Source organism: Pseudomonas sp. HMSC063H08 (assembly GCF_001813645.1).
In the GTDB taxonomy this organism is placed as follows: domain Bacteria; phylum Pseudomonadota; class Gammaproteobacteria; order Pseudomonadales; family Pseudomonadaceae; genus Pseudomonas; species Pseudomonas aeruginosa.
Window position 1 is genome coordinate 124,208 of sequence record NZ_KV813593.1, and the last position, 55,226, is coordinate 179,433.

Below are 55,226 nucleotides of genomic sequence, written 5' to 3' on the forward strand. Positions count from 1 at the left end.
GACGATCATCTCGCCGAGCTGGCGCATGATCATGAAAGCGATGAAGCCGGCGATGGCGTAGCCGAGGATCATCGACGGGCCCGCCGACTTGAGCACCCCGGCCGAGCCGAGGAACAGGCCGGTGCCGATGGCGCCGCCGAGGGCGATCAACTGGATGTGACGATTCTTCAGGCCGCGCTTGAGCTCGCCCGAATGCGGATGTTGGCCGTCCATTGAGTTATCTCACGCAAGTGGAAATTTATTGTTGTCGGAGGCGAAACGGGGCCGTGCGGCTCAGGCGGCAGGCGCACGGCGGGCGCCATGCGGGGCGCGTGGCGGCGGGCGGTCGGCTGGGCGAAGGAAGGACTCACGGATCATGCGTCACCTGTTTGTTGTTGTACGTGACGTGAATGGGCCGCCAGGCTCGTGGCTCGGCGGTGCGGGCAAGGCTGGCGCGATCGGCGCCGCTGGAACGGAAACGCGGAGCGCAAGGAAAACCGCCAGCCCCGGAACAGGCTGGCGGCAGCGGGATCAGATCACGCCGCGGCGAATCTGATCTTCCTCGATGGACTCGAACAGGGCCTTGAAATTGCCCTCGCCGAAACCCTGGTTGCCCTTGCGCTGGATGATCTCGAAGAAGATCGGGCCGATCACCGTGTCGGTGAAGATCTGCAGCAGGATGCCGTCGTCGCCCGGGGCGCCGTCGATCAGCAGGTTCAGTTCGCGCAGTTGCTCGAGCGGCTCGCCATGCCCGGCGACGCGGGTGTCGACCTTCTCGTAGTAGGTGTCCGGGGTCGACATGAACTTCACGCCGTTGGCGCGCAGCTTGCGCACGGTGGCATAGATGTCGTCGGTGGTCAGGGCGATGTGCTGGATGCCTTCGCCGTGGTATTCGCGGATGAATTCCTCGATCTGCGAGGTATCGTCGGCCGACTCGTTGATCGGGATGCGGATCTTCCCGCAAGGCGCGGTCATGGCGCGGGAGAACAGGCCGGTGAGCTTGCCTTCGATGTCGAAGTAGCGAATCTCGCGGAAGTTGGCGATGCGCTCGTAGAAGCCGGACCAGACGTCCATCTGGCCGCGCTTGACGTTGTGGGTCAGGTGGTCGATGTAGGTCAGGCCGACCGAGTTGTCGTTGGCGCTGCGGCCTTCGATGAACTCGAAGTCGACGTCATAGATGCTGCGGTCGCCGTAGCGGTCGACAAGATACAGCAGCGAACCGCCGATGCCTTCCAGGGAAGGGATGTTCAGCTCGCCGAAGTTGGCGTGGCTGCCCACCAGCTTGGCGCCCTGGGATTCGGCGTAGGCGGCGGCCTGGGAAGCGTTCTTCACCCGGAAGGCCATGGCGCAGGCGCTCGGGCCGTGCTTGAGGGCGAATTCATGGACATGCCCGGTCGGGCTGCCGTTGAGCACGATGTTGATATCGTTCTGCTGGAACAGGAAGACTTCCTTGGAACGATGCTTAGCGGTTTCGGTGAAGCCCATCATGTTGAACAGCTGGCGCAGCTGCTCGATGCCCTTGGCGTCGGGGGCGGTGAACTCGACGAATTCGAATCCGTCGGTACCGATGGGATTGTGCTGTTCGATCTTGGCCACGGCGTTCATCCGGCCTCCTCGTTGTTCTTGTTGAATGGACCGCCGCCGGTCCAGGCGGCCGGCGACATGGGAGATGCCTTCATCTCACCCCGTGGCGGCGCGGCGGACAAGCCGTCGGCAGGGCCCGGCGCAGGGCCTGGCGCAGGGTTTCTGGCAACTATTCCTTACGCGCCGGCGGCATGCATGGCGAACGCCCGGTCTTCGTAAAATTATCTTTACAGTGCGGTGCGAAAAGCTGCCAGCAGCGCTGTCACGGCTGCGCTGAAAGCCGGCGCTGCATGATCGGCGTCAAGCGGTTAACCTGCGTCTTTCCTCCGCGACGGCATTCCCATGGCACGACCCGCCCCACCCGACCTGAGCGACAGTCGCCGGCCCCTGCGCGGCGTCGCCCGCAGCTATCCTGCCGGGCACCGCGTCGATGCCCACGAGCACGCCTGGGGCCAGGTGCTCTATGCGGTGTCCGGGATGATGTGGCTGGAGACGCCCGACGAGGCCCTGCCGGTCCCGCCGCAACGGGCGGTCTGGTTGCCACCGGGCCTGCGCCATGCGGTGCGGGTCGCCTCCGAGTTGCAGATGCGCAACATCTACCTGAGCCCGGAACTCTCCCGCGGCCTGGAGGACCGCACCCTGGTGCTGGTGGTCGGCCCGCTGCTGCGCGAGCTGATCGTCAGCCTGGTGGAGCAGGAACGACAGAGCGACCCCCACTACTATGGGGCGCTGGCCGATCTCGCCGTGCTCGAACTCGGTCGCGCGCGCCGTTCCAGCCTCCGCGTACCGCTGCCGGACGCCTCCGACAGGCGCCTGCTCGCGCTGTGCCAGGCGGTGATGGCCAATCCCTCCCTGGACATCGGCCTGGAGCGCCTGGCCGAAGACGCCGGGGCCAGCGTGCGGACCCTCTCGCGCCTGTTCCAGCGCAGCCTGGGTATGGGCTTCGCCGACTGGCGGCGGCAGGTGCAGCTGGCGACCGCCGCCGCCGCACTGATCGATGGCCGTCCGGTGGCAGGCATCGCCCATGCCCTGGGATATACGCCGAGCGCCTTCAGCGACATGTTCCGCCGCGAGCTGGGCGTCTCTCCCACCGAGTACAGGGCCGAGCATCACCAACCGTTCCAGCCTTGACCGGTATTCGATAGCGATTGGCCGATAGATGTTTTTTCGGCCAACTAGACTGGCACCATCGTTCACCGTCCCTGTCAGCCGCCATGAACTACCTGATCTCCCTCGGCATCGGCCTGCTGGTCGGCCTGCTCTACGCCGTACTCGACTTCCGCTCGCCGGCGCCACCCGCCATCGCCCTGGTCGGCCTGCTTGGCATGCAGCTCGGCGAACAGCTTTTCCCCCTTGGCCGCGACCTGCTGCAGCAGTGGCTGCACTGATCGCCGCGACGACACGGAGCCCCCGATGAAAGCACTGCAATTCGACCGTACCGGCGACCTCGCCGCCCTCAAGCTGGTGGACATGCCCGATCCGCTTCCCGCCGCCGATGAGGTGCGGGTGGAAATCCGCGCCGCCGGGCTGAATCCGAGCGACGTGAAGAACGTCCTCGGCCGCTTCCCCTATACCACCCTGCCCCGGGTACCGGGCCGCGACTTCGCCGGGGTGGTGGTGGAGGGACCGAAGGCCCTGCTCGGCCAGGCGGTCTGGGGCACCGGGCGGGAGCCAGGATTCTTCCGCGACGGCAGCCACGCGCAGTTCCTGACCCTGCCGGCCGCCGGCGTCGCGCTCAAGCCGGAAAGCCTGAGCTTCGCCCAGGCCGCCAGTTGCGGGGTGCCCTACAGCACCGCCTGGGACGCCCTGCAACGCAGCCAGGTCAAGGCCGGCACCCGGCTCCTGGTAATCGGCGCCAGCGGCGCGGTCGGCAAGGCCGCGCTGGCGCTGGCCAAGGCCCTGGGGGCCGAAGCGATCGGCGCGGTGCGGCGCGAGGAGCAACGCCAGGCGCTGGAAGCGCAGGGCATCGCCGCGCTGCTGCTGGGCGAGCCGGCCGAACTGGCAGCACAGGTGGAAGGGATCTTCCCCGGCGGTGCCGAGGTGATCTTCGATACGACCGGTTTCTGGCTCGAGGCGGCGGTCCCGGCGCTGGCCGCCTTCGGTCGCCTGGCGATCATCGCCGCACCGGCCGACGGCCATGTGCGCCTACCCGCATTGAACCTGTACCGCCGCGGTGGCTCGGTGGTGGGGATCAACTCGCTGCTCTATGGCGTGGAAGCCTGCGCAGGCTTCCTCGACGCCTTCGGCAAGCTGTTCGACCAGGGCCGCCTGCCGCTGCCGGACGGGCTGCGGGAAGTCCCGCTGGAGCAGGGCGTTGAGCAGTACCGGGCAGTGAACGAAGGCACCTGCGAGAAGATCATCCTGGTGCCTTGAGGACCAGCGGAATCCCGGCAGAACACGCCGGGATTCCGCTGCGCGCAAGACTACTCCGCGCCGACCGCGAGCTTGCGGGCGCTGCGCGCCTCCTCCAGCTGCATGCAGCGCTCGAGGAACAGGTACATGTAGTCGTAGCTCTTGCAGATCGCGTCGCGCAGTTGCCGGCGCAGCTCGGCGCTGGGATTGGTGCCGGCCAGGGTGCAGATGATCTCCAGCGCCTCCCAGGGGTGGGCATCGTCGTACTGGGCGTGGAGCTTGAGCCACTTCATGGCGCGCTTGCGGCCTTCCTTGGGGAAGGCGTTTTCGTAGACGCCGTTCGAACAGACCAGCGCCGACCACTCGCCAGTGACGCCTTCGATGGCGTAGTTGGTGGCGGCCATGGCCACCGGCAGTGAGTCGCTGGCGCAGGTGTGCCAGCACCAGTGGCTGAGCGCGTGCAGTTCGGCCGGCACGTCTTGCGCCTGGATCTCGGCCAGGCTCACGCCGTGGGCCTCGGCCCAGTGCAGCCAGTAGTCGGCGTGGTTGAGTTCGACCCGAATATTGCGCATCAGCCAGCGGCGCGCCATGTCTTCGCCGGGATGGCGGGCGAAACGGGTCTTCAGCAGGTTCTGCGACATGTACAAGGGGAACTGCTCGACCACCGGCCAGCCGCCGATCAGGTACAGGCGCATCAGCGCCGGGCTCAGCTCGGCGTCGCGCATGCGCCGGTACAGCTCGTGGCCGGAAACCCGGTCCTTGCTCGCCTGGCAGTCGACGATCAGTTGCTGCGCCCACTGCGGATAGCTTCCCGCCTCCTGCAAGGGGCCCGTACGGTCAAAGAACTCGCTCACACCCGTCTCCCTTCTCTTCTTCTCGGCAACGGCCTCATAGCAGCGAAACTACTCTTTCTTCGCTCCGCGGTCACCTACCGGAGGTTCTGTCCGAGGCTCGGCCACAGGCCCTGGGCATCCAGCCCTGCGCCCGGAGGCTGGCGACTGAACGGCAGGGGCGCGCCGATGGCCAGGCCCTGGGCATAGTCGATGCCGATCTCGCGCAGCGCCTCCATCACTTCGACGGTCTCGACGAACTCGGCGATGGTACGTTTGCCCATCACGTGGCCGATATGGTTGATCACCTGGACCATGGCGCGATCGATGGGATCCTCGAGCATGTCCTTGACGAAGCTGCCATCGATCTTCAGGTAATCCACCGGCAGGTGCTTGAGGTAGATGAAGGACGACATGCCGGCGCAGAAATCGTCCAGGGAGAAACGACAACCGGTGTCCTTGAGCTCGTTGATGAAGCGGATGGCGCTGGCCAGGTTGGCAACCGCCACGGTTTCGGTGACCTCGAAGCAGATCGTCTGCGGCGGAATGCGGTAACGGGCGAACAGCTCGGTGAGGAACTGCAGGAACGACTCGTCGCCGATGGTCGCGCCGGAGAGGTTGATGGCGCAGGTGCCGATCGGCTCGGCGCGAGGGTCCTGGGCGCGCTCGACGAGGGTGCGGAAGGCATTCTCCACCACCCAGCGGTCGATCAGCGTCATCAGGCCATAGCGCTCGGCGGCGGGTATGAAGCTCAGCGGCGGCACCAGGCGCCCGCCCTCGTCGCGCAGGCGCAGCAGCAGTTCGACGTGCAAGCCCTCCTCCGCGCCTTCGCCCAGCGGCACGATGGGCTGGGCATAGAGGCTGAAGCGGTCTTCCTCCAGCGCCAGGTGGATGCGCTGGACCCAGGTCATCTCGCCGAAGCGCATCGACAGTTCGACGTCGTCCTGATGGAACACCTGGACCCGATTGCGCCCCTTTTCCTTGGCCATGTAGCAGGCCATGTCGGCGGAGCGCAGTGCCTCCTCGAGGGTCGAGATACCCGGCAGCAGGTGCACCAGGCCGACGCTGACGGTGCAGTTGAACGGCTGCCCGCTCCAGGTGAAGTGCAGGTCCTGGACCGTCTTGCGCAGATGGTCGGCGATCTCCACGGCTTTTTCCGCCGGGCAGTTCTCCAGCAGGATGCCGAACTCGTCGCCGCCCAGCCGCGCCAGCGTGTCGCCCTCGCGCAAGCCTTGTTGCAGCAGGGTGCAGACCTGGCGCAGCAGTTCGTCGCCGGCGGCGTGGCCGCAGGTGTCGTTGACCAGCTTGAACTGGTCCAGGTCGAGGAACATCAGGGCGTGCCGCCCGCTGTTGCGCTCCAGGCGTTCCAGCGCTATCTGCAGGCGATACTCGAACTCGCGGCGGTTGGTCAGCCCGGTCAACGCATCGTGGGTCGCCTGCCAGGACAGGCGCGCCATATACTGGCGCTCGCGGGTCATGTCGTGAAGCACCAGGACCACCCCGGTGATCTCGCCGCCGCGATGGATCGGCGCGCCCACCAGGGTCACCGGCACGCTGCTGCCGTCGTGGCGCAGGACCAGCTTGGAATGCTCGCGGCCGCCGTCGATCTCGCCGCTGAGGATCTGCTCGATCAGCAGCATGCCCTCCTCCCGCGAGCTTTCGTCGACGATCCGGAACAGCGACGCCAGGGGCAGGCCGCGGGCCTTGTCCAGCGTCCAGTTGGTCATCTGCTCGGCGGCCGGGTTGAGGTAGGAAATGCCCCCCTGGGTGTCGGCGGTGATCACTCCGTCGCCGATCGAGGCCAGGGTGATCTGGGCCCGTTCGCGCTCGGCATCGAGGGCGTTCTCCACTTCCTGGCGCTGCATCAGTTGTTGCCGGGTACGCAGGAACGCCAGGAGGATGAGCACGCTGGCGGTGGTCAGGTTGGCCACCAGCAGCAGCCTGAGCAAGGCCCGCGAGCCCTCGCCGAGGGCGTCGCTGAAGGCCTTGGCCGCCGGCGTGACCTTCTCGTTGATCGCGTGGATCTCGGTCTTCCACTGTTGCACCTGCTCGGCACTGGCCTGCCCGGTGCCGATGCCCGCGCGCATCTTGCCGGCGACGTCGATCAGTTCCATGACGTACTTGTCGCCCACCAGCCACAGCTCGATGGCGCGCTCGAAGTAACTGAAGTCGTGGAAGTTGCGGTACAGCCAGATGATCGCGGTAACGTCGTCGGCATGGTTGCCGCCCTTGAGGATGCCCTGGCGGGCCGCCTCGATGTCCGGGTCGGGCTGGTCCAGGGCAAGGCGCATCTCGCGGTCGCCGAGGGGGATCGCGATGGCCTCCTCGTAGCGGCGGAAGTCTTCGTCGGCGCGTGAGTCGGCTATAGAGGGTGAGATAGTAGATGGCATCCTTCTGGCCCTTCGACCAGAGGCTTTCGCCGCCGACATAGCTGCGCACCGCGGAGAGGACGTAGAGACTGCCGCCCGCCAGCATGGCCTGCAACAGCACCACGACGATGAAGGGCCATACCAGGCCGAGCAGGCGGGGCTTGTCGAGAGTCCGGTTCTGCCTCATTCCATCTACCATTCAAACTGGCGCTAAGCGATCGGGTGCCGTCTCCGTCACCCCTGACTGCATCACCTGTCGGCCGCTCAAGATCCCGTCGCAGAACTCCCGAGGCCTTGCCTGCCGGCAGCCACGACGCTGGAGGAGGCGGACACCCGGCAAACAGTAGGAGTCTAGTGGCTGTTTGCCGAACCTGCCCTGCACCTGGCGGAACAGACAGCGTTTTTTATTGCCGCAGCCAATAAAAACCGGATGTCTTATATGGAATATACGAGAAAAACCGCCAGGCGACAGCCTGGCGCCTCACATCTGTTGCAGATGTCCGTAGAGCCGGGCGTAGAGGCCGCCTTCGGCGATCAGTTGCTGGTGGTCGCCGTCTTCGGCGATATGCCCGCCATCGAAGACCAGGACCCGGTCGGCCTGCTTCACCGCCGACAGCCGATGAGCCACGATCAATGTGGTGCGGCCTTCGAGGAAGTCGCCGAGCGCCTGGTGCAGGGCGTACTCGGTAGCGGCGTCGAGGGCCGAGGTGGCCTCGTCGAGGATCACCACCCTGGGCTCGGCGAGGATCATCCGGGCGATCGCCAGGCGCTGCCGCTGACCGCCCGACAGGCGCACCCCGGAACGCCCGACCACGGTGTCCAGCCCCTGCGGCAGGCGCCGCACGCCGTCGGCCAACTGGGCGATCTCCAAAGCCCGCCAGCAGGCCTGGTCGCTGCGTTCGCGGCCCATGGTCAGGTTGGCCCGCACGCTGTCGTTGAACAGCGCCGGATGCTGGAGAACCACCGCGACATGTTCGCGCACGCAGTCCAGGCCGATTTCCTCCAGGGGCACCCCGCCGTAGCGGATGCTGCCGCGCTGCGCACTGTAGAGGCCGAGTAGCAGTTGCACCAGCGTGCTCTTGCCGCCGCCGCTGGCGCCGACCAGGGCAACCTTCTCGCCGGCGCCGATGTTCAGGTCCAACTGCTCCAGGACCTTGTCCTCGCCGTAGGCGAAATCCAGCCCGCGCACCTCGATGCCAACGGTCGTGCGGCCGGCGAACGGATCGCGCAGCGGCGGGTAGCGCGGCTCGTCGGCCCGCGCCAGCAACTCGTTGATCCGCTGCAACGCGCCGCCAGCGGCGTAGTAGGCGTATTGCAGGCCGAGCAGCTGTTCGACCGGACCGATCATGAACCAGAGGTAGCTGAACACCGCGAGCATCTGGCCGATCGACAGGTCCGAGAGCAGCACGGTAAGCATCGCCGCGGCGCGGAACACATCGATGCCGAACTGGAACAGCAGGCCGCTGGCGCGCCCGGCGGCGTCGCTTTTCCATTGCGAGGCCACAGCGTAGTCGCGGACTTCCTGGGCGCGATGGCCGAGGCGGCCGAGGAAATAGCCCTGGCGATTGCCGGCGCGGACTTCCTGGATCGCCTCGAGGGTCTCGGTGAGCGCCTGGGTGAAGCGCGCGGTGCTGTCGTTCTCGAGCTTCTTGAGGTGCTTGACGCGCTTGCCCAGTTGTACCGTAGACCAGATCACCAGAGGGTTGAACAGCAGGATCAGCAAGGCCAGCTGCCAGTGCATCCAGACCAGGATCGCGGCGGTGCCGAGCAGCGTCAGCAAGGCGACCAGGAAGCGGCTGAGGGTTTCCCCGACGAACTTGTCCAGGGTGTCCAGGTCGGTCACCAGGTGGGCGCTGATCGAACCGCCGCCGAGGGTTTCGTATTCGCCCAGGGCGATATGCCGGAGGCGCTCGATCAGACGCAGGCGGATGCGGTAGACGATGTCCTTGGACAGCCGCGCGAACAGCTTCGCCTGGAGCACGTTGAACACCAGCGCCGCCCCCCGCAACAGGAGGGTCGCCGCCAGCATCAGGCCGATGTAGCCGAACGCCACCTGCCAGTCGGCGGGCAACAGGCGGTCCATGAAACGCAGCGCGCCGTCGCCCTTGCCGAGCAGCACTTCGTCCACCAGCAACGGCAGCAGCAAGGGGATCGGCACGGTGCAGAGGGTGGCCAGCACCGCCACCAGGTTGGCGAGCAACAGGGCTTTCTTGTGGCGCAGTGCGAGTCGACGAATCTCCGCCCAGCTCAGGCGGTCTCCGCGCTCACTCATGCCGGCCCCGTTCCAGCCAGCGGCCGAGCAAGGGTGAAAGTTCGGCAAGCGGCTGGTAGCCGTTGGTGAGCAACGCCAGTTGGCCGTTGCGCTCGGCCAGCAGGGTCGGGAACCCGGCGATGCCAAGATCCTGGACCCAGGCGAAATCGGCGGCGGTGGCGTCACGCGCCTCGCCGCTGTCGAAGACCGCGGCGAACTCGATGCGTGGAATTCCCACCGCTTCCGCCAGGTCGGCGAGCACCGCCGCCTGGGTGACATCGCGACCCTCGGCGTAGAACGCCCGCTGGATCGCCCTCACCAGCGGCCAGGCGCTTTCCTCGTCGAGGCTGCGCGCCGCCACCAGGGCCCGGCAGGCCGGCTCGGTGTCATAGACGAAGCCTTCGGGCAACGCGTCGTCGAAGCGGAACGGCTGGCCGGTGGTCTGCTGCACGGTCTGCCAGTGGCCGAGGATGTAGCCGCGGGTATTCGGGTCGAGCGCCGCGCCGTGGCCGGCGCGCAGGCCACCGGCTACCAGGTGAAAAGCGACGCCGTCGGCGGCCGCCTGCCGGGACAGCGCCTCGGCGACCGGGGCGAAGCCCCAGCACCAGGAGCACATGGGGTCCATCACGTACAGCAGGCGGGCCTTGGCCAAGGTTCAGTTCTCCAGCGTGGACTGGCGCGGATCGCGACCGAGCGGGTGCGGCTGGTTGCGCTGCCGCGCCAGTTCGATCTGTTTCTGCCGCTCGCGGGCGCCGGCGCGGGTCTTCTCGCTCAGCGAGTCCCAGCAGTGCGGACAGCTGATGCCGGGCACGTAGTGCTCGGACTGGCGGTCCTCCAGCGAGACCGGGTTGCGGCAGGCGTGGCACTGATCGTACTCGCCCTCGCTAAGATCGTGGCGCACGGTCACGCGGTTGTCGAATACGAAGCAGTCGCCGCGCCACAGGCTCTGTTCCTGCGGCACCTCTTCGAGGTACTTGAGGATGCCGCCCCTGAGGTGGAAGACCTCCTCGAAACCGGCGCCGAGCATGTAGCTGGAAGCCTTCTCGCAGCGGATGCCGCCGGTGCAGAACATCGCCACCTTCTTGTGCCGCGCCGGGTCGTAGTGGGCCTTGATGTACTCGGGGAACTCGCGGAACGACCTGGTCTTCGGATCGACCGCGCCCTCGAAGGTGCCGATCGCCACCTCGTAGTCGTTGCGGGTATCGATCAGCAGGACTTCCGGATCGCTGATCAGGGCATTCCAGTCCTTCGCCTCGACATACTGGCCGACCTGCTTGTTCGGATCGACGCCAGGCACGCCGAGGGTGACGATTTCCTTCTTCAGCTTGACCTTGGTGCGGTAGAACGGCTGTTCGTCGCAGTAGGATTCCTTGTGCTCGATATCGGCCAGCCGGGGATCGCTGCGCAGCCAGGCGAACAGCGCATCGATGCCTTCGCGGCTACCGGAGACGGTGCCGTTGATGCCTTCCTCGGCCAGCAGCAAGGTGCCTTTCACACCGTTGTCGAGCAGGGTTTGCAGCAGGGGTTCACGCAGCGCCACGTAATCGTCGAGAGTCACGAACTTGTACAGCGCCGCCACGACGATGGATGTCATGGGGATATAGCCTCCAGGTGGTCGCCCGCGTAAAGGGCGGACCGGAACGAAAAGCGCCAGCCGCTGGCGCCATGGAAACGACAACGCCGGCGGAAGGCCGGCGCTGGGTGCGTAGTCTAGCGCAGCAGGGGCAGGCTCTGCACCCCGCCGCGACGGACGCCGTCTCAGGGTATGTCGTGCTTGCTCCCGCCGCGGCAGGTCGGCGAGGACGGCACCGCAGCCTGGCTCCACTCCTCAGGGGTGAAGGTATGCAGCGCCAGGGCGTGGAACTCGCCCATCAACCCACCGAGGGTGGCATATACCTTCTGGTGCCGCTTCACCGCGTTCAACCCGGCGAACTGCGGGCTGACCAGCACCACCTTGAAGTGGGTCTCCAGCCCGCGGCTGTGCATGTGGCTCTCGTCGAGCACCTCGACGTGTTGCGGATCGAGGGGCTGCAGGGCGGTCTGGATACGGTCACGCATGCTCATCGCGAATCACAACTCACTTTTTCTTCTGGGCCGGCGCGGCGACGCCGAGTTCCTTGTCCATGTCGGCCATCAGCTTGTTCACCGGCTCGACGGCGCCTTGCAGCTTGGCCTGGGTCAGTTGGGCGGATTCGGCGGTCAGGCGCGGCATCTTCTCCAGCACCTTCTTGCCCAGCGGCGACTGGTAGAAGGCATTCAGGTCCTTCAGCTCGGACTCGGTGAAGTTGGTGGTGTAGAGCTTGATCAGCTCGGGCTTGATCTTGTCCCAGCCGATGGCGCGGTCCAGTTCGGCATTGGCCTTGGCCTGGTAACGCTCGAGAACCGCCTTCTTGCTCTCCGGCGCCTTGGCCTGGGCGAAGCGCTGGGCCAGCATCTGCTGCACCTGGGCATAGACCGGGACCGTCAGCTTGTCGGCATGGACCAGCTTGAGGAATTGCTCGGCCTGGCTGGCGGAATCGGCCATGGCCATGGAGCTGAGGCTGAGCAGCACGGCGCTGCCGATGAGGCGAAGACGGGTCATGGAAAATCCTTGAGGTTGGGTAGATGTGTCCGTGGGACCCGACATTCTGCGCCTAAGTTCGAAATCCGCTCAAGCGCGGCGCCGAATATCGGGAGAATCCTATCCGGCGCCCGCCCGCTCCATGCCGTCTACTATCAGTTCTGTAGTGGGTACTTGCCGCCTTCCTTCCGCAGCCGGCATGCTTGCGTCAGCCTGTCACATGGATGTGTTAGATGAACGGAACCGCCGCCGATACCCTCGCCGTATCGCCCCCGCCCCTGCGCAACCTCTGCGACAGCCACGGCCGGCTCGATCCCCGGGCGGTCGGCTGGTCCGCCCGGCCGCGGGTGCTCTGCCACATCCCCGGCCACTTCGGCCGGCGCAAGCGCTGGAACCACTGGTGCATCGTCAGCCCCGGCTGGATGCTCTCGCTGACCATCGCCGACCTCGACTACCTGACCTACGGCGCCGCCTATTTCCTCGACCTGGACAGCGGCCAGGCGGTAGCGCACACGCAGATCCGCTTCTTCGGCCTCGGCTGCCAGTTGCCCGACGAGCCGCAGGCCAGCCATGCCTTCGAGCATCCCCGCCTGCAATTGCGCTTCGACGAACAGCCCGGGCGCCTGCGCGTCACCGGCCAGGCCCCGGACCTCGGCGGCCTGCCGCTGGAGCTGGCGCTGGAAGTGCGACGACCGTCGCACCTGGAGTCGGTGAACCTGGTGGTGCCGATGGGCGAACACACCTTCCATGCCTGTAGCCGCCAGCTCGGCCTGCCGATCAGCGGCTGCCTGCAACTCGGCCGCCGGCGCTACGACTGCCAGGCGGGCCAGAGCTTCGCCGCGCTGGACTTCGGCCGCGGCGTCTGGCCGCTGCATACCTACTGGACCCGCGCCGCCTTCGCCGCCCCCGGCGGCATCGCCGGCAACTTCGGCACCGGCTGGACCGAAGCCAGCGACCTGCGCGAGAACGCCCTGTGGTTCGGCGGCAAGCTCAGCCGCGTGCTCGACGACGTGCACATCCGCGAGCCTCGCGACCCGCTGGCCGAATGGCGCCTGGACAGCGCCTGCGGTCGCGTCGAGCTGCTCTTCCGTCCCGAACAGCTGCACCAGGCGCGGCCCAGCGTCGGCCTGTTCTATGCCAATACCCGCCAGTGGTTCGGCCGTTTCAACGGCACCCTGCGCCACGACGACGGCGACTGCGTGCCGGTGGACGGCGCCCTCGGCTGGATCGGTTCGACCCGCGCGCGCTGGTGACGCCGGCGGCGGGCAATCTATTTCCGACCCGCAGCGCGGCGAAAAATGCCCACGAGGAAGCGACGGCAGCGGAACCCAAGGCGGGAGCGAAGGCCTAAACTGCCGGATACGCACCCTGGAGAACACTCATGAGCCGGACCGAAACCGATAGCCTGGGCACCATCGAGGTGCCCGACGACGCCTACTGGGGCGCCCAGACCCAGCGCTCGCTGGAGAACTTCGCCATCGGCGGCCAGCGCATGCCGCTCGCCGTGATCCACGCCCTGGCGCTGATCAAGAAAGCCGCCGCGCGGGTCAACGACCACCTCGGCGAACTGCCGCCGGAAGTCGCCCGGTTGATCGAACAGGCCGCCGACGAGGTCCTCGCAGGCCGCCACGACGAACACTTCCCGCTGGTGGTCTGGCAGACCGGCAGCGGCACCCAGACCAACATGAACGTCAACGAGGTGATCGCCGGCCGCGCCAACGAACTGGCCGGCAATCCGCGCGGCGGCAAGTCGCCGGTGCATCCCAACGACCACGTCAACCGCGCGCAGAGTTCCAACGACAGCTTCCCCACCGCCATGCACATCGCCGCCGCCAAGACCGTGCACGAACAATTGCTGCCGGCCATCGCCGAGCTTTCCGGCGGTCTCGCCGAACAGTCGGCGCGGCACGCCAGCCTGGTCAAGACCGGGCGCACCCACCTGATGGACGCCACGCCGATCACCTTCGGCCAGGAACTCTCGGCCTTCGTCGCCCAGCTCGACTACGCCGAGCGCGCCATCCGCGCGGCGCTGCCGGCGGTCTACCAGTTGGCCCAGGGCGGCACCGCGGTGGGCACCGGGCTCAACGCGCCGAAGGGCTTCGCCGACGCCATCGCCGCGGAAATCGCCGCCGAATCGGGCCTGCCCTTCGTCGCCGCGCCGAACAAGTTCGCCGCCCTGGCCGGCCACGAGCCGCTGGTCATCCTCTCCGGCGCCCTGAAGAGCCTGGCGGTGGCCCTGATGAAGATCGCCAACGACCTGCGCCTGCTCGGCTCAGGCCCACGCGCCGGCTTCGCCGAGGTGAAGCTGCCGGCCAACGAGCCGGGCAGCTCGATCATGCCCGGCAAGGTCAACCCGACCCAGTGCGAGGCGCTGTCGATGCTGGCCTGCCAGGTCATGGGCAACGACAGCACGATTTCCTTCGCCGCCAGCCAGGGCCATCTGCAACTCAACGTGTTCAAGCCGGTGATCGTCTACAACCTGCTGGAGTCCATCCGCCTGCTCGCCGACGGCTGCCGCAACTTCAACAAGCATTGCGTCGCCGGCCTGGAGCCGGACGCCCAGCGCATGGCCGACCTGCTGGAGCGCGGCCTGATGCTGGTCACCGCACTGAACCCGCACATCGGCTACGACAAGGCCGCCGAAATCGCCAAGAAGGCCTACGCCGAAGGCACCACCCTGCGCGCCGCGGCGCTGCAGCTGGGCTACCTGGACGAAGCGCAGTTCGACGAATGGGTACGGCCGGAGCAGATGCTGGAGGCCGGCCACCATGGTTGAAACCGCCAAGACCGGCGCCACCCCGCTGGAAGGCGACGGCAAGCGCATCCTGCTGCTCGTCGGCTCGCCCAAGCGCAAGAGCTTCTGCCACCTGCTCGCCGAATGCTACGCCCAGGGCGCGCGCAGCAAGGATCACGTGGTGCGCGAACTGAAGCTGGGCGAACTAGCCTTCGACCCGATCCTCCACGAAGGCTACGAACAGAGCCAGGTGCTCGAACCCGACCTGCTGGAAGCGCAGCGGCAGATCCACTGGGCCGAGCACCTGGTGTTCGTCTACCCGGTCTGGTGGGGCGGCCTGCCGGCGCTGCTGCAGGGCTTCTTCGACCGCGCCCTGCAGCCGGGCTTCGCCTTCCGCTACCGCGGCACCCAGGACAAGGACTGGGAGCAACTGCTGGGCGGGCGCAGCGCCGACCTGCTGGTCTGCCACGACCAGCCGCTGTCGCGGCTGCGCTTCCTCAAGGGCCCGCCGGCGCACCGGCAGATGGTGCGCAGCGTGCTCGGCGCCTGTGGCATCGCCACCCGCCGCCTGGAAGAGTTCGCGCCGATGCGCAGTTCCAGCGAGGAACAGCGCCAGGGCTGGCTGCGTCGCGCCGAACAGCTCGGCAGCCAGGTCTAGTTCCCTTCCCGCCCGGCTGCGGCCGGGCGCGGACACTGATCGTTCTGACAGGTCCGCCACCTTCCCGCCGGCTTCCCTTCCCCGCCCCCATGGCGGCCCTTTGCCTGCCTCTACCGGCTCACAGTGCGGGTGCCGACCGCTTTGCATTCCGCGACATCCATCAGGAATGGGTAGCGAATCTGACCGGCCCGTCACATTTGGTAGGGACCTCAAACCGGCACCGAGGGCTAGGATCAGCCCGCTTCGAAATGAATCCGGTTCTGGAAAAAAGGACTTGTCATGAAACACTACTCAGCCACCCTGGCACTCCTGCCACTCACCCTCGCCCTGTTCCTGCCCCAGGCAGCCCATGCCCACGGCTCGATGGAAACGCCGCCCAGTCGGGTCTACGGCTGCTTCCTCGAAGGTCCGGAGAATCCCAAGTCGGCCGCCTGCAAGGCCGCCGTCGCCGCCGGCGGCACCCAGGCGCTGTACGACTGGAATGGCGTCAACCAGGGCAACGCCAACGGCAACCACCAGGCGGTGGTCCCCGACGGCCAGCTCTGCGGCGCCGGCAAGGCACTGTTCAAGGGCCTGAACCTGGCTCGCAGCGACTGGCCCAGCACTGCCATTGCGCCGGACGCCAGCGGCAACTTCCAGTTCGTCTACAAGGCCAGCGCGCCGCACGCGACCCGCTACTTCGACTTCTACATCACCAAGGACGGCTACAACCCCGAGAAGCCGCTGGCCTGGAGCGACCTGGAACCCGCGCCGTTCTGCTCGATCACCAGCGTCAAGCTGGAGAACGGCACCTACCGGATGAACTGCCCGCTGCCCCAGGGCAAGACCGGCAAGCATGTGATCTATAACGTCTGGCAGCGCTCGGACAGCCCGGAAGCCTTCTACGCCTGCATCGACGTGAGCTTCAGCGGCGCCGTCGCCAACCCCTGGCAAGCGCTGGGCAACCTGCGCGCGCAGCAGGACCTGCCGGCCGGTGCTACCGTCACCCTGCGTCTGTTCGATGCCCAGGGCCGCGACGCCCAGCGTCACAGCCTGACCCTGGCCCAGGGCAACAACGGTGCCAAGCAATGGCCGCTGGCGCTGGCGCAGAAGGTCAACCAGGACTCCACCCTGGTCAACGTCGGCGTGCTGGATGCCTACGGGGCGGTCAGCCCGGTGGCCAGCTCGCAGGACAACCAGGTCTACGTGCGCCAGGCCGGCTACCGCTTCCAGGTCGACATCGAACTGCCGGTCGAGGGCGGCGGCGAGCAGCCGGGCGGCGACGGCAAGGTCGACTTCGACTATCCGCAAGGCCTGCAGCAATACGACGCCGGGACCGTAGTGCGCGGTGCCGATGGCAAGCGCTACCAGTGCAAGCCCTACCCGAACTCCGGCTGGTGCAAGGGCTGGGACCTCTACTACGCCCCGGGCAAGGGCATGGCCTGGCAGGACGCCTGGACCCTGCTGTAACGCCCTCGACTGCCGCCCGCTCCGGGCGGCAGTCGTTTTCGCCGCCAGGCACCCGCCGCGAGACGGCGAATCCGCGCAACGGTACAGTCCCCCGGCGAAACCCTGGCTACGTGTGCCTGTTCAATCTGCCGTGCGCTCCCTAGGCTGGTCCGACCACCAGCACGGGGAAACCACGCATGCCTTTTTCTCTCGCCTCCCTCCAACAAGCCGCCGCCATCGTCCACCAGAGCCTGCCGCCGACGCCGCAGATACGCTGGCCACTGCTATGCGAGGCACTGGGTTGCGAAGTGTGGATGAAGCACGAGAACCACCTGCCGGTGGGGGCCTTCAAGCTGCGCGGCGGCCTGGTGTATTTCCACCACCTGGCGCACCAGGATGAGCGGCCGGCCGGCGTGATCAGCGCCACCCGCGGCAACCACGGCCAGTCGGTGGCCTTCTCGGCGAGCCGCTACGGCATCCAGCCGATCATCGTCGTGCCGCACGGCAACAGCCGCGAGAAGAACGCGGCGATGCGCAGCCTCGGCGCGGAGCTGATCGAGCATGGCGAGGACTTCCAGGCCTCCCGCGAATACGCCGCCGAGCGCGCCCGGCACGAAGGCCTGCACCTGATTCCGGCGTTCCATCCCTGGCTGGTGGCCGGGGTCGCCAGCTACAGCCTGGAGTTGTTCGCCGCGCTGGCCGACCTTGACGAAGTCTACGTGCCGATCGGTATGGGTTCGGGCATCTGCGGCCTGATCGCCGCGCGCGACGCGCTGGGCCTGAAGACCCGCATCGTCGGCGTGGTGTCCGCCCATGCGCCGGCCTACGCCCTGTCGTTCGAGGCCGGCACGGCGATCAGCCACCCGGTCGACACCCGCCTGGCCGACGGCATGGCGTGCAGTACGCCGGACCCGAGCGCGCTGGAAATGATCCTGGCCGGCGCCGATCGCCTGGTGCGGGTCAGCGACAGGGAGATCGGCGCGGCCATGCGCCTGTGCTTCACCAGCACCCACAACGTCGCCGAGGGCGCCGGGGTGGCGGCGCTGGCCGCCGCCTGGCAGGAGCGCGAGCGCCTGAAGGGGCTGAAGGTAGGCCTGATCCTCAGCGGAGCGAACGTCGACCGCGAGGTATTCGCCGAGCAACTGGCCGCCGGCGACTGAGCCGGCGCCGCTAGGCCAGCCCCGCGAGGAGCAGCAGCCACCAGGCGAGCACCAGCAACTGCACGAAGAAGCCGGCGAAACGCAGCCAGACGAACAGCGCGGAGGTGCTGACCAGGTGCATCAGCGACTGGAACAGCCGGGCGCCGAGCACCAGTGGCGCCAACGGGTCGGTCAGGCTGCTCTGCCCGCTGGCGATCGCGTAGAGCAGCGCGCCGGCCAGCAGCGGCAGGTTCTCCACGCAGTTGGCATGGACTCGCACCAGCCGCTGGCCGAAACCGCCAGGCGTGTTGCTGCCATCGGCGGCGAAGGCGTTCACCGCCATCCGCCCGCCGAGTACCAGCAGGCCGCGCTGGCTGACCAGCAGGAAGACCAGCAACAGGGTCCAGGCGATCAGGCCGAGCAGGCAGATCGCGCTAGGGCTGAGAAACATGGATGACGCTCCTTCTATTGTCTTGTCGTGGGAAGGATGAAGCGTCTGGATTCTAGGCCGGCTAGAGCAATTGCTCTATTCGCAGTCCGCCGTCCTTAAGTCGTGTTCTGCCGGTACGCCGCTCGGCCCCGATGTCCGCCGTCGGCGGATGCGTAACCGGACGACCCACTGCCCGCGGCTTTCCGAACGGACAAAGAAAAGCCCCGCCGAAGCGGGGCCTTCCTTGCACGCAGCACTCAGGGCTGTCTTCTCATCAGAGCGAATCGAGATAGCGCTCCACATCCAGCGCGGCCATGCAGCCGGCGCCGGCCGAGGTGATCGCCTGGCGGTAGACGTGGTCGGCCACGTCGCCGGCGGCGAACACACCCGGTACGTTGGTCGCGGTGGCGTTGCCTTCGCGCCCGCCGTTGACCACCAGGTAGCCGTCCTTCAGGGCCAGTTGCCCTTCGAACAGCGAGGTATTGGGAGTATGGCCGATGGCGACGAACATGCCATCCACGGCGATCTCCTCGCTGCCACCATCGCGGTTCTTCAGGCGCACTCCGGTGACGCCCATCGTGTCGCCAAGCACCTCATCGACCTCGGCGTTGAGCTTGAGCACTATCTTGCCTTCGGCGACCCGCGCCTGCAGCTTGTCCTGGAGGATCTTCTCGGCGCGGAAGGTCTCGCGACGATGCACCAGGGTCACCCGGCTGGCGATGTTGGCCAGGTACAGGGCCTCTTCGACAGCGGTATTGCCGCCGCCGATCACCGCCACTTCGCGGTTGCGGTAGAAGAAACCGTCGCAGGTGGCGCAGGCCGACACGCCCTTGCCCATGAACGCCTGCTCCGACGGCAACCCCAGGTAGCGCGCGCTGGCACCGGTGGCGACGATCAGTGCGTCGCAGGTGTAGGTGCCATTGTCGCCGCGCAGGGTGAACGGCTTGCCGGCCAGGTCCACGGCATGGATGTGGTCGAAGACGATCTCGGTCTCGAAGCGCTCGGCGTGCTCCTGCATCCGCTGCATCAGTGCCGGGCCGGTCAGGCCGTGGGGATCGCCCGGCCAGTTGTCGACCTCGGTGGTGGTGGTCAACTGGCCACCGGCCTGCATGCCGGTGATCAGCAGCGGCTTGAGGTTGGCGCGCGCGGCGTAGACAGCCGCGCTGTAACCGGCGGGACCGGAACCGAGAATGATCACTCGGGCGTGGCGGAGGGTATCGGGCATCTCGTCGGACTCCTGCCGACATCAGCGTCGGCGCGAATAAAAACGGGGCCACCAAAGCACATGGGGAAGGCTTGGAAGGAGCGGTCGCCCCGGAAAAAGGTCGGTCGGGCACACTTCGCGCCCGGCAGCGGGATCACAGTGCCTCGGCGTTCTCGGCCAGGTACGAGGCCACGCCCTCGGCGCTCGCCTTCATGCCTTTCTGGCCCTTGCGCCAACCGGCCGGGCAGACCTCGCCGTGTTCCTCGGTGAACTGCAGGGCCTCGACCAGGCGCACCATCTCGTCCACCTCGCGCCCCAGCGGCAGGTTGTTCACCACCTGGTGCTGGACCACCCCGGCGCGGTCGATCAGGAACGAAGCACGCAAGGCCACGCCGTCCTCGTGCTCGATGCCGTAGGCGCGGGTGATCTCGTGCTTGACGTCGGCGACCATGGTGAACTCGACCGCGCCGATGCCGCCCTTCTCCACCGGCGTGCTGCGCCAGGCGTGATGGGTGAACTGCGAGTCGATGGAGACACCGACCACCTCGACGCCCAGCTCGCGGAACTTATCCATGCGGTTGTTGTGGGCAATGATTTCCGAGGGGCAGACGAAAGTGAAGTCGAGCGGCCAGAAGAACAGTACGACGTACTTGCCGCGCAGGCTGGAAAGCTGGAAGGCATCGACGATGGAACCGTCGCCGAGGACCGCGGCGGCAGTGAAATCGGGGGCTTGCTTGTTGACCAGTACGCTCATCGCGAGGCTCCTAGAAGGTTGGGTTCCGCCCGGCGACGCCAGGCTCCCGGAAGAATATGCAGCGCAGGTTACCCAGCCACGACGATGCATTGAAATGTCGAATTTCAATTCGCACGATAGAGTCAGCCTATGCTCTCAACCTGCGGCTAGACTCATGCTGTCGCCCATTACCCGTCCTCACCGCATGCCCCTACGCACACGCCTGCTCTGGCTGTTCCTGCCGTTGCTGGCCGCCAGTCTCGGCGGTATCTGGCTCTTGTCGGAAAGCATCCTGCTGAGCCGTTTCGACCGAGAGGACCAGCAACGCCTGCAAGAGGGCGCCACCGTCCTGCACAACCGGCTGGACTTCGAGTTGAAGCGCCACCTGGACATCGTTCGCACCTACGCCTGGTGGGATGCCAGCTACGACTTCATCCAGCGCCCCAACGAGACCTTCGAACAGGAAAACCTCGACCACGAGATGCTCGACGACCTGGGATTCGACTTCGTCCTGTTCCTCGACGACCGGGGTCACCTGCAACTGAAGCAGTGGTCCCCGCCCGCGCCCGACCAGCGCGTGCTCTTCGGCGCCCCCTCGGCGAGCGACCAGGCCCTGCTCGAGGCACTGCAGCAACGCGCCATCCGCCTCGGCGCGCTGGACTTTCGCGGACGCACCGACCACAGCCTGAGCGAGCTGCTGCTGGTCGACAACCTGCCGACCCTGCTGGTCAGCGTGCCTATCAGCAACAACCAGGGTAGCGCGCCGGCGAAGGGCGCGATCCTCGCCGGCTACTTCCTTGACCGGGAACGCCTGGCCAACCTCCGCGAACAGATGCAGGCCGACCTGCAACCGATGCCCAACATCGCCACCGACGCCACCTGGAAGCCGCTGCGCAGCCGCAGCGGCAGTACCCACAACCAGGCCCTGCTCAGCCCACGGCGGTTCATCGGCGAACATGTCCAGCAGGTCTCGGTGCAGTACCTGAGTTCCAGCGGCGAGCCGCAGCTGCGCTTCGACATCACCAAGAAACGCCTGCTCTACATCCAGGGCGAGAAGGCCATCAACTTCTTCCTCGGCGCCTCCCTGCTGGTCGCGCTGGGCGCTTTCCTGGTCGGCTACCTGGCCCTGGAGCTGTGGGTCCTGCGCCGGGTCCAACGGCTCAACCGGGAGGTCGCCGAAGTCGGACGCAACGCCCACTCGATACGCCTGAGCGACTTCGGCAACGACGAGCTGGGACAACTGGCGGGCGAGATGAACCAGATGCTCGAGCGCCTGGAACACAGCGAGGCGCGCGACCGGGCGATCCTCCAGTCGATGCGCGACGGCTACTTCGAAATGGACGTCGACGGCGTGATCCTCACCGTCAACCCCGCGCTCTGCCAACTGCTCGGCCAGACGCGCGAAACGCTGATCGGCCATCCCTACTACGAACTGCTCGGCGAAGACGACCTGGCGCGTGCCCGCCAACCCTTCCAGCGCGCCATGCAGAGCGGCGCAGGCAAGACCTTCGCCATCCCCCTGCAGCGCGCCGACGGCAGCCTCGGCTACTTCGAGGCCACGGTTTCGCTGATCCACGACCTGCAGGGCGAACTACGGGGCTACCGCGGCATCGTCCGCGACGTCAGCGACCAGATCGCCTACCAGCAGCAATTGCTGGAAATGGCCTACCGCGACCCGCTGACCGGCCTGGGCAACCGCAAGGCCTTCGACGAACAGCTCGGCCAGGCGTTGCTTCGCGCCGGCTCCGGCGGAAGCGAACTGGCGCTGCTGTACCTGGACCTGGACCGCTTCAAGGAGGTCAACGACCGCTTCGGCCACGACATCGGCGATGCCCTCCTCAGGACCGTCGCCGAACGGGTACGCAGCACCCTGCGGCAGCCGGACAAGGCCTACCGCCTGGGCGGCGACGAATTCGCCGTGCTCCTCGAGGACAGCCAGGAAAACAATCCGCAGCGCCTCGCAGAACGCCTGCTGGCGGCGCTGGTCCAACCGATCGCGCTGAATGGCGAACGCATCGACTTCGTCACCCCGAGCATCGGCATCGCTCTCTACCCGCGGCATGCCGGCGATGCCGAAGGACTGGTCCGTGCCGCCGACAGCGCCATGTACCAGGCCAAGCGCCAGCGCAACCACTATTGCCTGTACCAGGCGCCAGCCTGAAATGCGCGGTCAAACAGGCTCTGTCGCGGGCTTTCGCCAGTCTGCTAAGGTTTCAGCCCGCATCCCATCGGAGAACCATTCCCTATGCCAGCCCTGAGCGGCCCGCAATACCTCGGCGAAGGCCTGAAGCTGATCATGCGTCCCGGCCTGCGCCTGTTCGTGCTGATCCCCCTGACCCTCAACCTGCTGGTGTTCGCCCTGCTGATCGGCTTCGCGATGCAGCAGTTCAGCCACTGGGTCGACCTGCTGATGCCCAGCCTGCCCGACTGGCTGAGCTTCCTGCAGTACATCGTCTGGCCGCTGTTCGTCCTGCTGGTGCTGGTGATCGTGTTCTTCACCTTCACCATGGTCGCCAATATCATCTCCGCGCCGTTCAACGGCTTCCTCTCGGAAAAGGTCGAGGTGGTGGTTCGCGGCCGCGACGACTTCCCGCCGTTCAGCTGGGCCGAACTGCTGGCGATGATCCCGCGCACCATGGGTCGCGAGATGCGCAAGCTCGCCTACTTCCTGCCGCGCGCGCTGGTGCTGCTGGTGCTGAGCTTCGTGCCCGGGGTCAACCTGATCGCCACGCCGCTGTGGATCCTCTTCGGCATCTGGATGATGGCGGTGCAGTACATCGACTATCCGGCGGACAACCACAAGCTCGGCTGGAACGAGATGCTCGCCTGGCTGCGCAGCAAGCGCTGGGCGTGCATGGGTTTCGGCGGGATGACCTACCTGGCGCTGCTGATCCCGCTGGTCAACCTGGTCATGATGCCCGCCGCCGTCGCCGGCGCCACCCTGTTCTGGGTCCGCGAGGAAGGCGAGAAGGCGCTGGTGAAATAAGCATGCGCCCGGTGTCCGCTGTCGGCATTGTCAGGCGGGCGTCAGCGCCCTGACAGCCGGCGTCGGGCACACTACGAATGCCCTCGGGAGCGTCGGCGCAGGCCGCAGCCGAGACCTGCGCCAGCCCTTGCAGACCGGCTCGACGCTGCCGAACCGACTGGCCGCCGGTGCTTCCCCACGCAGGCGGCCTTTTTTTACCCCCCTGCCTTGCCGTCCATGCAGGATGGCCGGCGCTCACCCCCTTCCTGTCCGCTACGCCCCCCCTCGACGCCGCCACCCTGGCACTACAGTGGCAACCAGGCGAGGCAGGCTCCGGCCCGCTTTCGATGACCACCGTCCCCAGCCCGCCCAGCGGCGGAAAACAAGAAGAGGGTCGCCATGTCACGTTCCGCATTCACCGCGCTCTTGCTGTCCTGCGTCCTGCTGGCGCTCTCCATGCCTGCCACGGCCGACGACCTGCCCTACCGCTTCGGCCTGGGCAAGGCGGACATCACCGGCGAAGCCGCCGAAGTCGGCATGATGGGTTACTCCTCCCTCGAACAGAAGACCGCCGGCATCCACATGCGCCAGTGGGCGCGTGCCTTCGTGATCGAGGAAGCGGCCAGCGGCCGTCGCCTGGTCTACGTCAACACCGACCTGGGGATGATCTTCCAGGCCGTGCACCTGAAGGTCCTGGCCCGGCTCAAGGCGAAGTACCCCGGTGTCTACGACGAGAACAACGTGATGCTCGCCGCCACCCACACCCACTCCGGTCCGGGCGGCTTCTCCCACTACGCGATGTACAACCTGTCGGTGCTCGGCTTCCAGGAAAAGACCTTCAACGCCATCGTCGACGGCATCGTCCGCTCCATCGAGCGGGCCCAGGCCAGGTTGCAGCCCGGCCGCCTGTTCTACGGCAGCGGCGAGCTGCGCAACGCCAGCCGCAACCGCTCGCTGCTGTCGCACCTGAAGAATCCGGACATCGCCGGCTACGAGGATGGCATCGACTCGCAGATGAGCGTGCTCAGCTTCGTCGACGCCAACGGCGAGCTGGCCGGCGCGATCAGTTGGTTCCCGGTGCACAGCACCTCGATGACCAACGCCAACCATCTGATCTCGCCGGACAACAAGGGCTACGCCTCCTATCACTGGGAGCACGACGTCAGCCGCAAGAGCGGTTTCGTCGCCGCCTTCGCCCAGACCAATGCCGGCAACCTGTCGCCCAACCTGAACCTGAAGCCCGGCTCCGGTCCCTTCGACAACGAGTTCGACAACACCCGCGAGATCGGTCTGCGCCAATTCGCCAAGGCCTACGAGATCGCCGGCCAGGCTCAGGAGGAGGTGCTCGGCGAACTGGATTCGCGCTTCCGTTTCGTCGACTTCACCCGCCTGCCAATCCGCCCGGAGTTCACCGACGGCCAGCCGCGCCAGTTGTGCACCGCGGCCATCGGCACCAGTCTGGCCGCCGGTAGCACCGAAGACGGTCCAGGCCCGCTGGGGCTGGATGAAGGCAACAATCCGTTCCTCTCGGCCCTTGGCGGGTTGCTCACCGGCGTGCCGCCGCAGGAACTGGTGCAATGCCAGGCGGAAAAGACCATCCTCGCCGACACCGGCAACAAGAAACCCTACCCCTGGACGCCGACGGTGCTGCCGATCCAGATGTTCCGCATCGGCCAGTTGGAACTGCTCGGCGCCCCCGCCGAGTTCACCGTGATGGCCGGGGTGCGGATCCGCCGCGCGGTGCAGGCGGCCAGCGAAGCGGCCGGTATCCGCCATGTGGTCTTCAATGGCTACGCGAATGCCTATGCCAGCTACGTCACCACCCGCGAGGAATACGCCGCCCAGGAATACGAAGGCGGCTCGACCCTCTACGGCCCCTGGACCCAGGCCGCCTACCAGCAGTTGTTCGTCGACATGGCAGTGGCGCTGCGCGAACGCCTGCCGGTGGAAACCTCGGCGATAGCGCCGGACCTGTCCTGCTGCCAGATGAACTTCCAGACCGGAGTAGTGGCCGACGATCCCTATATCGGCAAGTCCTTCGGCGACGTGTTGCAACAACCCAGGGAAAGTTATCGCATCGGCGACAAGGTGACCGTCGCTTTCGTGACCGGACATCCGAAGAATGACTTGCGCACCGAGAAGACTTTCCTGGAAGTGGTGAATATCGGCAAGGATGGCAAACAGACGCCCGTGACCGTTGCCACCGATAATGACTGGGATACTCAATACCACTGGGAGAGAGTGGGTATATCTGCCTCGAAAGCGACTATCAGCTGGTCCATTCCGCCAGGGACCGAGCCCGGCCATTACTACATCAGGCACTATGGCAACGCGAAGAACTTCTGGACCCAGAAGATCAGCGAAATCGGCGGCTCGACCCGCTCCTTCGAGGTGCTCGGCACCACTCCCTAGCGGGCTCCAGCCAAGGTTGCGAGATTCGCCAGCCAACTTTATGACGCATGAAAGTCGTCAAATAAAATGTGATTTAAAACACATGAAAAAGTGACCTTTCATTCAGCCGACAAGGGCATGGAACTCCATTTCCATGCCCTTTGTTTTTATCCCGAAAAACTTCTCAAGTTGTCGCTCAAGATCATATCGAAGTCGCTTTCGGGATCAACCGATAAATTATCGCCATGAAACCATCGACTCGCTGTATTCCCTGCCGGAAAAACAGCGAAGACGATTAATCATCTCGAAACAAGAAGTACGCAGATTGATGGAAATCAAAAAACCACCCGGGAAATAAAACGATGACCGAAAACTGGAAATTCCGCCGTCGAACCTTTCTCAAGCACGGCGCCCAGGCCGCTACCCTGGCCGGCCTTTCCGGGCTGTTCCCGGAGACGCTCCGGCGCGCCCTGGCCGTCGAGCCGGACATCCGCACCGGAACCATCCAGGACGTCCAGCACGTGGTCATCCTGATGCAGGAGAACCGCAGCTTCGATCACTACTTCGGCCACCTCAACGGCGTCCGCGGCTTCAACGACCCTCGCGCGCTCAAGCGCCAGGACGGCAAGCCGGTCTGGTACCAGAACTACAAGTACGAGTTCTCCCCCTATCACTGGGATACCAAAGTCACCAGCGCCCAGTGGGTGAGTTCGCAGAACCATGAATGGTCGGCCTTCCACGCGATCTGGAACCAGGGCCGCAACGACAAGTGGATGGCGGTGCAGTACCCCGAAGCCATGGGCTACTTCAAGCGCGGCGACATTCCCTACTACTACGCCCTGGCCGACGCCTTCACCCTGTGCGAGGCCTACCACCAGTCGATGATGGGCCCGACCAATCCGAACCGCCTCTACCACATGAGCGGACGCGCCGCCCCCAGCGGCGACGGCAAGGACGTACACATCGGCAACGACATGGGCGACGGCACCATCGGCACCAGCGGCACGGTGGACTGGACCACCTATCCCGAGCGGCTAAGCGCCGCTGGCGTGGACTGGCGGGTCTACCAGGAAGGCGGCTACCGCTCCTCGTCACTCTGGTACCTGTACGTCGACGCCTACTGGAAATACCGGCTCCAGGAGCAGAACAACTACGACTGCAACGCCCTCGCCTGGTTCAGGAACTTCAAGAACGCTCCGCGCGATTCGGACCTCTGGCAGCGCGCCATGCTCGCCCGCGGCGTCGATCAGTTGCGCAAGGATGTGCAGGAGAACACGCTGCCGCAGGTGTCCTGGATCGTCGCGCCCTACTGCTACTGCGAGCATCCCTGGTGGGGCCCCTCGTTCGGCGAGTACTACGTGACCCGGGTGCTCGACGCGCTGACCAGCAACCCCGAGGTCTGGGCCAGGACCGTGTTCATCCTCAACTACGACGAGGGCGACGGCTTCTATGACCACGCCAGCGCCCCGGTGCCGCCGTGGAAGGATGGCGTCGGCCTTTCCACGGTCAGCACCGCCGGCGAGATCGAGGCATCCAGCGGGCTGCCCATCGGGCTCGGCCACCGCGTCCCGCTGATCGCCATCTCGCCCTGGTCGAAGGGCGGCAAGGTCAGCGCCGAAGTGTTCGACCATACCTCGGTGCTGCGCTTCCTCGAACGCCGCTTCGGCGTCGTCGAGGAAAACATCTCGCCCTGGCGGCGTGCCGTCTGCGGCGACCTGACTTCGCTGTTCGACTTCCAGGGCGCAGGCGATACCCAGGTCGCCCCCGACCTGACCAACGTCCCGCAGAGCGACGCGCGCAAGGAGGACGCCTACTGGCAGCAGTTCTACCGGCCCAGCCCCAAGTACTGGTCCTACGAGCCCAAGAGCCTGCCCGGCCAGGAAAAGGGCCAGCGCCCTACCCTCGCGGTGCCCTACCAGTTGCACGCCACGCTGGCCCTCGACATCGCCACCGGCAAGCTGCGCCTGACCCTGGGCAACGACGGCATGAGCCTGCCGGGCAATCCGCAGGGACACTCCGCTGCGGTATTCCAGGTGCAGCCGCGGGAAGTCGGCAATCCGCGCTTCTATACCGTGACCAGCTATCCGGTGGTCCAGGAAAGCGGAGAGGAACTGGGCCGGACCCTCAACGACGAACTCGACGACCTGCTCGACGCCAACGGCCGCTACGCCTTCGAGGTGCACGGCCCCAACGGCTTCTTCCGCGAGTTCCACGGCAACCTGCATCTCGCCGCGCAGATGGCGCGGCCCGAGGTATCGGTCACCTATCAACGCAACGGCAACCTGCAGTTGAACATCCGCAATCTCGGCCGCCTGCCGTGCAGCGTGACGGTGACGCCGAACCCGGCCTATACCCGGGAGGGCAGCCGTCGCTATGAACTCGAACCGAACCAGGCGATCAGTGAAGTGTGGCTGTTACGCAGCAGCCAGGGCTGGTACGACCTCAGCGTGACCGCCAGCAATACGGAAGCCAACTATCTCCGCCGCCTGGCCGGACACGTCGAGACCGGCAAGCCGAGCAGGAGCGATCCATTGCTCGACATCGCAGCGACCTGAAGCGAGGAGTCCATCGCATGAGACCTACCCTGACCTGGACCTTGCTGGCCCTGCTGCTCTGCGGCACGGCCATCGGCGCCGTCCTGTTGTTTTACCCATCGGAGCCGGCGCCCGTCGCGCCCTTCGCGTCTCCCCCGCAGGCCACACCGGCGGCAAAACCTTCCATTCCTTCCCGAGCCCCCGAGATGAATACAGCCACCGCTCCCGACAACCTGGAACAGCAACTCGGCGAGTTCGGCCGCAACGCCGGGCAGATGTCCGAGATCGAACGCAAGCAGGCCGCCGAAGGTCTGATCGAACAGCTCAAGCGCGAGGTGGCGGTCGGCGCCGATCCGCGCCAGACCTTCGAGGAGATCCAGCGTCTGACGCCCTATGTGGAGGCCGATGCCAGGCGCCGCGAGGCGCTCGACTTCGAGATCTGGATGGCGCTCAAGGACAACGCCTCCGTCCAGCAGCAAGCGCCGACGCCTGGCGAGGAAGAGCAACTGCGCGAATACGCGCAAGAGTCGGACAAGGTGATCGCCGAGGTGCTCGCCAGCGTCGACGACGAGGAGCAGCGTCACGCCGCCATCGACGAACGCCTCAAGGCCCTGCGCAAGCAGATCTTCGGCGAGGAGAACCCACGCCTGCTGCAACGCTGAAATCCACGGCGCCCCGACCGGGGCGCCGTCACGCAAGCGTCACCAAAACTTCACATCCGCTACACGGCGTCGGTCGACACTGACGTCATGAGCAGACCTCTAAGCATCGCCCTGATCAGCGAAACCTACCCCCCGGAAGTCAACGGCGTCGCCAATACCCTGGGTCGCCTGCATGCCGGTCTCCAGCAGCTTGGCCATCGGGTCCAGGTGGTGCGCCCGCGCCAGCCCGGCGACGACGGCCGGCGCAGCGACGCCGAGCTGGTGCTGACCCGCGGCTGGCCGTTGCCCGGCTACCCCGGCCTGCAATGGGGCATGTCGAGCCTGCACAAGCTGCTGCGCTGCTGGAAGCGCCAGCGCCCGGACGTGCTCTACATCGCCACCGAAGGCCCGCTCGGCTTCTCTGCCCTGCGCGCCGCGCGGCGCCTGGGCATCCCGGCGGTCAGCGGCTTCCACACCAACTTCCAGCAGTACAGCGAGCACTACGGCTTCGGTCCGCTGACCCGGCTGGTCACCGGCTACCTGCGCTGGTTCCACAACCGCACGCAGATGACCCTGGTGCCCAGCGGCAGCCAGCGCATGGAATTGCAACGGCGCGGTTTCGAACGCCTCAACCTGCTCTCCCGCGGGGTCGACAGCCAACTCTTCCATCCCTCCCGGCGCGATCCCGAACTACGCCGGCGCTGGGGCCTGGGCGAACAGGACATCGCCGTGCTGCACGTCGGCCGGCTGGCGGCGGAGAAGAACCTCGGCCTGCTCGGCGGCACCTTCCGCGCGCTCTGCGCCGCCCATCCGCAGCTGAAGCTGCGCCTGGTACTGGTGGGCGACGGGCCGGAGCGCAAGCACCTCGAACGGGACCTGCCCGAAGCGCTGTTCTGCGGCGTCCAGCGCGGCGAAACCCTGGCCGCCCACTACGCCTCGGGCGACCTGTTCCTCTTCCCAAGCCTGTCGGAGACCTTCGGCAACGTGGTCCTCGAAGCCCAGGCCGCCGGCCTCGCGGTGGTCGCCTTCGACCAGGCCGCCGCCGGCCAGCACATCCGCCATGGGCACAACGGCGTGCTCGCCGCGCCGGGCGACAAGAGCGGCTTCGTCGAAGTCGCCAGTTGGCTGCTGGACGACCAGGAACGCCTGCGCCGGGTCCGTCTCAACGCCCGCCAGCACGCCAGCCGGCAAGGTTGGGACAGCATCGTCGAGCACTTCCAGAACTACCTGGAGGACGCCTGCGCCAGTCCGCTGGTCCAGCCCGCTCGGTCGAAGCCCGAGCGGCCGCCGGCGGAGGATGGCGGGGCCTTGCCACGCAGCCGCGAGTAGGTCTCAGGCAAAGGCTTTCGGCGCGGCGATGAAGCCCAGGCTCATGGCCCCGGCGCCCAGGTTGATGCCGCCGGTGGGACTGAGCATGCCCAGGTGCAAGTGGATGTCGCGCTCGCGGCAGGCGTTCTCCAGCGCGGCGAAGCCCGGCAGGTCGCGCAGCGCGGTCGGATCGCCGGCATAGCTGAGACCCAGTTGCGGTGCCAGCAGCTCACCCGCCTGTACCCGCGCCAGGGCATAGCCGAACAGCTTCTCCGCCGATTTCTCGAAGCTCGGCGAGAGCGCCACCGGTTTGTCCTCGCCATCGGCCAGGCTGAACACCGGCTTGACGTCGAGCAGCGAGCCCAACCCCAGCGCCGCGCCCTTGACCCGGTCGACGAAACCGCTGCGATCACCCTTCTGGAAGCCGCGCCGGCGCAAGTGGCCCAGGTCGTCGGCGACCAGGTAGGTGCAGGTCTGCTGGCTGAGCTGTTCGAGGCGCGTACGCAGCGCGTTGGGGTGGCTGCCCTGCGCCAGCAGGCGCGTGCCCTCGGCCGCCAGGCAGGCGATGCCGGCGAACACCGAGTGGCTGTCGAGTACGCGCAGGGTGAAGGGACCGGCGATGCCGGCCGCGTGGCGGCGCTCGTGGTAGTGCTGGAGCAGGCCGAAGGAGGCCTGGGTGGCGTGCTCGAAGATCGGACTGCGCAGGCTGTCGACGGTGAGGCAGACCACGTAGTCGAAGTCGGTCACCAGTTCGTCGAGGAACCATTGTTGCAACTCGGCGGCGGAGAGCGGCTGGCTGCCGTCCTTGCTACCGACCTTGGGCAGGTGGTCGCGGTAGAAGCTCAGGGTGGTGTCGGGGTCGCGTCGATCGATGAGCCGCTGCTCGCCCAGGCGGATCCCGATCGGCATCACGCGGATGCCGTGGGCGGCGAGGAATTCGGGCGGCAGGTCGCAGGTCGCGTCGACCACCAGGCCGATACGCATGGATTCGCTCCTCTGGCCGTTTCTCGGCCTATTGTTGTGTTGGCGGTCATACAATGCCGGTTTCGGACTTTGAAGTCAGCCGGTCGCAGGGCGGGTTTTCGGAAAAAATCACGGCCATGAAAAATCCCACCCCGAGGGGTGGGATCTGCTTGCTGGCGCGGCGCCGGGCCGGTGCGTCGCGGACGCGCCTTCAGACCAGGCTGGCCAGGGCCTCGCGGCTGAACGGCTTGATGTCGCCGATACGCCCCTCGCGGACCTTCACCGCCCACTCCGGATCCACCAGCAGCGCACGGCCCACCGCGACCAGGTCGAACTCGCCCTTGTCCAGGCGCTCCACCAGGCCGTCGATGCTCGCCGGCTGCGCCACCTCGTCGGTTTTGCCGAAGAATTGCAGGAACTCGCTGCCGTCCAGGCCGACGTTACCCACGGTAATGGTCGGCTTGCCGGTCAGCTCGCGGGTCCAGCCGGCCAGGTTGAGTTCCGAGCCTTCGAACTCGGGAATCCAGAAGCGGCGGGTCGAGCAGTGGAAGATATCGACGCCGGCCTCCACCAGCGGCGCGAGGAACTCGCGCAGGCCCTCCGGGGTTTCCACCAGGCGCGCGGAATAGTCCTGCTGCTTCCATTGGGAGAAGCGGAAGATGATCGGGAAATCCGCGCCGACCGCCGCGCGCACCGCCCGCACCAGCTCGACGGCGAAGCGCGAGCGATTGGCCAGGCTGCCGCCGTACTCGTCGTCCCGCTGGTTGCTGCCTTCCCAGAAGAACTGGTCGATCAGGTAGCCGTGGGCGCCGTGGATCTCCACCCCATCCATGCCGATCGCCTGGGCGTCGCGGGCGGCCTGGGCGAAGGCGGCGATGACCTCCTGGATGTCGGCCTTGCTCATGCCGTGGACCAGCACCTTGCCGTCCTTGGCCTTCTCCATCGGGCCGTAGCCGGGCACGCTGGCGTCCGGCTCCACGCCCAGGCGCCGAACGCTGCCGACGTGCCAGAGCTGCGGAACGATGCGCCCGCCCTCGGCATGCACTGCGTCGACCACCTGCTTCCAGCCGGCCAGGGCGTCCTCGCCATAGAAGCGCGGCACGTTCGGATAACCGTTGGCGGCCTTGTGGCCGACCGTGGTGCCTTCGCTGACGATCAGGCCGACGCCGGCGGCGGCGCGCCGGCGGTAGTACTCGACGACCTTGGCGTTGGGTACGCCGCCCGGGGAAAAGTTGCGGGTCATCGGCGCCATCACCACACGGGTGGGCAGCTCCAGGGCGCCGAGACGGAACGGTTGGAACAGGGCTTCTACGGGGGCACTCATGGACGGACTCCTGAGGGGGAATGGGAGGTTCGGGCAGGTATCAGGCGCGGAGCAGCAGCTCCAGGCGCGACATGAAAGCATTCAACGGAGCGAGGCCGGCGCCGACCTTGAAGCGCGCCAGGGCGCCCTGCCAGGCGAAGCCGATGAAGCCGGCCAGGCTCGCGCAGTCCTCGTCGGCGGCCAGTTCGCCGGCCTCGCGCGCCTGCTCCAGGCAGTCCTGGAGGATTTGCGCGGAAGCCTGCAGGATCGACTCGACCTTGGCCGCGATCGGCGGCGACAGCTCGGCCATCTCGAAGCTCAGGCTGCCGATGAAGCAGTGGTATTCGGGCTTTTCCTGGCGGGCGAAGTGCTCCAGCAGCTCGCCGTAGTAGCGCAGCACCCGCTCGCGCGGGCTGAAGCGGCTGTCGCCGAGGGCCTGGGCGTAGCGCGCCAGGCGCGGCGCGTAGACGTGCTCCAGGGCCTGCTGGGCGAAGGCTTCCTTGCTGTCGAAGTAGTGATAGAAGGAGCCCTTGGGGATGCGCGCGGCCTGGACGATCTCCAGCACCCCGGTGCCGTGGTAGCCACGCCGGGTCATGACCTCGGAGCCCTTGGCCAGGATCAGTTCGCGCTTGTCGAGTCGGTTGCTAGTCATGGAACGAGAGAATATGACCGGTCGTCTCGTCCGCCCAGCATTATCAACGGCGGTGATCAGGCGTTACAGGCAGGGACTTATCGCGTTGCGTCATGAAGCGGCGCAAGACAGGAAAGGAAGCGGCGGGACGCGAACGCGTCCCGCGGGGGAGATCAACCCAGGGCCTTCTCGATGGCTTGCACCAGGGCCGGGTCGTCCGGCGCCGTGCGCGGGCTGAAACGCGCCAGCACGCGACCGTCGGGACCGAGGAGGAATTTCTCGAAGTTCCAGGTGATGTCGCCGGGAAACTCCGCGCCCTCGCCCGCCAGCAGGCGATAGAGCGGATGCCGCGCGCTGCCGTTGACCTCGACCTTGGCGCTCATCGGGAAGCTGACGCCATAGTTCAGGCTACAGAAGGACTGGATATCCGCCTCGCTGCCCGGCTCCTGGCCGGCGAACTGGTTGCAGGGCACGCCGAGCACCGCGAAACCGCGCTCGCGGTAGGTCTGGTAGAGATTCTCCAGGCCGGCGTACTGGGGTGTCAGGCCGCATTTGGAGGCGACATTGACCACCAGCAGCACCTTGCCCTTGAACGGGGAAAGCGGCAGGTCCTGTCCATCCAACCCCTGCAGGGTGAGATCGTGAAAGGCACTCATGACGTACTCCTTGCGCATTCAGCGACACAACGTGCCAAGCCCCGCACCGGGCAAGAACCCTGGCTGCGGCGCATCCCCAGGGACGGGGTAAAGAGCCCAGGCATGGCGCATGACGCGAAAGGCGCCCAAAGGCGCCTTTCGCTATACCAGCTTAGCAGTTCCGCCGGCGGACGGCCCAGGCCATCAATCGGCGAATGAACGCCGATCAGTGGTGGTGACCGCCTTCGCCATGGATGTGACCATGGGCGATTTCCTCGGCGTTGGCCTCGCGCACGTCGACTACCTTGACCTTGAAGTTCAGGCGCTGGCCGGCCAGCGGATGGTTGCCGTCGACGGTCACGTCGTCGCCGTCGATGTCGCGGATGGTGACGATCTGCATGCCGCCGTCCGGAGCCGAGGCGTGGAACTGCATGCCGACTTCCAGTTCGTCGACGCCTTCGAACATCTCGCGGGTCAGGGTCGCGACCAGTTCGGCGCTGTATTCGCCATAGGCGTCTTCCGGCTCGATGGCGACGCTCAGTTCGTCACCGACGTTCTTGCCTTCCAGGGCCTTCTCCAGGCCGACGATGATGTTGCCGGCACCGTGCAGGTAGACCAGCGGCGCGCCACCAGCGGAACTGTCGATGACATCCCCGGCGTCGTTGGTCAGGGTATAGTCGATGGAAACCGCCTTGTTGGCCGCGATCTGCATGGTTCGAAACCTTTTCGATAAAGAAGATGAATGCGTAAGTGTACGCATCAATAGCCCCGAAAGCGACCGCGCCCCTGATGAACGGGGCGCGCGAGCGCCGTCGCGGGTGATTGATTTTCATCAGGACGAGGAAGGCCATTGGGTGGCAGTCTTGTCCTGTGGCCATACTCAACACCTGCGCCACCAACCGCCCTGGCAATCGCGCGCCTGGGTCCTTGACGAAAACGAGCGGCACAGACAGCTCGGCCGCGAATTTCGCTGCGGCTGGTGTGCCGGGAAGAAGAAGAGCAGACCAAGGAGCAGTGATGCCCTCACGCAACATACTGGTGATCAACTGCGGCAGTTCGTCGATCAAGTTCGCCCTGGTCAACGAGGCCCACTCCCTGTTTCCCCTGCACGGCCTCGCCGAGCGCCTGGGCAGCCGCGATGCGGTGCTGCGCTGGAAGCGCGGCGGCGACAGCGACAGCCTGATGATTCCCAACGCCGACCACCGCGCCGCCCTCGCCCAGTTGCTGCCGATGGTGCAGAACGCCGCGGGCGGCAAGCTCCACGGCATCGGCCACCGGGTGGTGCATGGCGGCGAGCTGTTCACCCATGCCACGCGCATCGACGACCGGGTGGTCGAGGCGATCCGGGCCACCGCGCCGCTGGCGCCGCTGCACAACCCGGCCAACCTGCAAGGCATCGAGGCAGCGATGACGCTGTTTCCCAAGCTGCCCCACGTCGCCGTGTTCGACACCGCCTTCCACCAGAGCCTGCCGGAGCACGCCTACCGCTACGCCCTGCCGGAAGCCCTCTACCGCGAGCATGGCGTACGCCGCTACGGCTTCCACGGCACCAGCCACCGCTACGTCAGCCACCGCGCCGCGGAAATGGCCGGGTTGGCGGTCGGCGACAGCAGTTGGCTCAGCGCCCACCTCGGCAACGGCAGCTCGACCTGCGCCATCGTCAACGGCCAGAGCCTCGACACCAGCATGGGCCTGACCCCGCTGGAAGGCCTGGTGATGGGCACCCGCAGCGGCGACGTCGACCCCAACCTGCACAGCCACCTGGCGCGGACCCTGGGCTGGAGCCTGGAGCGCATCGACTCGATGCTGAACAACGAAAGCGGCCTGCTCGGCCTCTCCGACCTGTCCAACGACATGCGCACCCTGGAACAGGAGCGCGAGCAGGGCCACCCCGGCGCGGCCCTGGCGATCGAGGTGTTCTGCTACCGCCTGGCCAAGTCCCTGGCGGCGATGAGCTGCGCCCTGCCGCAACTGGACGGGGTGATCTTCACCGGTGGCATCGGCGAGAACTCGCCGCTGGTGCGCGCCAAGACCGCCGCCCACCTGCGGCTGTTCGACCTGCGCCTCGACCAGGAGGCCAACGCCCGCTGCGTGCGCGGCGTCGCCGGGCCGATCCAGGCCGCGGGGCATCCGCGGGTACTGGTGATCCCGACCAACGAAGAGCGGCAGATCGCCCTCGACACGCTGGCCCTGCTCGACTGAACTGGATCGACGCCCCCGCCCAACCAGGCGGCGTGGCCAAACGCACGGCTTAAGGAGCCCAGATGCATACCTTCTTCATCGCCCCGACCGGTTTCGGCGTCGGCCTCACCTCGATCAGCCTCGGCCTGCTTCGCGCCCTGGAACGCGCCGGGCTGAAGGTCGGCTTCTTCAAACCCATCGCCCAGCTGCATCCCGGCGACCTCGGCCCGGAGCGCTCCAGCGAACTGGTGGCGCGCACCCACGGCCTGGATACGCCGAAGCCGCTGCCGCTGGCCCAGGTCGAGCGGATGCTCGGCGACGGCCAACTGGACGAACTGCTCGAAGAGATCATCAGCCTCTACCAGCGCGCCGCCGCCGACAAGGACGTGGTGATCGTCGAAGGCATGGTGCCAACCCGTCACGCCAGCTACGCCGCGCGGGTCAACTTCCACCTGGCGAAGAGTCTCGACGCCGAGGTGATCCTGGTCTCCGCGCCGGAAAACGAGACGCTCACCGAACTGACCGACCGTATCGAGATCCAGGCCCAGCTGTTCGGCGGCCCGCGCGACCCGAAGGTGCTCGGGGTGATCCTCAACAAGGTCCGCGGCGAGGCCGACGCGGCCAACGCCGAGGACGGCGTGGCGGACTTCGCCCGGCGCCTCACCGAACACTCGCCGCTGCTGCGCGACGACTTCCGCCTGATCGGCTGCATTCCCTGGCAGGACGAACTCAACGCCGCGCGCACCCGCGACATCGCCGACCTGCTCAGCGCACGGGTGATCAACGCCGGCGACTACGAGCAGCGCCGGGTGCAGAAGATCGTGCTATGCGCCCGCGCCGTGCCCAACACCGTGCAACTGCTCAAGCCCGGCGTGCTGGTGGTGACCCCCGGCGACCGCGACGACATCATCCTCGCCGCCAGCCTGGCCGCGATGAACGGCGTACCCTTGGCCGGCCTGCTGCTGTGCAGCGACTTCCCGCCCGACCCGCGGATCATGGAACTCTGCCGCGGCGCCCTGCAGGGCGGCCTGCCGGTGCTGTCGGTGGCCACCGGCTCCTACGACACCGCGACCAACCTGAACCGGATGAACAAGGAAATCCCGGTGGACGACCGCGAGCGCGCCGAGCGGGTCACCGAGTTCGTCGCCGGGCATATCGATTTCGAATGGCTCAAGCAGCGCTGCGGTACGCCGCGCGAGCTGCGCCTGTCGCCGCCGGCGTTCCGCTACCAGGTGGTGCAACGCGCGCAGAAGGCCGGCAAGCGCATCGTCCTGCCCGAGGGCAGCGAGCCGCGCACCGTACAGGCGGCGGCGATCTGCCAGGCGCGCGGCATCGCCCGCTGCGTGCTGCTGGCCAAGCCGGACGAGGTCCAGGCGGTGGCCCAGGCCCAGGGCATCGTGCTACCGGAAGGCCTGGAGATCATCGACCCTGACCTGGTGCGGCAGCGCTACGTCGAACCGATGGTCGAGCTGCGCAAGGGCAAGGGGCTAAACGCGCCGATGGCGGAGCAGCAACTGGAGGACAGCGTGGTCCTGGCGACCATGATGCTTGCCCTGGACGAGGTCGACGGCCTGGTCTCCGGCGCCATCCATACCACCGCCAGCACCATCCGCCCGGCGCTGCAACTGATCAAGACCGCGCCCGGCTACAACCTGGTGTCGTCAGTGTTTTTCATGTTGTTACCGGACCAGGTGCTGGTCTACGGCGATTGCGCGGTGAATCCCGATCCTTCGGCCAGTGACCTGGCCGAGATCGCCGTGCAGAGTGCCACGTCGGCGCAGGCTTTCGGCATCCCGGCACGGGTCGCGATGATCAGCTACTCCACCGGCGACTCCGGTTCCGGGGTCGATGTCGACAAGGTTCGCGAGGCCACCCGCCTGGCGCGCGAGCAGCGCCCCGACCTGTTGATCGACGGACCCTTGCAGTATGATGCCGCCGCCATCGCCAGCGTCGGCCGCCAGAAGGCGCCGAACAGCCCGGTGGCCGGGCAGGCCACGGTGTTCATCTTCCCCGACCTGAACACCGGCAACACCACCTACAAGGCGGTGCAGCGCAGCGCCGATTGCGTCAGCGTCGGGCCGATGCTGCAAGGCCTGCGCAAACCGGTGAACGACCTGTCGCGCGGTGCGCTGGTGGAAGACATCGTCTACACCATCGCCCTCACCGCCATCCAGGCGGACGCCCAGGCCCCGGCCTGAAGGAACGCCGCCCAGTGGGCGGCACTGGCTTCGGCCAGGCACGAGGATGTGCCATGTGAACGGCGGGACCACGCCCCGCTCCACGCGCCCGGCCCTGGCCGGGCGCCTACGTACAAGGACTCCTTGATGCTGTCGTTTCTCCCCCATTTCCTGCGCGGCTCCCTGGCCGGCCTGCTGCTGGTGTCCAGCACCCTGTGCTGGGCCTGCCTGCTGTTCGGCATGACCCTGGTCAAGCTGCTCCTGCCGTTCGCCGCCGCCCAGCGCCTGTGCAGCAAGATCATGAGCCTGATCGCCGAAGGCTGGATCGCCTGCAACAAGGGCTGGATGAACCTGGTCCAGCGCACCCGCTGGAACGTCCAGGGCCTGGAGGGCCTGGAGTACCAACACTCCTACCTGGTCACCAGCAACCACCAGAGCTGGGTCGACATCCTCGTCCTGCAATACCAGTTGAACCGGCGCATCCCGCTGCTGCGCTTCTTCCTCAAGCAGGAACTGATCTGGGTCCCGATCATCGGCCTGTGCTGGTGGGCCCTCGATTTCCCCTTCATGAAGCGCTACAGCAAGGCCTACCTGGCCAGGCACCCGGAGAAGAAAGGCCAGGACCTGGCGACCACGCGCAAGGCCTGCGCCAAGTTCAGCCGCATCCCGGTAGCGGTGTTCAACTTCCTCGAAGGCACCCGTTTCACCCGCGCCAAGCACGACGAGCAGCAGTCGCCGTTCCGCCACCTGCTCAAGCCCAAGGCCGGCGGCATCGCCTTCGTCCTCGACGCCATGGGCGAGCAATTGAAGACCCTGGTCAACGTGACCATCCACTACCCGGACGGCAGCCCGACCTTCTGGTGCCTGCTTTCCGGACGCCTGAAGGACGTCGTGGTGCGCTTCGAGGAACTGGAGATTCCGCGCCAGTTCGTCGGCAAGAGCTACGACCAGGACGCCGGCTACCGCGCGGAATTCCAGCAATGGGTCAACCAGCTGTGGGAGCGCAAGGACCAGTTGCTCGACAGCCTGCACCGCGAGTTTCCCGGTAACGCCAAGGCGTAGGACGAAGAGCGCCGACCAGCGCCCATGAAAAAGCCCGCCGAATGGCGGGCTTTTTCTTCCAGGCCGCGATCAGTACTGCGGCTGGGTCTGCGCCGGGCCCTGGGCGCCCGGAACCGGTCGCAGGTTGACCTCGACGCGCCGGTTCTGCGCGCGACCGTCGGCGGTGGAGTTGCTCGCGATCGGCTGGTCCGGGCCCATGCCGCGGGTACTCAGGCGGGTGCCGTCGACGCCCTGGGCGGTCAGGTAGCCGGCCACGCTCTGCGCACGACGCTGGGACAGGTCCATGTTGTGCTGGCGGCTGCCGGTGCTGTCGGTGTAGCCGACGATCTCGATGGTGTTCTGGTTGTACTGCTTGAACGAGTTCGCCAGGTTGTTCAGCGGCGCGTAGAAGCTCGGAGCGATGTTCGCCGAATCGGTGGCGAAGGTGATGTTGCCCGGCATGATCAGCTTGATGTCGTCGCCCTGGCGCTGCACTTCCACGCCGGTGCCTTCCATCTGCCGACGCAGCTCGGCTTCCTGCTTGTCGGCGTAGTAGCCATAGCCCGCGGCGGCGGCGCCAGCGACGGCAGCGCCGATCAGCGCGCCCTTGCCACGGTTGTTGTGGTCGATCGCGGCACCGGCGACGGCGCCGGCCAGCGCACCCAGTCCGCCGTACTTGGCCGTCTTGCTCATGCCACCCTGGCTTTGGCTTTGCGTGTCGTAGGGGTTGTTGTTGGCACAACCGGCGAGCAGCGCCAGTGCGGTGACGGCTGCGGCCAGAGGCAGGCAACGGGAGGTGAACATGGGAAAACTACTCCTCGAGGTACTGAAACGCCCCTGCGTGAGGGGCGGCCGACATCTTAGAGCATAGCCAGGTGGCAAAATTCCCGATGCTCGGAAAAATCCTTTTCAGCCCCTGACGAAGGGATTCTCGCGCATCTCCTCGCCCAGCGTGGTATCCGGGCCGTGGCCGGCGACCACCGTGGCATCCTCGTCGAGGCTGTATAGGCGCTGCCGGATCGAACGTTGGATCGCCGCCGAGTCGCCGCCCCACAAGTCGGTGCGGCCGATGCCGCGGCGGAACAAGGTGTCGCCGGCGATCAGCAGCTTCGCCCGGGGGAACCAGAAACTCATCGAGCCCGGCGTATGCCCCGGCGTGTGCAGTGCCACTCCGCAACCGCAGGCCAGTTCCTCGTCGTCGGCCAGCCAGCGGTCCGGGGCCGGCACCGGCGTGTAGGGCACGCCGAACAGTTGGCACTGCATCTCCAGGTTGTCCCAGAGGAACTGGTCGTCCTTGTGCAGGTGCAGGCTGGCGCCGGTGCGCTTCTTCATCTCGCCGGAGGCGAGGAAGTGATCCAGGTGCGCGTGGGTATGGATGATGCTGACCACCTGCAGGCCGAGGCGGTCGAGGCGCTGCAGGATCAGTTCGTGGTCGCCGCCCGGATCGACGACGATGGCCTTCCTGGTCAGCGGATCGCCAATGATGGTGCAGTTGCACTGCAAAGGCCCGACGGGAAAGGTTTCGCGGATCAGCGCGGGGGATGTCGACATGCAAGACTCCGATCACGGTCGGCGCGGCAAGCGCGCCATGGATTTCTATGAAACGCCAAGCATGGCACATCCATCCGCTGCCGAGGATCGCCGGCGTCGGCTCAGGGCGCTTCGCGGTAGTCGCTGGGCAGCTTGCCGGTCCACTTGCGAAACGCCCGGCGGAAGTTCGACGAATCGTTGAAGCCGAGCAGCAGGGCGATCTCGTACAGCGGTAGCTGGGTGGTGGTCAGGTATTGCAGGGCCAGGCGCTTGCGCACATCGTCGAGGACCTGCTGGTAGGTGGTGCCCAGCGACGACAGGTGCCGGCGCAGGCTGCGCCCGCTGGTGTGCAGTTCGCGGGCGGCCTGTTCGAGATCGGGGAAGTCGCCGGGACGCGCCAGCAGCAGGCGGCGCACACGGGTCAGCAGGCCTTCCTGGACGTCCAGGGTGGCCAGCAGCGCCTCGCACTGCTGCTCGCACATCTGCACCGTGGCCGGGTTGGCCAGCGCCATCGGTCGTTCCAGGTACTCGCTGGGCATGCTCAGCCAGTGCCAGGGCTGCTCGAACTCCGCGGCCACCCCGAACACCTCGGCGTAGCGCCGGGCATGGGCCGGCGGCGGATAGGCGAAGCCGACCCGCACGTCCTGCAACGGCTCGCCGACCAGGAAGCAGGCGATGGAATACAGCGTCGCCATCAGGCCCTCGGCGGCGAACACCGAAGCGGCGCCCAGCGGCATCGACTCCACCGCGCGCAACTCGGCGCGGCCGTCATCGAGCACCAGTTCCAGTTCGTAGGCCAGGCCGAGCACCCGGTAGTACTTGAGGGCGAACTGGATGGCCTTGCCCAGGTTGGCGCTGGACAGCACCGCGTAGCCGAGGATGCCGTGGGCGGAGACGTTCAGGCGCTGGCCGAGCACCAGCCCCAGCGCCGGCTCGCCGCACAGGGCCTGGGCGCTGTAGGTGAGCTGGTTGAAGTCGAGGAAGGACAGGCGGCCGTTCGGGCTGTCCAGCACCTCGGGACGCACCCGCGCAGCGTCGAACAGCGCCTGGCGGGATACCCCGTACTCCGCGACAAGATCGAGTAGTGCCTCGGCATAGGCCACCGGCACCAGTTCGGCGGTGAAATTGAGCGGTTGTTTCATGGCTGTTTATTGTTCTGACCGCTGGCCGGATATGACCGGAAAGTTGGCAGAAGATAACCTTGTGAGGCTATCCCCCGCAAGCGATAGTCGATCCCATGGTCCTTCACCATCACAGGGAGCCGCTATGGCCAGCACCACCCCCGAAGGTCTGGAGATCCGCCCGCGTCATCTGGACTTCGACCTGCCCGATCCGATGCCGCGCCACTGGCACGGCGGCGACGCTTTCAAGACCCACATGTTCAACGCCATGTCGGTGCTGTTCCCCGATGGCGAGCGCTTCTTCATCGACTCCGTGCGCCACTACCGCGAGCGGGTCGAGGACCCGGCGCTGAAGCAACAGATCCGTGGCTTCATCGGCCAGGAAGGCCACCACAGCCGCGAGCACCTGGTCTACAGCGACCGCCTGCGCGCCCTCGGCTACGACATCGACCGCCTGGAAGGCGGCGCCAAGCGGCGCATCCGCTTCGCCCAGCAGAAACTGCACCCGTCGCGGCAACTGGCGGCCACCGCGGCTCTGGAGCACCTCACCGCGATCATGGCCGACGGCCTGCTGAGCAACCCCAGGTGGCTGGAAGGCGCCGACCCGACCATGGCCCGCCTGTGGCGCTGGCACGCACTGGAGGAAACCGAGCACAAGGCGGTGGCCTACGACGTGTTCATGCTGGTCAACGGCAAGGCCAGGCTGCGCCGCCGGGCGATGGTCCAGGGCACCTTTTTCTTCGCCCTCGACACCACCAAGGGCCTGGTCCACATGCTCAAGCGCGACGGCCTGCTGTGGAACTTCAAGGTCTGGCGCGACGGCATCAAGTGGCTGTGGGGCAAGGACGGCGTGTTCCGCTCGCTGGTGGGCGTGTACCTGGACTTCTACAAGAAGGACTTCCACCCCTGGCAGCACAATAACCTGCACCTCATCGAGCAGTACCGCGACCAGTTCGAACCGGAACCGAAGGCCGCCTGACCCTCCTCGCCGCCCCTCCGCGCCGCGAGAGGGGCTTGCATCGCTTTCCTGCCCTGCCTGGTATTTCGGCCTTTCGTCCACGCATTAAAAAGCCCGCGACTGACCAGCGCGGGCTTCTTCATGACGGCCTGGGATCAGGCCATCAGGAAGCGCAGTGCATCCGCCGCGGTCTGCTCGGGAATCTCCTCCATGGGGATATGCCCGACGCCCGGATAGGTCTTCACCTGGATCCCCGGCAGGTCGCGTTGCCACAGCGGTACGTGCTTCGGCGAGATCCAGCGGTCGCGTTCGCCCCACATCAGCAGGGTCGGCGCGACGATCCGGGCGATGCGTTCGCCGGAGGTGCCGAGTTCCTCGCGGTTGACCTTCAGCAACACGCGGAAGATCTCCATCATGCCCTTGCGGTTGCCCGGGCGGCGGCTCAGGTCGTAGTAACGGTCGACCACCCCCGGCTTGATCCGCCCCGGCTCGCCATAGACTTCCTTGATGCCCTGGGCGATCAGCGCCCGCGGCATCCACAGCGGCATCGCCAGGGTCGAGCCGGGCAGCGCCGCCGAGGCGATCATCCACGGCACCTTGCGCATCTGGTAACCGGCCGGGTCGATCAGCACCAACCGTTCCACCCGCTGCGGCTGCGCCAGGGCGAAGTTCCAGGCGATATAGCCGCCCAGGGAGTTGCCGGCGATCGAGGCCTTGTCGATCTTCAGGAAATCGAGCAACTGGCCGAGGATCGCCACCATGCGCTCGCCGGAGTAGCGGCTGTCACGCCCCGGCCCGGTCAGGCCGAAGCCCGGCACGTCGAAGCGCACGATGCGGAAGTAGGGCGACATCGCCTTCACCCAGTCGTCCCAGGTGTGCAGCGAGGCGACCACGCCGTGGATCATCACCAGCACCGGCTTGTCGCGGCTGCCCTCGTCGCGGTAGTGCAGCGGGAAACCGTCCAGCTCGATGAAGCGCGAGCCGCTGGACGGCGCGGCGTAGCGCTCGCGCAACGACTCCAGCGAGAGGGAGCCGAAGCCCAGGCGGGCGAATCCGACCGCCAGCGGCGGTTGCAGCAGATAGGGTGTCGCGGACATGGACGCACGTCTCCCGTCTTGTTGTTATGACAGGGCATCAGAGCATGGCCACGGCGGGCTGCGAGCCCAACCTAGGTTCTGTAGGCGCGAGCGGCGACTGCCCGGCTGTTACCCTTGCAGTCTCGTCGGAGCCTGGGTGCTGGGACAGAGCGTACCCACCAGCAGGTCGCCGAGCACCCGCTTGACCCGCGGCAGCTCCAGCGGGCCGCTGGCATTGAGCAGCTCCAGCGAAGCCGCCTCCATCGCCCAGATCAGCACCCGGTAGGTCAGCGCATCGTGGGCCGCACCCTGGGCGCCCAGGCGCTCGGCCCACAGCTCGATAATCTTCAGGTGCGCGCGCTGCCGGTGCGCCGCCAGCGGCGAGCCGGCATGCAGGGCCTCCTCCTGCATCATGCGGATGATCGGACCGACCGCCAGGTGGTAGTCGAAGAACAGCGAGACCATCGCCCGCAGCCAGTCCTCGTCGCTGCCGGCCTCGCTGCGCAGCCCGCCGAAGCGCGCCAGCAGCAATTGCACGGCGCTGTGGTAGATGCTTTCCAGCACCTCCAGCTTGCCGGCGAAATACTTGTAGAAAGTCCGCCGCGAGACCCGCGCCGCCTCCAGCAGGTCGTTGACCGTGGTCTCGGCGACCCCCTTGCGGGTGAACACCGGGATCGCCGCGAGCTGGATGTTGGTCCGTTGCAGATGCCCCACCAGCGGCCCCTCGCCCTGCGCCGCCTGGCGCGCCAGCGCGCCGTAGCCGCCGAGGTCCTCGAATACCGCCTGCAAGCCGTCCCACTGCGCCGTTGCCATCCCGTCCGCCCCAATCGAAGCGCGGGGTGACGGCGGCCCCGGCCATCGCTAACCTAGGCCGATCCACGCGCCCCGCAAGGAAAGTCCGTGCCGACCCTATCACGCCGCCTGCTCTGGCCGCTGGCCATCCTTTTACTGGTTCTCGGCCGCCCGCTCGCGGCCGCCGACCTCTACTACCTCGGCCAGCGCATCCCGGACATCCAGAAGCCCTGGGACAGCCACGACTACCAGGTGCTGATCGACGCCCTGAAGAAGATCGAGGAAACCCAGAAGAACGCCCTGCCGCGACGCAGCGGCGAATTCACCGGGCCGCTCTACCTGCGCATGGTCAGCGAGGAAAACTTCCGCCCGCAGCTGAACATCTACAGCCCCTTGGAGATCCGCCAGAACGAGGCCCGCGAAGTACTGTTCAAGCTCAAGGAGCTGATGCGCCTGTACTTCGACTTCCGCGCCGCCAAGCAGCCCTACGGCGCCGAGGCGCTGGGCCTGATGAGCTACTCGCTGCGCGAGCAGTCGATCCTGTTCACCCTCACCGTCGAATTCTGGATGACCCTGTCCCAGGCCGAACAGCGCAACCCCGCGCGCCTGCGGGGCATGCAGGAAACCAAGGCGGCCGCGGCGATGCTCACCGGCAGCGCTCTCGACTACCTCGGCCTCACCGCCCAGTTCGAGCGCCAGGACCTGGTGCTCTACTCCGCCGAACTGGCCAAGGAAATGCCCGAGCTGTTCATCCACCTGCCCTCCCCGGTGCGCGCCCAGTTGCTGGAACGCATCGCCGGTTTCGCCAAGGACCACCCTTACCCCGAGGTCCGCGACAACATGCGCGACCTGCAACCGGTGTTGCAGGCGATCCAGGCCGACGTGGAAAAACAGCTGGCGCCCGGGCGGAACGCCAAGGCACCGGACAAACCCCTGGACCTGAGCCCGCCTCCGGAGGGGAAACCCAGCGGCGTCAAAGGTTTATGAGCGGCGGATTGGACTCTCGCAGCCCTTTGCCGTAGACTGGTCGTCGACCTGTCAAGGTTTTGGGGCCGATTAGGATTCGACGCCGGTAACAAAACTTGAGGGGCATGCCGAGCTGGTAGCAGAACTCGTAAATTCGCTGCTGCAAACTTATAGTTGCCAACGACGACAACTACGCTCTAGCTGCTTAATGCGGCTAGCAGTCGCTAGGGGATGCCTGTAAACCCGAAACGACTGTCAGATAGAACAGGATCGCCGCCAAGTTCGCTGTAGACGTAACGGCTAAAACTCATACAGCTCGCTCCAAGCACCCTGCCACTCGGGCGGCGCGGAGTTAACTCAGTAGAGCTGGCTAAGCATGTAGAACCGATAGCGGAGAGCTGGCGGACGGGGGTTCAAATCCCCCCGGCTCCACCAAATAACCATCTAAAGACGTCCTCGGACGTCTTTTTTTGTGCCTGAAACCCAGCAAATACGGGGCCTTCAGCATCATCACGATCCGATAGCGTCCAGCACGATCCACGAAATCCGGTATTCCAAGTGGTATTCCAAGCCATCCACTGGTAATTTTTGGAATACCGAAACCGTTCTTGGAATACCCCATGTGCGCCCAAGCCACCCGCCTCTCGGACCTCAAGGTCAAAGCCGCCAAGCCTCAAGAGAAGGACTACGTCCTGAGCGACGGTGACGGACTACAAATGCGAGTGAGAAGCAATCGCTCAAAGCTCTGGAACTTCAACTACCGGCACCCGGTGACGAAGAACCGGATCAACATGGGCCTCGGGACCTTCCCCGAAGTTTCATTGGCACAGGCACGCAAGCGAACCGTTGAGGCACGTGAACTCCTCGCCCACGGCATCGACCCCAAAGAGAAACGGGATGCCGTACAGCAGGCTAAGAAGGCGGCGACCGAGCACACATTCCAGAACGTGGCGACGGCCTGGTATGAACTGAAAAAGGATGCGGTGACACAGGCCTACGCCGAGGACATTTGGCGCTCCCTCACGCTGCACATCTTCCCGGACTTGGGCTGCACGCCGATTTCCGCCATCAACGCCCCCAAGGTCATCAATCTGCTCCGGCCGCTCGAAACCAAGGGCAGCCTTGAGACCGTTAAACGGCTGACGCAGCGGCTCAACGAGATCATGACCTACGGAGTCAATTCGGGACTGATTCACGCGAACCCGCTCAGTGGGATCCGCTCCGTCTTCAAGAAACCAAAGAAAAAGAACATGGCAGCGCTTCCCCCTGACGAGCTCAAGGAGCTCATGGTGGCGATCGCCAATGCCAGTATCAAAAGAACGACCCGCTGCCTCATCGAATGGCAGCTCCACACCATGACCCGGCCAGCCGAGGCTGCGACCGCCCGCTGGGTGGACATCGACATCGAGAAGAAGATCTGGACGATCCCTGCGGAACGCATGAAAAAACGCCGGACGCATATCGTCCCGCTCACGGAACAGGCCCTCGCACTTCTGGAGGCGATCAAGCCGTACAGCGGACACCGAGAGTACGTGTTCCCCGCAGACCGGAACCCTCGCACTCACTGCAATAGCCAGACTGCCAATATGGCGCTTAAACGGATGGGCTTCGAAGGGCGCCTGGTCAGCCACGGCATGCGCTCGATGGCGAGCACCATTCTCAACGAGCATGGCTGGGACCCTGAACTGATTGAGGTAGCACTTGCCCACGTCGACAAGGACGAGGTTCGCAGCGCCTACAACCGGGCGGACTACATCGAGCGCAGACGCCCGATGATGGCTTGGTGGAGCGAGCATATCCAGGAAGCAGCCACCGGTAATCTCTCGATGTCGGCTATCAAGGAAAATCGGGACAGAAAAGTCGTTTCGATACGTTAATCAGGCAGAAGCGCGCAACCTCCAACTCGCTTAGCTACCGTGGATAGAGCCTGTAATAGAAAACTTTTCCGTAGTCCCATCAGTACGGTTCACCCAAAAGCATTTGGTGCCAAAGTCTGCAGTTCGAACGCTGAAGTCGGCAATGCCGCAACCGATTTTTTCGGCAGCATTTGGGTGGTGCTCCAGCGCTGCTCTCAAAATCACTGCGTCGTCGGCCTTAACGCGATCCCCCAAGTCATACCGACGGAGCATCGCTTTCAAGTATGCGACAGCATCCCCCCTTCTTTCGAAATGTAGAGGACCTAGAGTGATAGGCTTTGCGGGCATGTGTAACCTCCAGTTCCCTACCAGACGCTATGTGGTTGATTCGCCAGGAAGCGTAAGACGTTCACGCACCTCGCGGATGATGATAGCCGGGATGTCCATTGCTCGGAATTGACTCATGCGCTCGGAGATCCACGCTAAGCATTCATCTCTATTGAGGTCGTCGCGGGCAATTCTCTCGTACAAAGCGACAGCGCTCATACGAGAAAGACCCAGTTCCATGAGCGAGAGAAGTGTCGTCGACGAAACACCGAACTCAAGTTGCGTGCCAATATCCAAACCATCGTCGATCAAGTCTTCACGACCAATTTCGCGAAGATGCAAATACAGCACATCCATATAAGCGGAAAGGTACTTTGGGGCCCTAAACCGCGCGATTTGCTCCACCAACTCCATTGTGCCACGAATCAGTCCAGGAAGACTGAAAGGCTTATCGTTTTTTTGATGCCAATCGATGCTGTCGCGAATGATACGGGCTAGCGAGTAGCCCTTTAGCCATTTGACGACAATTAACGCATACAGCCTGATGCGAGCTGGGGGGTTGAAAGCAAGAAACAAGTGATCGTTGACTCTTCCCATAATTGTGACGAATCGGTCATAACTGTCGAAACTCGCAACGTCAGCAGGAAGAAGGTTTTCAACATCGCCCGGATAAGCACGAAATGCTTCAAGAAGGTGCTGAAGACCAACCGCACTTACGCCTGGATGACGAGCAGCTAGGTCAACACTGATTTCGATCTGTTCTGCAAGCGCCCCCAAGGCCTGATCTAGCTTCGCAATTGACTCGGCATCATGGCGTTTCGCGAGGCTTGCCGCTGATATGGAGCCGAGCCGCATAAAGGTGGTGAGTAGATAGGCCCCAACCTGCTCGAACTTATCCTTATCCTCGATGCTTGATAGGTCCGATAGCCCACGATTGGCTAGATAACCCGCCATACCGTCGCCAAGCTCGAGAACCGCATCGCTTTCGCGCTTAATGGGATAACGTGCCCTGCCCGGAACGCCCGCAGGCCAAGCCTGCGTATCTTCTGGATCAATGCAGATAATATTTCCTTGGAATTCATCACCCCATCGACCTGCGCGGCCAGCCAAATTCCAGAAGTCGTGCGGCTCCATCGGGTGGCCTCTCCCTTTTCGCGGTCCGCGCACCACGATTGTCCGGCAGGACAAATTCACGCCCTCAATCAGAGTGGAGGTGCAAACTAGGAAACGTATCTTCCCTGACCGGAATAGCCGCTCTATCTCGAGTCGGAGTAGAGACGGCATATTGCCATAATGAAACGCCACTCCGAGTTCAACGAGCGGTGCCAGTCGGAAGTCTTGGTGCACTCCCTTACGAGCAAGTTCAGCGAGCTCTGAAAGCTCAGGATCGGTGGTTGGAAGCTTGGGCAAGAGCTGACTGATCAAGTCAGCGACCTCTTCCGCCTCTCCTGCTCCGTTCGCGTATACGAGCGTTCCACCTCTTTCGCCGACAGCTGCTGCGATAAACGCGAGGCGCTTCTTGACCCCTTCCGGTGTGCTCGCGAGCTGAAGAACCCCTACTGGCAGGGTTGAGCCCTGCTGTCGGAGAGTAAGCTCCCACAGCTTCGATTTCCGCGGCACCTGCGTTGCAACTATCAAATTCTGAAGAACCGTGGACGAGTCGCTATCGACGGCGACGGTATGCACACCGAGAGGCGCGTCCGTGAGTAGCTCTTCCGGGTTCTGGGTCGCTGGACTGATAAACACAGCTTTCAGCTTGGGGTTGGCGCGGGTGGCTCGCTCTATTGCATCCTGCAAAATCACGCCGCGTTGGTTGTCCCCGATCTTGTGCGCCTCGTCCACGATGAGAAGGTCTATTAAGAACATGTCACCAAGCACGTTGGCGAGAAGATGTAATCGCTCCTGAGTAAATACGAGAATCACTCGTGCACTGCCGGCCCGAGCAGCTTTGTATTTATCAGGGAGCGGAAGGGACGACACCTCTATCTCCTCGGAGCTACCGAGGATGCTCTTGAGATTGGTCTCTATTTCTGAAACCAGTGCGCGAGTCGGAGCAAGGTAGACTGCAACTCTGGCTTCGCCCGCAACCACTTGGTCTATAAGCCATTGAAGAACGAGAAACGTCTTGCCAGAGGCGGTAGGCGCGGATGCCGATAGCCAGCTATCTCCGGCTGCATTAATCCAGAAGCGCTGCTGAAAATCGTTTACTTGTAGCCAAGCCCCGCTCGACTGCACCAAGACAGAACGGTCCATCTCACGCCGCTGAGCCTCGAGACGCAATGCGATACCAAGCCGCCCATCAAGGCCGGCTGCCACCAATTTGCGGTCGGTGGCTAACGTAATGGCCCGAAAGTTGGAAAGCTTGCCCATAAGAACCGCGCCAGCGTCTTTGAGTGCTTGATCATCCGTCAAAGAAACTGCAGCGGTTGCGACTCGAAGCGCGGCCTCTTGATCTCCCCTTTGATCGGAGCGCGCAAGAATACTGCCGGCGAGCAACAATCTGGGCCAGTCAATAGGCTCGTCGGATTGAACCGAGGTATCTGGTGCCAGATTATCGAGTTCGTTGCGTACTGTTAGTCGAGTGATCGCATCGAGATCGTCTCGAACACCCTCTTGAAGTAGCCACGATTGGAGGTCGGCGAGGCTCATTATTCCTTGATCCCCATTGCTTTGAGGAATGCTGCGCGGAAACCTTCGGCCGACGGCAGAGGGACGCAGAACAACTCGATTTCCATCTGATCGAGCTTCTCCAATTTGAGCCGCTCGCCAATACGATTGCTCCAACCGGTAAGTGCGGTGCGGGACGCCTCGACAATCTCCTCAGCAACCGCCTTCGCATTGTCCTTCGGGTAGAACGGTGCGTCGAAGCCTACAAGGGCCACGCCGCAGTATTGGACCCGCTTAGACATGACCGACGACCTGTCAAAATACTTCTTGAGTGCATCGGTGAGGGCTGGGTTGCTAAGGTCGGCCTTGTCGCTCAGGAGCATCAGGTCGCGCTCCCGCCCTGCCTCCTCGTGTTCGGGCTCGATCAGGAACGGGGAGAGGGAATTGAGACAGTCGCGAATCGCAGCGCTCGCATCCGCGTAGACTTTTGATTCACCCCAGTAGAGTTTTAAAGTGCCCTCCGCTGTCACGCCCGCATACACCCCATCCGCGCCGTGATAGTGCACACGTGTGTCCGTCTTGAGATCCATCTTGCAAAGAATCTGTGGCAGCTTGAGAAAGCGCTCCGCCAGCAGGAACAGCAGCATCTCTCCACCCTCGCCGGTGTTCGCCAAATCGGTAAACGAGCGCTTGGCCCGCTCGATTAGTTCGGCGACTGCCTCGGTGCTGTTGAATCTGTTGTCGCGCGCCTTTGCGTCGGCGAGCTTCGAACGCGGAATCGCATAATCAACGACGGCATTCCGCATGAACTCTGCCAGCCGATGCGGTTGAACACGGCCATTTCCATCCACTGAAAGACAGTGGCAGTGAATCTTGACTAAATGCCCGTCAATCGGTACGTCTCGCTCGACGAGCGTCAGGTGAACCTCAAGTGCTTCCGGGTTCCCCGTTAGAGCAGACTCGAGATCGGCAGGGGTGATGATCGACAAACGGCCTCCATTCCATATGGTCTACCCATCTGCGTTCAGATGGCATAACGAAATCAGAATGTAACCGCCTTCACCGCTGTAGTGAATAGGCCAAACTTCCGTAGAGACCTTCGAGTGCCCGCGGGGGTCGACTGCTGCGGTCAGTTTCTTTGATAAGGTGGTCATGACACTACCATTCGATTCAAAAAAATCTCAACCACACATTATCGCGATGACATAAGCACCAAGGAGGTTCACCCCATGTCATTGCAGTGCCCTCGCTGTCATTCCCCCAAAGTCGCTTCCTTCCATCACGCCATGAAAGTCGGCGCGGCCATCGGCACCGTGGGCGGTGTTGCGCGTGGCGTCAGCGCTGCCCTCGCCGGTGGTCAGGCGGGCGCGGCTATCGGCGCGTTCGCAGGCCCTGTCGGCATCACCCTCGGTTCCGTGTCGGGTGCCATCCTCGGCGGCCTGGCCGGCGGGGTAGGTGGCTGTGCGCTCGGCGCGCAGCTCGGTGAGTCGCTCGACCGCCACGTTTTGGCCCACAACCTCTGCCTGCTCTGCGGTCACCGCTTCAACCTGCCGGCCTGATCCGGCTTTCGCCCTCTTCTCACTTCAATCGTCCGGTCGGTGCTGCGCTGTGCGCGGCGCTTTATGCCGGCCTGCACCCAAAGGAATCATCCAAATGGCACATCTCGTCGAAACCATGGCCTACGCTGGCGCCGCTCCGTGGCATGGCCTGGGCAATCAACTCACCCAGAAACAGCCCATTGAAGTCTGGCAACGCGAAGCCGGTATGGACTGGCAGATCCTGGAAAGCCCCGTGCACTTCAAGTCGGATGCCGTCGGCCACCTGGGCGCCATCCACTCGTTCCCCGAGCAGAAGGTGCTCTACCGCTCGGACACCAAGGCCCCGCTGTCAGTGGTCTCGCAGCGCTATCACACCGTGCAGCCGCGGGAAGTTCTGGAGTTTTACCGGGACCTCACCGAGGTGTCCGGCTACGAGCTGGAAACCGCTGGTGTGCTCAAAGGCGGGCGCAAGTTCTGGGCGCTGGCGCGTACCGGGCAAGGCGCTGCGCTCAAGGACAACGACCAGGTCAATGGCTACTTGCTGCTGGCGACCTCCTGCGATGGCACGCTGGCTACCACAGCCACGCCAACTACCGTGCGGGTGGTCTGCAACAACACCCTGACCATCGCCCTGGATGGCACCAGCCGCGCAATCAAGGTGCCGCACAACACCCGCTTCGATCCCAAGGCGGTGAAGAAGCAACTCGGCATCGCCGTCTCGCAATGGGATGACTTCATGTACCGCATGCGCGCGCTGGCCGAGCGCAAGGTGCAGTGGCATGAGGCACTGGGGTTCTTCATGAACGTGATGTGCGAGACCAGCCCGACCGGCGCTCTGCCGGAGCAACTGCCCAACGAACGCGCCCTGCGCAAGGTGCAGGAGCTGTACGAAGGCCGTGGTCGCGGTAGCCAGCTGGACTCGGCACGCGGCACCGTCTGGGGCCTGCTCAACGCCGTGACCGAGTACGTCGACCACGAACGCCGTGCGCGCAGCAACGAGTACCGCATGGACTCGGCCTGGTTCGGCCAGGGCGCGCAGATCAAGCAACGCGCCCTGGATGCCGCGCTGCAGCTCGCCGCTTAACCCTCACTCACATCAACCCTCGCGCCCGGTCAGCCTTGTGCTGGTCGGGCGTTTTTATGTCTGCAGGTGAATATCATGAAAGCTACGTCATTGAACGGCGGCACCAGCAAGAAACGCCCTGCTCTGCGCCTGGTCAGCACCAAGGAGCTGCCGCGTGAGGACTGGCTGCAGATTCGCAAGCGGGGCATCGGCAGTTCGGATGCCGCGGCGGCCGTGGGCCTGAATCCCTATAAGTCGCAGCTGGAACTGTGGTTGGAGAAGACCGGTCGCGATGCCGGGCTACCGAAGGCCGATCCCCAGGATGAGGAAAGCCCGATGTATTGGGGCAACGTCCTGGAGCCCATCGTGGCCTGGCATTACAGCAAGCGCACCAAGAACAAGGTACGCCGCATCAACGCCGTGCTGCAACATCCCGATCCGGACCAGCCCTGGATGCTGGCCAACATCGACCGCGAGGTGATCGGCGCCGACGACGTGCAGATCCTCGAATGCAAGACCGCCGGCATAAACGGGACACGCCTCTGGAAGGAAGGCGTCCCCGAATATGTCCAGCTGCAGGTGATGCACCAGCTCGCCGTCACCGGCAAGCTGGCCGCGGATGTCGCCGTGCTGCTCGGCGGCCAGACGTTGGAAATCCACCGCATCGAGCGGGACGAGCAGATGATCGCCCGCCTGATCGAGCTGGAGCGCAAGTTCTGGCACTACGTGGAAACCGATACGCCACCGCCGGCCGATGGCACCGCGTCAGCCGAAGCGGCCCTACGCTGCCTCTACCCGGAGGACAACGGCCAGGTCGTCGACTTCAGCAGCCATGCCGGACTGACTGCGGTCTACATCGAGCTCAAGGCCGTTCGCCAGTCGATTGCCGACAAGGAGAAGCGAGAGGCCGAGCTCAAGCAGATGCTGCAACAGGCCATGGGCACTGCCAGCCGAGCGGAGTTCTCCAGCGGCTACGTCAGCTGGCGCAAGGCCAAGGACAGCATCGGTCTCGATGTCGCTCAACTGCTCCAGGACAAGCCCTACCTGCAGGCCAAGTACCCGCTGCTGAAACCCGGTGCGCGGCGTTTCCTGGTCAGCTGATTCCGTCTCCATCAACTCTTCCCTCCCCTTGGCCAGTCCATGCAGTTCGCGCTGCGTGGCTGGCCTTTTTTCATTTCCAGGAGCACCACTATGTTGAAAGGTCTCGCGCTCATCCCTCCCGCACTCGGTCGCATCTCCATCGGCAAGGTCATCGAGAAGAACGGCAAGCGCCTGCCGGAGAAGGATGACCAGTTCACTATCACCTCCCAGGTACAAGGCAAGGACGGCTGGCTGCTGCATCCGCTCAACGACGAGCTGCGTCAGGGCAAGGACGACAAGCTGCGCAGCATTCCGGTACGCCTACTGTTCAACGAGCCGGAGCTGAATTTCCGCGCCGACTACACCTTGTTCGACCGGCAGTCCGGACGGCCGCTGTGCGTGGGCAATGGCGAGACCTGCAAGCGGGTCACTCAGGACGGCATGCAGTCGCTGCCCTGCCCTTCGCCAGATGCCTGCTCGTTGGCCAAAGGCAATGCCTGCAGGCCCTACGGTCGGCTGAACGTGGTCATTGGCGATGACGACCCGCTGGGTAGCTTCGTGTTCCGTACCACCGGTTTCAACAGCATCCGCACCCTGGCCGCTCGCCTGCATTACTTCCAGGCCATCTCCGGTAACCGCCTGGCCTGCCTGCCACTGGAGCTGCGTCTGCGTGGCAAGTCGACCCGGCAAAGCCATGGGACGCCGATCTTCTACGTTGACCTGACGGTACGCGGCGGCATGGACATGGCGGAGGCGCTACTGGCCGCCAATGAGCTCAATGCGCAGCGGCAAGCAGCCGGCTTCAATCAGGCCGCCTTGGATGAAGCGGCGCAGCGTGGCTTTGGCAATGGCGCCTTCGAGGACAGCGAGGAAGACGCGGGCGCCGTCGCCGAGGAGTTCTACCCCACCGAAGAAACCCCATCTCCAACCACCAACACGCCCCGGCGTTCTGCGAAGACCAACCTGGCCGAGAAGCTGGACGCACAAGCCCAGCGCCACATCCCACCAACCGATCACCATCAAGGAGCCCACCATGCGCCTGCACAAGCTGAAGGCCAGTGAATCGACCGGCACCTACCTGGTCGAGTCGCCGGTTACCGAAACCGACGTCCTGCTGATGGCCCGGCAGTTGGCGAATCTGCGTCTGCGCCGGGGGCGAGCACTGACTTCACCGAAGGAAGTTTTCAGCCACCTGCAGGCGCTGCTGGGCGATTACGAGCATGAGGTATTTGCCCTGCTCCTGCTCGACAGCCGGCACCGGGTGATCGTCTTTCACGAACTGTTCCGGGGC

The 55,226-nt window shown here is 65.3% G+C and carries 48 protein-coding genes, 1 other RNA gene and 3 pseudogenes (1 of these 52 cut by a window edge); 27 read left to right on the forward strand and 25 right to left on the reverse strand.

The annotated features are described in order from the left end of the window. Together HMPREF2924_RS27805 and hppD are read right to left on the reverse strand one after the other, a co-directional pair. Positions 1-213 (reverse strand): annotated as a pseudogene (locus tag HMPREF2924_RS27805) (aromatic amino acid transporter AroP); the annotation flags it as partial. A gap of 297 nt (positions 214-510) precedes the next feature. After that, positions 511-1,584, reverse strand: coding sequence for a 4-hydroxyphenylpyruvate dioxygenase (hppD, locus tag HMPREF2924_RS27810; RefSeq protein ID WP_003134288.1), 1,074 nt, complete (start codon positions 1,582-1,584; stop codon positions 511-513). Between the two features lie 321 nt (positions 1,585-1,905). On the opposite strand from hppD, the gene HMPREF2924_RS27815 reads away from it, so the two are divergent. The 3 genes from HMPREF2924_RS27815 to HMPREF2924_RS27825 all read left to right on the forward strand — a co-directional run bounded on the left by HMPREF2924_RS27815 (position 1,906) and on the right by HMPREF2924_RS27825 (position 3,936). After that, positions 1,906-2,694 (forward strand): AraC family transcriptional regulator, encoded by a 789-nt coding sequence (locus tag HMPREF2924_RS27815; protein ID WP_003117130.1) that lies wholly within the window; start codon positions 1,906-1,908, stop codon positions 2,692-2,694. 83 nt (positions 2,695-2,777) lie between these two features. Continuing rightward, positions 2,778-2,951, forward strand: coding sequence for a DUF1427 family protein (locus tag HMPREF2924_RS27820; protein ID WP_003109411.1), 174 nt, complete (start codon positions 2,778-2,780; stop codon positions 2,949-2,951). Between the two features lie 25 nt (positions 2,952-2,976). Further along, on the forward strand, positions 2,977-3,936 hold the full coding sequence (locus HMPREF2924_RS27825) for a quinone oxidoreductase family protein (protein WP_003134289.1): 960 nt from the start codon (positions 2,977-2,979) through the stop codon (positions 3,934-3,936). A gap of 50 nt (positions 3,937-3,986) precedes the next feature. Here HMPREF2924_RS27825 and HMPREF2924_RS27830 read toward each other — a convergent pair whose 3' ends face one another. From HMPREF2924_RS27830 to HMPREF2924_RS27860, 7 genes and pseudogenes are all read right to left on the reverse strand, one after another. Continuing rightward, entirely contained in the window at positions 3,987-4,769 is a 783-nt protein-coding gene (locus HMPREF2924_RS27830; RefSeq protein WP_003085869.1) for an iron-containing redox enzyme family protein, read from the reverse strand. A gap of 74 nt (positions 4,770-4,843) precedes the next feature. Continuing rightward, positions 4,844-7,301, reverse strand: a pseudogene (locus HMPREF2924_RS27835) (EAL domain-containing protein). A 294-nt stretch (positions 7,302-7,595) separates the two neighbouring features. Then, positions 7,596-9,386: an ABC transporter ATP-binding protein gene (locus HMPREF2924_RS27840; protein ID WP_003134292.1), complete on the reverse strand. Its 1,791-nt coding sequence runs from the start codon at positions 9,384-9,386 to the stop codon at positions 7,596-7,598. Further along, positions 9,379-9,981 (reverse strand): DsbA family protein, encoded by a 603-nt coding sequence (locus HMPREF2924_RS27845; protein ID WP_023980573.1) that lies wholly within the window; start codon positions 9,979-9,981, stop codon positions 9,379-9,381. The genes HMPREF2924_RS27840 and HMPREF2924_RS27845 overlap by 8 nt, the downstream gene beginning before the upstream one ends. Positions 9,982-10,020: 39 nt before the next feature. Further along, a complete protein-coding gene (locus tag HMPREF2924_RS27850) occupies positions 10,021-10,959 on the reverse strand; it encodes an oxygen-dependent tRNA uridine(34) hydroxylase TrhO (protein WP_003109414.1) in 939 nt (312 codons plus the stop codon). A 164-nt stretch (positions 10,960-11,123) separates the two neighbouring features. Then, complete coding sequence (locus HMPREF2924_RS27855) at positions 11,124-11,429, reverse strand: BolA family protein (protein ID WP_003109415.1); 306 nt, start codon at positions 11,427-11,429, stop codon at positions 11,124-11,126. 13 nt (positions 11,430-11,442) lie between these two features. Next, complete coding sequence (locus HMPREF2924_RS27860; RefSeq protein WP_003120754.1) at positions 11,443-11,991, reverse strand: DUF2059 domain-containing protein; 549 nt, start codon at positions 11,989-11,991, stop codon at positions 11,443-11,445. A 167-nt stretch (positions 11,992-12,158) separates the two neighbouring features. On the opposite strand from HMPREF2924_RS27860, the gene HMPREF2924_RS27865 reads away from it, so the two are divergent. The 5 genes from HMPREF2924_RS27865 to HMPREF2924_RS27885 all read left to right on the forward strand — a co-directional run bounded on the left by HMPREF2924_RS27865 (position 12,159) and on the right by HMPREF2924_RS27885 (position 17,905). Next, positions 12,159-13,178: a DUF2804 domain-containing protein gene (locus HMPREF2924_RS27865; protein WP_003109416.1), complete on the forward strand. Its 1,020-nt coding sequence runs from the start codon at positions 12,159-12,161 to the stop codon at positions 13,176-13,178. Positions 13,179-13,306: 128 nt separating this feature from the next. Further along, positions 13,307-14,701, forward strand: coding sequence for a class II fumarate hydratase (locus HMPREF2924_RS27870; RefSeq protein ID WP_003134305.1), 1,395 nt, complete (start codon positions 13,307-13,309; stop codon positions 14,699-14,701). Beyond that, complete coding sequence (locus HMPREF2924_RS27875; protein WP_003134308.1) at positions 14,694-15,317, forward strand: NAD(P)H-dependent oxidoreductase; 624 nt, start codon at positions 14,694-14,696, stop codon at positions 15,315-15,317. The genes HMPREF2924_RS27870 and HMPREF2924_RS27875 overlap by 8 nt, the downstream gene beginning before the upstream one ends. A gap of 279 nt (positions 15,318-15,596) precedes the next feature. Then, positions 15,597-16,766 carry a chitin-binding protein CbpD gene (gene cbpD, locus HMPREF2924_RS27880; RefSeq protein ID WP_003109418.1) on the forward strand — a complete coding sequence of 390 codons (1,170 nt, stop codon included), beginning with the start codon at positions 15,597-15,599 and terminating at the stop codon, positions 16,764-16,766. 176 nt (positions 16,767-16,942) lie between these two features. Then, positions 16,943-17,905, forward strand: coding sequence for a threonine dehydratase (locus HMPREF2924_RS27885; protein ID WP_003134311.1), 963 nt, complete (start codon positions 16,943-16,945; stop codon positions 17,903-17,905). Between the two features lie 10 nt (positions 17,906-17,915). On the opposite strand, the gene HMPREF2924_RS27890 is transcribed toward HMPREF2924_RS27885, so the two are convergent. The 3 genes from HMPREF2924_RS27890 to HMPREF2924_RS27900 all read right to left on the reverse strand — a co-directional run bounded on the left by HMPREF2924_RS27890 (position 17,916) and on the right by HMPREF2924_RS27900 (position 20,272). After that, positions 17,916-18,335 carry an MAPEG family protein gene (locus HMPREF2924_RS27890; protein WP_003085846.1) on the reverse strand — a complete coding sequence of 140 codons (420 nt, stop codon included), beginning with the start codon at positions 18,333-18,335 and terminating at the stop codon, positions 17,916-17,918. A 253-nt stretch (positions 18,336-18,588) separates the two neighbouring features. Beyond that, complete coding sequence (gene trxB / locus HMPREF2924_RS27895; protein WP_003134313.1) at positions 18,589-19,539, reverse strand: thioredoxin-disulfide reductase; 951 nt, start codon at positions 19,537-19,539, stop codon at positions 18,589-18,591. Between the two features lie 133 nt (positions 19,540-19,672). Further along, positions 19,673-20,272: a peroxiredoxin gene (locus HMPREF2924_RS27900; protein WP_003085842.1), complete on the reverse strand. Its 600-nt coding sequence runs from the start codon at positions 20,270-20,272 to the stop codon at positions 19,673-19,675. Between the two features lie 184 nt (positions 20,273-20,456). Between HMPREF2924_RS27900 and HMPREF2924_RS27905 the strand changes: the two genes are divergently transcribed. The 6 genes from HMPREF2924_RS27905 (at position 20,457) to HMPREF2924_RS27930 (ending at position 30,111) form a co-directional block, all read left to right on the forward strand. Further along, positions 20,457-22,412, forward strand: a complete 1,956-nt coding sequence (locus HMPREF2924_RS27905) for a sensor domain-containing diguanylate cyclase (RefSeq protein WP_023980572.1) — start codon at positions 20,457-20,459, stop codon at positions 22,410-22,412. Between the two features lie 84 nt (positions 22,413-22,496). Next, a complete protein-coding gene (cysZ, locus tag HMPREF2924_RS27910) occupies positions 22,497-23,237 on the forward strand; it encodes a sulfate transporter CysZ (protein WP_003085838.1) in 741 nt (246 codons plus the stop codon). A 378-nt stretch (positions 23,238-23,615) separates the two neighbouring features. Then, positions 23,616-25,628 (forward strand): ceramidase CerN, encoded by a 2,013-nt coding sequence (gene cerN, locus HMPREF2924_RS27915; protein ID WP_023094885.1) that lies wholly within the window; start codon positions 23,616-23,618, stop codon positions 25,626-25,628. Between the two features lie 341 nt (positions 25,629-25,969). Then, entirely contained in the window at positions 25,970-28,162 is a 2,193-nt protein-coding gene (locus HMPREF2924_RS27920) for a phosphocholine-specific phospholipase C (RefSeq protein ID WP_003134319.1), read from the forward strand. Between the two features lie 17 nt (positions 28,163-28,179). Next, complete coding sequence (gene plcR, locus HMPREF2924_RS27925) at positions 28,180-28,803, forward strand: phospholipase C accessory protein PlcR (protein WP_003134321.1); 624 nt, start codon at positions 28,180-28,182, stop codon at positions 28,801-28,803. 87 nt (positions 28,804-28,890) lie between these two features. Further along, entirely contained in the window at positions 28,891-30,111 is a 1,221-nt protein-coding gene (locus HMPREF2924_RS27930) for a glycosyltransferase family 4 protein (RefSeq protein ID WP_003085828.1), read from the forward strand. A 3-nt stretch (positions 30,112-30,114) separates the two neighbouring features. Here HMPREF2924_RS27930 and HMPREF2924_RS27935 read toward each other — a convergent pair whose 3' ends face one another. From HMPREF2924_RS27935 to HMPREF2924_RS27955, 5 genes are all read right to left on the reverse strand, one after another. Continuing rightward, positions 30,115-31,074: a DegV family protein gene (locus HMPREF2924_RS27935; RefSeq protein ID WP_003085826.1), complete on the reverse strand. Its 960-nt coding sequence runs from the start codon at positions 31,072-31,074 to the stop codon at positions 30,115-30,117. A 190-nt stretch (positions 31,075-31,264) separates the two neighbouring features. Next, complete coding sequence (locus tag HMPREF2924_RS27940; protein ID WP_003085824.1) at positions 31,265-32,377, reverse strand: NADH:flavin oxidoreductase; 1,113 nt, start codon at positions 32,375-32,377, stop codon at positions 31,265-31,267. Between the two features lie 40 nt (positions 32,378-32,417). Continuing rightward, positions 32,418-33,008, reverse strand: coding sequence for a TetR/AcrR family transcriptional regulator (locus HMPREF2924_RS27945; RefSeq protein ID WP_003085819.1), 591 nt, complete (start codon positions 33,006-33,008; stop codon positions 32,418-32,420). 152 nt (positions 33,009-33,160) lie between these two features. Beyond that, complete coding sequence (locus HMPREF2924_RS27950; protein WP_003109429.1) at positions 33,161-33,643, reverse strand: glutathione peroxidase; 483 nt, start codon at positions 33,641-33,643, stop codon at positions 33,161-33,163. Between the two features lie 205 nt (positions 33,644-33,848). Continuing rightward, positions 33,849-34,334, reverse strand: coding sequence for an FKBP-type peptidyl-prolyl cis-trans isomerase (locus tag HMPREF2924_RS27955; protein ID WP_003085816.1), 486 nt, complete (start codon positions 34,332-34,334; stop codon positions 33,849-33,851). Between HMPREF2924_RS27955 and HMPREF2924_RS35085 the strand changes: the two are divergent. The 4 genes and pseudogenes from HMPREF2924_RS35085 to HMPREF2924_RS27970 all read left to right on the forward strand — a co-directional run. After that, positions 34,303-34,608 (forward strand): annotated as a pseudogene (locus HMPREF2924_RS35085) (DUF3565 domain-containing protein); the annotation flags it as partial. The gene HMPREF2924_RS27955 and the pseudogene HMPREF2924_RS35085 sit on opposite strands and share 32 nt — an antisense overlap. Positions 34,609-34,639: 31 nt before the next feature. Beyond that, positions 34,640-35,824, forward strand: a complete 1,185-nt coding sequence (locus HMPREF2924_RS27960) for an acetate kinase (protein WP_003085814.1) — start codon at positions 34,640-34,642, stop codon at positions 35,822-35,824. A gap of 62 nt (positions 35,825-35,886) precedes the next feature. Then, positions 35,887-38,001, forward strand: coding sequence for a phosphate acetyltransferase (gene pta / locus HMPREF2924_RS27965; protein WP_003134325.1), 2,115 nt, complete (start codon positions 35,887-35,889; stop codon positions 37,999-38,001). Positions 38,002-38,127: 126 nt separating this feature from the next. Next, positions 38,128-39,042 (forward strand): acyltransferase, encoded by a 915-nt coding sequence (locus tag HMPREF2924_RS27970; protein WP_003085811.1) that lies wholly within the window; start codon positions 38,128-38,130, stop codon positions 39,040-39,042. A gap of 69 nt (positions 39,043-39,111) precedes the next feature. Here HMPREF2924_RS27970 and HMPREF2924_RS27975 read toward each other — a convergent pair whose 3' ends face one another. The 3 genes from HMPREF2924_RS27975 to oruR form a co-directional block, all read right to left on the reverse strand. Continuing rightward, entirely contained in the window at positions 39,112-39,825 is a 714-nt protein-coding gene (locus HMPREF2924_RS27975; RefSeq protein ID WP_003085808.1) for a YiaD family glycine zipper/OmpA-like lipoprotein, read from the reverse strand. 105 nt (positions 39,826-39,930) lie between these two features. After that, the gene (locus HMPREF2924_RS27980; RefSeq protein WP_003085806.1) at positions 39,931-40,572 is read right to left on the reverse strand and encodes an MBL fold metallo-hydrolase; all 642 of its coding nucleotides are present in this window, start codon (positions 40,570-40,572) and stop codon (positions 39,931-39,933) included. Positions 40,573-40,673: 101 nt separating this feature from the next. Continuing rightward, positions 40,674-41,693, reverse strand: coding sequence for an ornithine utilization transcriptional regulator OruR (gene oruR, locus HMPREF2924_RS27985; RefSeq protein ID WP_003114220.1), 1,020 nt, complete (start codon positions 41,691-41,693; stop codon positions 40,674-40,676). 124 nt (positions 41,694-41,817) lie between these two features. Between oruR and HMPREF2924_RS27990 the strand changes: the two genes are divergently transcribed. After that, on the forward strand, positions 41,818-42,651 hold the full coding sequence (locus HMPREF2924_RS27990) for a metal-dependent hydrolase (protein WP_003134328.1): 834 nt from the start codon (positions 41,818-41,820) through the stop codon (positions 42,649-42,651). Between the two features lie 134 nt (positions 42,652-42,785). On the opposite strand, the gene HMPREF2924_RS27995 is transcribed toward HMPREF2924_RS27990, so the two are convergent. Together HMPREF2924_RS27995 and HMPREF2924_RS28000 are read right to left on the reverse strand one after the other, a co-directional pair. Then, positions 42,786-43,727 carry an alpha/beta fold hydrolase gene (locus tag HMPREF2924_RS27995; protein ID WP_003085798.1) on the reverse strand — a complete coding sequence of 314 codons (942 nt, stop codon included), beginning with the start codon at positions 43,725-43,727 and terminating at the stop codon, positions 42,786-42,788. A 108-nt stretch (positions 43,728-43,835) separates the two neighbouring features. After that, complete coding sequence (locus tag HMPREF2924_RS28000) at positions 43,836-44,519, reverse strand: TetR/AcrR family transcriptional regulator (RefSeq protein WP_003134331.1); 684 nt, start codon at positions 44,517-44,519, stop codon at positions 43,836-43,838. Between the two features lie 87 nt (positions 44,520-44,606). Here HMPREF2924_RS28000 and HMPREF2924_RS28005 point away from each other — a divergent pair, with 87 nt between their 5' ends. From HMPREF2924_RS28005 to HMPREF2924_RS28015, 3 genes are all read left to right on the forward strand, one after another. Then, positions 44,607-45,485 (forward strand): hypothetical protein, encoded by an 879-nt coding sequence (locus tag HMPREF2924_RS28005; RefSeq protein WP_003134334.1) that lies wholly within the window; start codon positions 44,607-44,609, stop codon positions 45,483-45,485. Between the two features lie 61 nt (positions 45,486-45,546). Beyond that, positions 45,547-45,899: a transfer-messenger RNA gene (ssrA, locus tag HMPREF2924_RS28010) on the forward strand. Positions 45,900-46,084: 185 nt separating this feature from the next. Next, the gene (locus HMPREF2924_RS28015; RefSeq protein ID WP_023094887.1) at positions 46,085-47,341 is read left to right on the forward strand and encodes an integrase domain-containing protein; all 1,257 of its coding nucleotides are present in this window, start codon (positions 46,085-46,087) and stop codon (positions 47,339-47,341) included. Positions 47,342-47,371: 30 nt separating this feature from the next. Here HMPREF2924_RS28015 and HMPREF2924_RS35090 read toward each other — a convergent pair whose 3' ends face one another. From HMPREF2924_RS35090 to HMPREF2924_RS28025, 3 genes are read right to left on the reverse strand one after another with little or no spacing between them, the layout of a single operon-like run. Beyond that, on the reverse strand, positions 47,372-47,668 hold the full coding sequence (locus HMPREF2924_RS35090) for a DCL family protein (protein ID WP_071543057.1): 297 nt from the start codon (positions 47,666-47,668) through the stop codon (positions 47,372-47,374). A 27-nt stretch (positions 47,669-47,695) separates the two neighbouring features. Next, complete coding sequence (locus HMPREF2924_RS28020; protein WP_003134336.1) at positions 47,696-50,296, reverse strand: DEAD/DEAH box helicase; 2,601 nt, start codon at positions 50,294-50,296, stop codon at positions 47,696-47,698. Next, positions 50,296-51,243, reverse strand: a complete 948-nt coding sequence (locus tag HMPREF2924_RS28025) for a HamA C-terminal domain-containing protein (protein WP_023435474.1) — start codon at positions 51,241-51,243, stop codon at positions 50,296-50,298. The genes HMPREF2924_RS28020 and HMPREF2924_RS28025 overlap by 1 nt, the downstream gene beginning before the upstream one ends. 240 nt (positions 51,244-51,483) lie before the next feature. Here HMPREF2924_RS28025 and HMPREF2924_RS28030 point away from each other — a divergent pair, with 240 nt between their 5' ends. The 5 genes from HMPREF2924_RS28030 to radC all read left to right on the forward strand — a co-directional run. Beyond that, positions 51,484-51,813: a hypothetical protein gene (locus HMPREF2924_RS28030; protein ID WP_023094888.1), complete on the forward strand. Its 330-nt coding sequence runs from the start codon at positions 51,484-51,486 to the stop codon at positions 51,811-51,813. 94 nt (positions 51,814-51,907) lie between these two features. Next, positions 51,908-52,876: a DUF932 domain-containing protein gene (locus HMPREF2924_RS28035; RefSeq protein ID WP_003126784.1), complete on the forward strand. Its 969-nt coding sequence runs from the start codon at positions 51,908-51,910 to the stop codon at positions 52,874-52,876. A gap of 75 nt (positions 52,877-52,951) precedes the next feature. After that, the gene (locus tag HMPREF2924_RS28040; protein WP_023094889.1) at positions 52,952-53,956 is read left to right on the forward strand and encodes a YqaJ viral recombinase family nuclease; all 1,005 of its coding nucleotides are present in this window, start codon (positions 52,952-52,954) and stop codon (positions 53,954-53,956) included. Positions 53,957-54,046: 90 nt separating this feature from the next. Beyond that, positions 54,047-54,997 carry a recombination directionality factor gene (locus HMPREF2924_RS28045; RefSeq protein ID WP_023094890.1) on the forward strand — a complete coding sequence of 317 codons (951 nt, stop codon included), beginning with the start codon at positions 54,047-54,049 and terminating at the stop codon, positions 54,995-54,997. Next, on the forward strand, positions 54,969-55,226 hold the 5' portion of the coding sequence (radC, locus tag HMPREF2924_RS28050; protein ID WP_003134344.1) for a RadC family protein. It continues 240 nt past the right edge of the window; only the first 258 of its 498 coding nucleotides appear in the window; its start codon is at positions 54,969-54,971; its stop codon lies beyond the right edge, outside the window. The genes HMPREF2924_RS28045 and radC overlap by 29 nt, the downstream gene beginning before the upstream one ends.

Bases quoted from the DNA above. Each gene is read 5' to 3' on its own strand.
- hppD (WP_003134288.1), bottom strand. From the start codon at position 1,584: ATGAACGCCGTGGCCAAGATCGAACAGCACAATCCCATCGGTACCGAC.
- HMPREF2924_RS27815 (WP_003117130.1), top strand. From the start codon at position 1,906: ATGGCACGACCCGCCCCACCCGACCTGAGCGACAGTCGCCGGCCCCTG.
- HMPREF2924_RS27820 (WP_003109411.1), top strand. From the start codon at position 2,778: ATGAACTACCTGATCTCCCTCGGCATCGGCCTGCTGGTCGGCCTGCTC.
- HMPREF2924_RS27825 (WP_003134289.1), top strand. From the start codon at position 2,977: ATGAAAGCACTGCAATTCGACCGTACCGGCGACCTCGCCGCCCTCAAG.
- HMPREF2924_RS27840 (WP_003134292.1), bottom strand. From the start codon at position 9,386: ATGAGTGAGCGCGGAGACCGCCTGAGCTGGGCGGAGATTCGTCGACTC.
- HMPREF2924_RS27845 (WP_023980573.1), bottom strand. From the start codon at position 9,981: ATGTGCTCCTGGTGCTGGGGCTTCGCCCCGGTCGCCGAGGCGCTGTCC.
- HMPREF2924_RS27850 (WP_003109414.1), bottom strand. From the start codon at position 10,959: ATGACATCCATCGTCGTGGCGGCGCTGTACAAGTTCGTGACTCTCGAC.
- HMPREF2924_RS27855 (WP_003109415.1), bottom strand. From the start codon at position 11,429: ATGAGCATGCGTGACCGTATCCAGACCGCCCTGCAGCCCCTCGATCCG.
- HMPREF2924_RS27860 (WP_003120754.1), bottom strand. From the start codon at position 11,991: ATGTCGGGTCCCACGGACACATCTACCCAACCTCAAGGATTTTCCATG.
- HMPREF2924_RS27865 (WP_003109416.1), top strand. From the start codon at position 12,159: ATGAACGGAACCGCCGCCGATACCCTCGCCGTATCGCCCCCGCCCCTG.
- HMPREF2924_RS27870 (WP_003134305.1), top strand. From the start codon at position 13,307: ATGAGCCGGACCGAAACCGATAGCCTGGGCACCATCGAGGTGCCCGAC.
- HMPREF2924_RS27875 (WP_003134308.1), top strand. From the start codon at position 14,694: ATGGTTGAAACCGCCAAGACCGGCGCCACCCCGCTGGAAGGCGACGGC.
- cbpD (WP_003109418.1), top strand. From the start codon at position 15,597: ATGAAACACTACTCAGCCACCCTGGCACTCCTGCCACTCACCCTCGCC.
- HMPREF2924_RS27885 (WP_003134311.1), top strand. From the start codon at position 16,943: ATGCCTTTTTCTCTCGCCTCCCTCCAACAAGCCGCCGCCATCGTCCAC.
- HMPREF2924_RS27890 (WP_003085846.1), bottom strand. From the start codon at position 18,335: ATGTTTCTCAGCCCTAGCGCGATCTGCCTGCTCGGCCTGATCGCCTGG.
- trxB (WP_003134313.1), bottom strand. From the start codon at position 19,539: ATGCCCGATACCCTCCGCCACGCCCGAGTGATCATTCTCGGTTCCGGT.
- HMPREF2924_RS27900 (WP_003085842.1), bottom strand. From the start codon at position 20,272: ATGAGCGTACTGGTCAACAAGCAAGCCCCCGATTTCACTGCCGCCGCG.
- HMPREF2924_RS27905 (WP_023980572.1), top strand. From the start codon at position 20,457: ATGCCCCTACGCACACGCCTGCTCTGGCTGTTCCTGCCGTTGCTGGCC.
- cysZ (WP_003085838.1), top strand. From the start codon at position 22,497: ATGCCAGCCCTGAGCGGCCCGCAATACCTCGGCGAAGGCCTGAAGCTG.
- cerN (WP_023094885.1), top strand. From the start codon at position 23,616: ATGTCACGTTCCGCATTCACCGCGCTCTTGCTGTCCTGCGTCCTGCTG.
- HMPREF2924_RS27920 (WP_003134319.1), top strand. From the start codon at position 25,970: ATGACCGAAAACTGGAAATTCCGCCGTCGAACCTTTCTCAAGCACGGC.
- plcR (WP_003134321.1), top strand. From the start codon at position 28,180: ATGAGACCTACCCTGACCTGGACCTTGCTGGCCCTGCTGCTCTGCGGC.
- HMPREF2924_RS27930 (WP_003085828.1), top strand. From the start codon at position 28,891: ATGAGCAGACCTCTAAGCATCGCCCTGATCAGCGAAACCTACCCCCCG.
- HMPREF2924_RS27935 (WP_003085826.1), bottom strand. From the start codon at position 31,074: ATGCGTATCGGCCTGGTGGTCGACGCGACCTGCGACCTGCCGCCCGAA.
- HMPREF2924_RS27940 (WP_003085824.1), bottom strand. From the start codon at position 32,377: ATGAGTGCCCCCGTAGAAGCCCTGTTCCAACCGTTCCGTCTCGGCGCC.
- HMPREF2924_RS27945 (WP_003085819.1), bottom strand. From the start codon at position 33,008: ATGACTAGCAACCGACTCGACAAGCGCGAACTGATCCTGGCCAAGGGC.
- HMPREF2924_RS27950 (WP_003109429.1), bottom strand. From the start codon at position 33,643: ATGAGTGCCTTTCACGATCTCACCCTGCAGGGGTTGGATGGACAGGAC.
- HMPREF2924_RS27955 (WP_003085816.1), bottom strand. From the start codon at position 34,334: ATGCAGATCGCGGCCAACAAGGCGGTTTCCATCGACTATACCCTGACC.
- HMPREF2924_RS27960 (WP_003085814.1), top strand. From the start codon at position 34,640: ATGCCCTCACGCAACATACTGGTGATCAACTGCGGCAGTTCGTCGATC.
- pta (WP_003134325.1), top strand. From the start codon at position 35,887: ATGCATACCTTCTTCATCGCCCCGACCGGTTTCGGCGTCGGCCTCACC.
- HMPREF2924_RS27970 (WP_003085811.1), top strand. From the start codon at position 38,128: ATGCTGTCGTTTCTCCCCCATTTCCTGCGCGGCTCCCTGGCCGGCCTG.
- HMPREF2924_RS27975 (WP_003085808.1), bottom strand. From the start codon at position 39,825: ATGTTCACCTCCCGTTGCCTGCCTCTGGCCGCAGCCGTCACCGCACTG.
- HMPREF2924_RS27980 (WP_003085806.1), bottom strand. From the start codon at position 40,572: ATGTCGACATCCCCCGCGCTGATCCGCGAAACCTTTCCCGTCGGGCCT.
- oruR (WP_003114220.1), bottom strand. From the start codon at position 41,693: ATGAAACAACCGCTCAATTTCACCGCCGAACTGGTGCCGGTGGCCTAT.
- HMPREF2924_RS27990 (WP_003134328.1), top strand. From the start codon at position 41,818: ATGGCCAGCACCACCCCCGAAGGTCTGGAGATCCGCCCGCGTCATCTG.
- HMPREF2924_RS27995 (WP_003085798.1), bottom strand. From the start codon at position 43,727: ATGTCCGCGACACCCTATCTGCTGCAACCGCCGCTGGCGGTCGGATTC.
- HMPREF2924_RS28000 (WP_003134331.1), bottom strand. From the start codon at position 44,519: ATGGCAACGGCGCAGTGGGACGGCTTGCAGGCGGTATTCGAGGACCTC.
- HMPREF2924_RS28015 (WP_023094887.1), top strand. From the start codon at position 46,085: ATGTGCGCCCAAGCCACCCGCCTCTCGGACCTCAAGGTCAAAGCCGCC.
- HMPREF2924_RS35090 (WP_071543057.1), bottom strand. From the start codon at position 47,668: ATGCCCGCAAAGCCTATCACTCTAGGTCCTCTACATTTCGAAAGAAGG.
- HMPREF2924_RS28020 (WP_003134336.1), bottom strand. From the start codon at position 50,296: ATGAGCCTCGCCGACCTCCAATCGTGGCTACTTCAAGAGGGTGTTCGA.
- HMPREF2924_RS28030 (WP_023094888.1), top strand. From the start codon at position 51,484: ATGTCATTGCAGTGCCCTCGCTGTCATTCCCCCAAAGTCGCTTCCTTC.
- HMPREF2924_RS28035 (WP_003126784.1), top strand. From the start codon at position 51,908: ATGGCACATCTCGTCGAAACCATGGCCTACGCTGGCGCCGCTCCGTGG.
- HMPREF2924_RS28040 (WP_023094889.1), top strand. From the start codon at position 52,952: ATGAAAGCTACGTCATTGAACGGCGGCACCAGCAAGAAACGCCCTGCT.
- HMPREF2924_RS28045 (WP_023094890.1), top strand. From the start codon at position 54,047: ATGTTGAAAGGTCTCGCGCTCATCCCTCCCGCACTCGGTCGCATCTCC.